The sequence below is a fragment of the Flavobacterium helocola genome, assembly GCF_038289885.1.
Taxonomy (GTDB): domain Bacteria; phylum Bacteroidota; class Bacteroidia; order Flavobacteriales; family Flavobacteriaceae; genus Flavobacterium; species Flavobacterium cheniae.
In genome coordinates, this window is sequence record NZ_JBBYHT010000006.1 from 57,212 (window position 1) to 114,882 (window position 57,671).

Sequence of the window (57,671 nt, forward strand, 5' to 3'; positions counted from 1 at the left end):
ATTACCTCCATTTCCACCAGCACCTAATGTTAAACTGGTTGCATACACTTTAATTAGCATAGTTACACTAACAAAAATCAATAAAATCCAGGATGAATCTTGGAAGCGTTCAAAAACTGTATTTTGCACTAATTTTCCAGATTGATTGTCGGCTAAAAGTTTAATGCTTTCATATCCTTCTCCAAAAAGTGATGGAAAAAAGAAAATCAAAATCCCTAAAATTCCCGCTCCAAACAATGCTTTGTTAATGTAATTGAACCTTAATCTTGCAAAAAAATGTTCGATTTTTCGAAATGTTCTGGCATAATTTATCGAGACAAATCCGCTTAAAACTCCTAGCAAAATATAATAAGGCAAATTATGAAAATCAAAAAACTGTACCTTTTTAAAGGAGAATAAAATGGTATCGTTCAAAACTATTGTAGAAATTAAAGCTCCAGTAGCAGCACTAATCATAATTGGAATAAATGCCGTAATACTAATCTCGGCTAAAACTACTTCGATAGCAAACAAAACACCTGCGATTGGCGCGTTGAAAGCAGCACCAATTCCGGCGGCAACTCCACAAGCTAATAACAGCGTTCTATCTTTATAACTCAGTCTATAATTTTGTGCATAATTACTACCAAAAGCTGCTCCAGTAATGGTAATTGGTGATTCTAAACCTGCGCTTCCGCCCATACCAACGGTAAATGAACTTGTAATTATTTGAGCAAACATTTGCTTTCTAGGCATAATACCTCGCTTTTTGGCAACGGCATACATAATTTGCGAAGTTCCTTTTTCTATAGAACCATCTAACACTTTTTTAATAATGATAACTGTGATGATAATTCCAATGATGGGTAAAGTACTATTACTAAAAGGAAGGTGAAGTATATCATCTAATTTTTGGGACGATTTAAAAACCCAATGCGCAAAAGTTTTCAGAATAATTACCGCCAAAGCAGAAGAAATCCCTACTAAAACACACGATAAATAAATAAATTGTCGTGGTGTAAGTAACGATTTCAAAAGAAAAATAAACTGTTCTAAACGTCTAAAATTCTTATGAATTAAGTTTTTAAAAGAAAACGTTTTTTTTCTTGGCATTATTTTTAAGTATTTTACGAAGGTAAATCTTTAATCTGAAAAATAAAACAAAAATTATAGTAAACGTAAGGCTTCTCTACTACTTAGAGGCTTTAAATTTGTACTGTTTACATAAGCTGTAACACCTGATGGATTAAAACGACTATAATCGCGTAAAGCCCAACCGATAGCTTTTTGAATGAAAAACTCGTTAGAATGTTTGTGTTTTTCGCATTCTGATATAAGAATTTCGAAATTTGTTTTTTCTTTATAACTCAACTGAAATAAAATCGCACTTCGGTTCAGCCACATGTTTTTTGAATTTGAAAAACGTTCGATTACTTTTAAAGTTTCCAATGGAAATTGTTGTAAATAACCGCCCAATAAATATTTTGCAATTGTATCTACCGAATCCCACCATGAGTTGGTGATAATTAATTTTTCAATGAGTTTAATATCTTCAATAACAAAGTTTTTCTTGGATTCTTTTACTAATAAATCAATTCCGGTTAGATGAAATTCTCGTTCTTTCATTTGAAATAATTCCCAAGCAATAGTTCTGAAATTGGATTTAATTTCGGCTTTATTTTGCTCATAAATTGATTTAAAAATCGCTCGTCTTTTCTCAGTTTTTATTCCTAAAAAAGAAAAATTATTTTTCATGTAATTCTCCATCGGAACTGCCAATTCTCTATTGGATTCTTTCCGAAAATGTGTTTTTAATTCGTTACAAAATTTCATTTAATTCAGCGATTTTTTGTTGGCACGAAACAGTTAATTCTTCAAAGAAGAGAAAAAATTCCGATTCAAATTCGGTATAAAAATCTTGTAATTCCACAATCGCTTCTTGCATATTGGCTCTGTGCTTAGTCTTATAATCCATCTGAAAAAGTATCATTTCTAAACCAGCGATAGTTGCATAGCTAACAAACCAATTTCTAGCAATCATATACGGCATCATTCCTTTAATTCTCTCGGTTAAAATATCGTAATTGTCTTGTAATAATTGATAGAAATCGTTGGCATAATTTTCTAATTTTTCGTCAGAAAACTTGCTCCAGTTTTTTGCTAAAAAATGATCATACAAAATATCCATAATCACACCCGAATAATGTCCGTATTTTTCGTGCAAACGATGCTTGCTTTGCCTGTAAATAGGATGCATATCGGTAAAACTATCAATGTGGCGGTGCAATAAAATCCCTTTTTTTATTTCGGAATCGAAATTTTCATAATCATGTCCTTTGATACTATCTGCCATGAAATTCCCGATTTTTAGCAAATCGTTAGTTCCTGATAAGTAAATATGTGCGAGATAGTTCATTTTTTATGTATTCTTTTTGTAAATATATAAAAAAATCTTTGCGTCTTTGCGTCTTTGCGAGCTACATCTTTTATATTTGTATTTCAAAATTAAAACTACACATGACATTAATAAAATCAATATCAGGAATTCGTGGCACAATTGGTGGTGCGGTTGGCGACAATTTAACTCCAGTTGATGCTGTAAAATTTGCATCAGCTTACGGTTCATTTTTAAAAATAAGACACGCTTCAAAAGGTAACGAAAGATTAAAAGTAGTTATTGGAAGAGATGCACGAATTTCGGGACCAATGATTCACAATTTAGTAATGAATACATTAGTTGGACTAGGAATCGATGTAATTGATTTGGGTTTATCAACCACTCCAACAGTTGAAATTGCTGTTCCGCTTGAAAAAGCTGATGGTGGAATTATTTTAACCGCTTCGCACAATCCAAAACAATGGAATGCACTAAAATTATTAAACGAAAAAGGTGAGTTTTTAAGTGGAAAAGAAGGTGAATTAATCTTAGAAATTGCTGAGAACGAAGCTTTTGATTTTTCGGATGTAGACAGTCTAGGCGAAGTTATTGAAAACAATGCTTACATGGATATTCACATAGATGAAGTGCTAGAATTACCTTTAGTAGATGCTGATTTGGTAAAAACTAAGAAATATAAAGTAGTAGTTGATGGTGTTAATTCATCTGGCGGAATTATTATCCCTAATTTATTGGAACAAATGGGTGTTGAAGTAGTAAAATTATACTGCGAGCCAAATGGGCATTTTCCACACAATCCTGAACCTTTGAAAGAACATTTGGGTGATATTTGTAAATTGGTTGTAGAAGAAAAAGCGGATTTCGGAATCGTGGTTGACCCTGATGTAGATAGATTAGCTTTTATTTCAAATGATGGTGAAATGTTTGGCGAAGAATATACTTTGGTAGCCGTTGCCGATTACGTTTTATCGAAAACTCCAGGAAATACCGTTTCTAATATGTCGTCTTCTCGTGCTTTGCGCGATATTACTGAAAAACATGGCGGAACCTACCAAGCAAGTGCTGTGGGTGAAGTAAATGTGGTGGAATTAATGAAGAAAACCAACGCAATTATTGGTGGCGAAGGAAATGGTGGTATCATTTATCCATCATCGCACTACGGAAGAGATAGTATGGTTGGTGTCGCTTTATTTTTAACGTATTTAGCGAATCAAGATAAAACCGTTGCCGAAATTAGAGCTTCGTATCCTCAATATTATATGAGTAAAAACAAAATTGAGTTAACACCTCAAATTGATGTAGACAATGTTTTAGCAACGTTAACCGAAAAATATAAATCGGAAAATATTACCACAATTGACGGAGTAAAAATTGATTTTCCTAAAGAATGGGTACATTTGAGAAAATCAAACACCGAACCAATTATTAGAATTTATACAGAAGCACCAACACAATCAGAAGCTGATGTTTTAGCAGAACGATTTGTTAAGGAATTAAAAGAAATAGCAGGAATTTAATAATAAAAAGGTCAGATTTAAATCTGACCTTTTTATTATTTAACAATTATTTTTTTTGTTGTGGATTGAGTACCATTAGTCACTTTTACCAAATACATTCCGACATGTAAATCCAAATTAATCTGTATTTCATTATTAAAATCTTGGCTTTGCACTAATTGCCCTGTAATGGTATAAATTTCTACTTTTGAACTTCCTTCTAAACCAGAAACAATCAAGTATTCAGAAGCTGGATTTGGATAAACTGCTACCCTATTTTCAATAGGATTCTGAGTTGACAAAGTTGAAAACCATTGTTGACCAAAATTAGCTCCAAAAATATAATCCGCTAAATTAGGATAATCTATAAACGGATTACGATTCATTTGCCAAGTGTAGATGTAATTATTACGATTCATTTCAAAATCGTCTCTTGGATCTGTAGTGTTCCAAGTTAATAGTGTAGCTAAATCTCCCATAATTTGATTTCCAGAAATATCCGAAGGATTACCATTAACTAAATTTAACCCATTGTATCTAACTGCCATGTAAAATAATGCTCTTGCTACATCTCCTCTCCATTTTCCTTGTGTCCCAACTGGACCATTGTAGTCTCCTAAACCAAAATCTTTATTACTTTTTACTCCATTTTCTTGTCCATCTTCTGCGTGTAAGTGGTGTGCATCTGAGTGAGCAGATAAGATGTCGTTAGCATTTGTTGGTAACCAAATACTGATTCCATCCGCTGTAGAAGATGTTCCTCCAGAAAAACCACCTCTTGCTTGCGCAAATACGTGCTCTCTTACCCATTTTCCTACTCCACTACTTCCAACTTGTTGATCTAGTTTAGCTTTTGGAGCTTCAACATAATGCATCCAAACTTGATTGCTGTTTTCAGGATTTATGTCGGCGCTTTTAAGAATTTCCCAAATATCGCCATAACTATGAGCTCTAACAACTGCTGGATTAGCAATAATATCTTGAAGCGCTTGCTTTAAAGCATTTCCAGACAAACCTTCTAATGAATCATAATATCCAGCTGGAATAGTTGGTGTTACCAATCCATAAGTTGGACTTAAAGGAGTTCCGTAAGATTGAACTATAAAATCGTTATCGTAAACTCTTACTGTAATGTTATTATTATTTAAAACATAACCTAAAGACAACGGTTGAACATTAATTAACATTTCTTCATCTCCTTCATCAACACTATCATCCGTTAAAATAACATTTGTTTGAGCTGAGCTTTGACCTACTGGAATTGTAACAAATAAATTTCCAGAATAATCGCTATTGTTAAAATTACCATTATTAAGGGTGAAATTTATACTGAGGTTTGCAGTAGTAACTGGTTGACTTGTTGTGAAAACAACATTAAAGTTGTTTCCTTCATTATAAATTGTTTGAGAAGTTGAAACAGAAACATAGTTTAAAACAATTCCAGTTCCGTCATTATTAACTCCGGGAGTTGGTGCTTTAACCTCATAAGTCCCATCATTTTTTCTTTGTATAGATTTTGAAACCGAAGTTGATGTCTCTATATTTATTGAACTAACAGTTAAATTTAAAATAGACATTAAATTGGTTGCAACTAAAGTGTTACTATTTGAATAAGCAACTGCATCTATTAAATTAGTTAAAGTTGCTAAAGTTCCTGAAGTAGATGTATAGGGAAAATCAGAACCATTTCCAAGATATAACGCTACAACATCTGGCCCATTTTGAATATTACTATTAGGAATACTTCCTGCAGGCGATGGTTCGACCATAACATTACCAAAATGAACAATTCCGTTAATATCGGTCACAAAGCCATCTAAATCATAGGTATAATAACTTGATGAGTTAGATTCATTAAAAAAAACAAGCACATAACCATCCAAAGGAAAATTTGGAGTACTCGATTTTAATTCAACAAACTCCATAACGTCGCTTCCAGGATTATCTGCATCTATCTCATTAATAACAACTTGAGAATAAGAAAACATTCCTAGAAATAGGAATAAATAGGTAAGTAATTTTTGAGGCATAAAAACTAATTTTATCAAAAATACGAATATAAATATGAAAGTAACTTTATTTTATACCAATACTTGCTAATTTTAATTCTTTTTTAAGGCTATTGTACGAGTATTTTTATATTTTGCATTTATTTAAAGCAACTTTTTACTTTATTTGTCATCTAACTGAAACCAATTCATTCAATTTGAAATTTTTAATCAAAATAGTATTTTTAATATTTCCGCTTGTTATTTTTTCTCAGCATTCTTCAAAAATGTCTGTTAGAATTAATACAGAAGAAAAAACGCTATTGATTCATCAAGTTTTGACATTTAATAATACAAGCAACGATACGCTAAAACATATTATTTTAAATGATTGGAATAATGCCTTTTCATCAAAATCGTCTGCATTAGCAAAAAAATATTCCGATGAATTTGTGAGAGCATTTCATTTGGCTAGTGAAAAAGAAAGAGGTTTCACTTCAATTAAGACAGTTGTAGATGCTAATTATCAATCTGTAAATTGGAAAAGACCAAACGAAAAAGTAGATTTGGTTAAACTAGAGCTAAACCAACCTGTTTTACCTTTTTCGAAACAAACTTTTACCTTAGTTTATGAAGTAAAAATTCCAGATGCTAAGTTTACGCGATATGGTTATGATAACAATGGTAGAATTACCTTAAAAAATTGGTATTTGAATCCTTCTCGATACGAACATAAACAATTTGTTCAACAGAGTAATGAAAATCTTGATGACATACCAAATGCTTTTTCTAATTTTGAAATTGAATTTGAACTTCCAAAAAAATTCAATATAACCAGTAATTTAGCTGAAGCCAATTCGTTTGAACTTGCAGACACTAAAAAGGTTGAACTGAATTCAAAAAATAAGAGTGAAGTAATTATTACCATTCAACCTTCAAACACGTATCAAACTTATAAAAACGAAATCATTGAAGTAAGCTGTGGAATTGAAGATAACAGAGTTAGCGATATAGATAAAGCTATTATTTTTGATAAAGTAAGTCGTTTTACAGCATCAAAATTAGGTTTACCTCTTACTTCTAAAATCTTAATCTCTCAAGAAGATTATGCACGTCAGCCGTTTTATGGATTAAATCAGTTACCTAGTTTTTTGAGCCCGTTTTCTAATGAACTAATGTTCGAATTAAAGTTTTTAAAAACCTATTTAAACAATTATCTAAAAGAAAATTTAAATCTAAATCAAAGACGCGATTATTGGATTTATGACGGAATTCAGATGTTCATCATGATGCAATATGCCGATGAATATTTTCCTGAACTGAAAATGACTGGTAATGTGGCTAATTTAAAAATATTAAAATCTTACCATTTTATCAATCTCGATTTTAACCAACAATACAACTATTTGTATATGTTAATGGCTCGTAAAAACTTAGATCAAGCTTTAAACGAACCTAAAAATCGTTTGATAAAATTCAACGAGCAAATTGCAAGTAAATATAGAGCTGGTTTGAGTTTAAAATATTTAGACAGCTATTTAGGAAACGATATTGTTCACAATACTATTAAAGAATACATTCAAGAAAATCAATTTTTAGGAACCAATTCACGTCAGTTTGAAACCATTTTAATCAAAAATAGCCCAAAAGATATCGATTGGTTTTTCAGAACCGTAATAGAAACCCGCGATTTAATTGATTATAAATTTGGAAAAGTAACCAAAACAGAAGATTCACTTTCTGTAAATATCATTAACAAAACCAATACTAATGTTCCTATTTCATTATATCAATTAAAAGATGATCAAGTAGTTAACAAAATTTGGTTGACTAATATCAAAACCGATTCTACTATAGTGATTCCAAGAATGGGTGCCGATAAATTAACACTTAATTACAATAACGAAGTTCCAGAATACAATTTGAGAAACAATTGGAAATCATTAAAAGGCTTTTTCTTCAACAATCGTCCGTTTAAATTTGTCTTTTTTAAAGATTTAGAAGAACCCTATTACAATCAAATTTTCTTTGTACCAGAAGTAGAATTTAATATTTATGATGGTATTGCCTTGGGAATGCGAATCAATAATAAATCGATTTTAAACAAACCTTTTACCTTTAGTGTTACACCAATGTATTCGAGCAATACAGAAACTCTTGTAGGTAAATTTTCTGCTTTTGTAGATGATAACATTCGCGAAAAAGGTAAATTATACAACATTCGATATTTAGTAACTGGTAGTCGCTTCCATTACACAAAAGATGCCTTCTATAGCTATTTTATACCTGTTATACAATTTAGATTTCGTGATGAAAATCTCAGAACTAACAAAAATGAATTCATCCAGTTAAGACAAGTTTATGTCAACAGAGATAAATCAGAATTCGTTACAGATTCAAATACAGAGAATTATAATATTTTTAATGCTAAATACGGTAATTATCAATCAGAAGCCACAAAACATTTCTCTCTGTTAAACGATTTACAAATTTCAAATTCATTTGGAAAAGTTTCTACAGAAATTCATTACCGAAAATTGTTTGAAAACAATCGTCAAATCAGTTTTAGATTTTTCGCTGGAGCATTCATGTACAGAAGTACAAATTCTGAATTTTTTAGTTTTGGATTAGACAGACCAAACGATTATATGTTCGATTATAATTTGTTAGGTAGAAGTGAAACTACTGGAATTTATAGTCAACAATATGTTTATGCAGAAGGCGGATTTAAATCTAAATTAGATACAAGATTTGCTAATCAATGGATGACCACTATTAATGGAACATTCAACATTTGGAATTGGATTCAAATTTATGGAGATGCCGGAATGTTTAAAAATCAATATTCAAGCGCAAAATTCGCATACGATTCAGGCTTACATTTAAATTTAGTTCCTGATTATTTTGAACTTTTCTTACCTGTTTATTCTTCAAATGGATTTGAACTAAATTCTAATAATTATGGCGAAAAAATTCGTTTTGTAGTCACTTTAAGTCCAAAAACATTAATTTCTCTATTTACCAGAAAATGGTTTTAATAGCTTTTTATCTTTTTATTTGATAATTCAATAATTAAAAAGCATTTTTAGATAAATTCATTGCGTTTTTCAAATTAAAACTATTGATAATTTAATAATAATTAAAAAAATATTATTCCCCCTATTGTTTTATTACTGGTTTTAATTAAATTTGTTGAATTATCAATTTCGTATAAACGGCTTATGAAAACAGCAACAACATCGGAAGTAGTTTCTTTTGAAGATTTCAAAAAAGAAGTCATTAACGATTATAAAATCGCCCGAATCAGTAGAGAATGTAGTCTTCTTGGAAGAAAAGAAGTACTTACAGGTAAAGCCAAATTCGGAATTTTTGGCGATGGTAAAGAAGTACCTCAATTAGCTTTAGCAAAAGCGTTTCAAAATGGAGATTTCCGCTCAGGATATTATCGTGATCAAACTTTTATGATGGCAATTGGTGCTATGAATATCGAGCAATTCTTCGCTGGATTGTATGGCCATACCGATATTAATTTTGATCCAATGAGTGCTGGTCGTCAAATGGGCGGACACTTTGCAACGCATTCATTAGACGAAAATGGAAATTGGAAAAACTTAACCCAACAAAAAAATTCGAGTTCTGACATTTCTCCTACTGCTGGGCAAATGCCTCGTTTATTAGGATTGGCTCAGGCTTCAAAAATATACAGAAATGTTTCAGGTATCAACCAAACGAACTTCTCCGAAAACGGAAACGAAGTAGCTTGGGGAACCATCGGAAATGCTTCCACTTCTGAAGGTTTATTCTTCGAAACGATTAATGCTGCTGGTGTTTTACAAGTTCCAATGGTAATGAGCGTTTGGGATGACGAATATGGAATTTCAGTTCACGCTCGTCATCAAACAACAAAAGAAAACATCTCAGAAATCTTAAAAGGTTTCCAACGTGATGAAGGAAATAACGGTTACGAAATCTTACGTGTTAAAGGTTGGGATTACCCAGCTTTAGTAGAAACATACCAAAAAGCATCAAAAATTGCTCGTGAAGAACACGTTCCTGTTTTAGTTCACGTACAAGAATTGACACAACCGCAAGGTCACTCAACTTCTGGAAGTCATGAGCGTTACAAAAATGCAGAACGTTTGGCTTGGGAAGCTGAATTTGACTGTGTAGCTAAAATGAAAACTTGGTTAATCGAAAACAATATAGCTACTTCAGAAGAATTAGATGAAATTGACAATAAAGCAAAAAAAGACGTTTTAGAAGGTAAGAAAGTAGCTTGGACTAACTTTACTGCACCAACAAAAGCGGAACAACAAGAATTAGTTGGTTTATTAAATACAATCGCTTCACAAAGTGAAAACAAAGTTTTTATCGAGAAAATCGCTAACGATGTTGCTTCGATAAAAGAACCAATTCGTAAAGATATTTTAGTAGCAGCTCGTAAAGTGTTGCGAATGATTATCAAAGAAAATACTCGTGCTACTTTAGCTACTTGGATTGAAAATTATACGGAGAAAATCCAACCAAAATTCAGTTCGCACTTATTTTCGCAATCAGATAAAACCGTTTTAAAATCAAAAGAAGTAGCTCCAACCTATGATGCAACTGCTGAAGACGTAGATGCGCGTTTGGTGTTAAGAGATAACTTTGATGCTATCTTCTCAAAATATCCAGAAACCTTGATTTTTGGTGAAGATTCAGGAAACATTGGTGACGTAAACCAAGGTTTGGAAGGCATGCAAGAAAAATACGGAGAATTACGCGTTGCCGATGTGGGAATTCGTGAAGCTACTATTTTAGGTCAAGGAATCGGTATGGCAATGAGAGGATTGCGTCCAATTGCTGAAATTCAATATTTAGATTATTTATTGTACGCTATTCAAATCATGAGTGATGATTTAGCAACGTTACAATACAGAACAGCAGGTCGTCAAAAAGCACCGTTAATTATAAGAACTCGTGGTCACCGTTTAGAAGGCGTTTGGCATTCAGGTTCTCCAATGGGAATGATTATTAATGCAATCAGAGGAATTCACGTTTTAGTTCCAAGAAACATGACTAAAGCTGCTGGTTTTTACAACACCTTATTAGAAACTGACGAACCTGCATTAGTTGTAGAATGTTTGAACGGTTACCGTTTGAAAGAAAAAATGCCAACGAATTTAGGTGAATTTAAAACACCTATTGGAGTAGTTGAAACCATCAAACAAGGAACTGATATTACGTTAGTATCTTACGGTTCAACATTACGTTTGGTAGAACAAGCAGCAAACGAATTAGAATCAGTTGGAATTAGCGCTGAAATTATTGATATTCAATCGTTATTACCTTTCGATATTAATCATGATATTGTGAAATCGGTAGCGAAAACAAATCGTTTATTAGTAATTGACGAAGACGTTCCTGGTGGAGCAAGTGCATACATTTTACAAGAAATTGTAGAAAATCAAAAAGCTTACCAACATTTAGATAGTGCACCGCAAACATTGGCTTCAAAAGCACACCGTCCTGCATATGGAACCGATGGAGATTACTTCTCAAAACCTTCAACAGAGGACATTTTTGAGAAAGTGTATGCGATTATGAATGAGGCAAATCCAACAAAATATCCAAATTTGTATTAAAAAATTTGTTTATTCGAAAATTAATTAGAAATATTTGCAACATACAATTAAGAAAATGATTTCAATTTTAAACAATACTTGGTGGTGGTCTAACTTACGTCAAACTTCGTGAGCGAAACCTGCTATAGTATAATTTAAAACCAAATACATAGAAAAGGCTTGTCAATCACGACAAGCCTTTTTTTATTGCCAAAAATTAAACAAATATGAAAAAATACAAGTTACATACTAATTATAAACAAATTCTAGCCGACACCATTACGCCAGTAAGTGTTTACTTGAAAATTCGTGATAAATTTCCTAATAGCATCTTGCTAGAAAGTTCTGATTATCATGCAAATGACAACAGTTTTTCGTACATCTGTTTCAATCCGGTTGCTTCGATTAAAGTGGAAAATCAAAAAATTGAAACGAATTTTCCTGATGGTTTTTCAGAAATTATCCCAATTGATACTGATCTAAACGTGGCTAAAGAAATCGAAAATTTCTCTAATCAATTTGAAACGGAAAAGTCGGATTTTAAATTTATTACGCAAGGATTATTTGGCTATTTAGCTTATGATGCGATTCAATATTTTGAGAAAGTTTCGATTACAAAAAAATCAATAGAAAACGAAATTCCCGAAATCTTTTACGCTGTTTATCAAAACATTATTGCTATTAATCATTTCAAAAACGAAGCGTATTTATTTTGTCATAGTTTTGATGGAAGCAACAATATCGCTGAAATCGAACAATTATTACAATCGAAAAACTTTGCTTCCTTTTCGTTTCAAAAATCTGGAAACGGAACATCTAATTTAACTGATGATGAATTCAAAAACTACGTTTCGATAGCAAAAAAACATTGCTTACGTGGTGATGTATTTCAATTGGTGTTATCTAGAAGATTTTCACAAGATTTCAAAGGCGATGAATTCAATGTTTATCGTGCTTTACGAAGTATAAATCCTTCACCCTATTTGTTCTTTTTCGATTATGGAAATTTCAAAATATTCGGTTCATCACCCGAAGCGCAATTAGTAATAAAAAATAATTTCGCCGAAATTCATCCTATCGCAGGAACATTCAAACGTACCGGAAACGACGAACAAGATGCCGAATTAGCTAAAAAATTAGGCGAAGACTCTAAAGAAAACAGCGAACATGTCATGTTGGTCGATTTAGCAAGAAACGATTTAAGCCGAAGTTGTAACGAAGTAAAAGTAGATAGATACAAGGAAGTCCAATTTTTCTCTCACGTGATTCATTTGGTGTCAAAAGTATCAGGAAAATTAAAAGAAAATCATACTTTTATGGAGTTGGTAGCCAAAACATTCCCAGCCGGAACATTAACCGGAGCACCAAAAATAAAAGCCATGCAATTAATAGAAAACATTGAGAAAACCAACAGAAGTTTCTATGGTGGTGCTATCGGAGTTTTAGATTTTGAAGGCAATTTCAATCACGCGATTATGATTCGTTCCTTTTTGAGCAAAAATCATACGTTACATTTTCAGGCTGGAGCCGGAATTGTAGAAAGTTCATCAGAAGAAAACGAAATGCAAGAAGTGTACAACAAGTTAGGCGCTTTGCAAAAAGCTTTAGATTTAGCAGAAAACATATAAAAAGGTTTCAAGTTTCAGGTTTCAGGTTAATTGGAACTTGAAACTTGAAACAAAAAAAACATGAAACAAAAAAACATGAAAATAGCAGTTATAGACAATTACGACAGTTTCACCTACAATTTAGTCCACTATTTAGAGGATTTGAATGCGAATGTAACCGTTTTTAGAAACGATGAATTCGAATTAAATGAATTAGAAAAATTCGATAAAATTCTACTTTCGCCAGGACCAGGAATTCCTGATGAAGCGGGTTTATTGAAAGATGTTATCAAAAAATATGCTACTACTAAAAGTATTTTCGGAGTTTGCTTAGGATTACAAGCTATAGGAGAAGTTTTCGGCGGTACTTTAACCAACTTAGAAAAAGTCTATCATGGTGTAGCTACAAAAGTCACAAAAATCGAAGACGACTTCATTTTCAATAATTTACCAAACGAATTTGAAGTTGGGCGCTACCATTCTTGGGTAGTTTCAAATGAAAACCTTCCGGCTGAATTAATCGTAACTTCTACTGATAAAAATGGTCAAATTATGTCGATGAAACACGCTCATTTTGATATTCGTGGTGTTCAATATCATCCTGAAAGTGTCTTAACTCCATTCGGTAAAAAAATCTTAGAAAATTGGCTTTTGAATTAGTTGTCAATATTCAGTAATAAGTGTTCAGTAAATAAAAAATCCAAATGAAAATTATATTAAACCGATTAATAAATCACGAAATATTAACGAAAGCTGAAGCTAAAGACGTTTTGGTCAATATTTCTTCTGGAAGTTATAATCCAAGTCAAATTGCAGCATTCATGACCGTTTACATGATGCGAAGTATAACCATTGAAGAATTAGCAGGTTTCCGTGAAGCTTTGCTAGAATTGTGTATACCCGTTGATTTTTCAGCATATAATACTATCGATTTGTGTGGAACTGGTGGTGATGGAAAAGACACCTTCAATATTTCCACTTTAGCATCTTTCATCGTAGCTGGTGCTGGAATTAAAGTTGCAAAACACGGTAATTATGGTGTTTCATCCATTTCGGGTTCAAGTAATGTAATGGAAAAAATGAGTGTAAAATTTACGAATGATTCCGATTTCCTAACTAAATCGATCGAAGAAACAAATATTGCTATTTTGCACGCACCACTCTTCCATCCGGCTATGAAAAATGTAGGTCCGATTCGAAAAGAATTAGGCGTAAAAACGTTTTTTAATATGTTGGGGCCTATGGTAAATCCATCGTTTCCAAAAAATCAAATGGTTGGTGTTTTTAGTTTAGAATTGGCTCGAATGTATGCGTATTTGTACCAAAATACTGAAACCAACTACTCTATTTTACATGGATTAAGCGGCTTTGACGAAGTTTCGTTGACTGATGAAGTAAAAATTATATCCAATACATCTGAACAAATTTTAAAACCATCGGATTTCAAACTACCTGAATGTCAACTAGCAACCATCAAAGGCGGAACAACCGTTGATGAATCAGCTAAAATTTTCTACGACGTCATTTCTGGAAAAGGAACAACGGCTCAAAATAATGTAGTTTGTGCTAATGCAGCCATCGCCATTCAAACTGTTGAAAAATCGAATTATGATGAAGCTTTAGTAAAAGCGCAAGAAAGTTTATCAAGCGGAAAAGCATTGGAAAAATTAAAAAAATTAATTGCAATAAGTAACTAAAATTTGTCAATTCGAGCGCAGTCGAGAACTTATGAACATCTCGACTCCGCTCGATGTGACACAAAACTCAAAACCATGAATATCTTAGATAAAATAATCATCGATAAAAAACGTGAAGTCGAACTAAAGAAAAGCATCATTCCCGTTTCGCAAATAGAAGCTTCTGTTTTATTCAATTCTCGAACCTATTCAATGAGTAAGTTATTAAAAAACAGCTTTTCAGGAATTATTGCGGAGCATAAACGTCGTTCGCCTTCAAAAGCCATTATTAATAACAATCATTCAGTAGAAGATGTAGTTTTAGGATACCAAAATGCGGGAGTTTGCGGAATTTCGGTTTTGACAGATGCTAAATATTTTGGTGGAAGTTTGGATGATTTGTTATTAGCAAAAGCTTCAGTAAATATTCCATTATTACGAAAAGAATTCATTGTAGATGAATATCAAATTTTAGAAGCCAAAGCTTACGGAGCCGATGTAATCCTATTAATTGCAGCGGTTTTAACTCGAAAAGAAATCAAACAACTTTCAGAATTTGCGCATAGTTTAGGTTTAGAAGTATTGTTAGAAGTACATAATTTAGAAGAATTAGAAACAGCCATAATGCCAAGTTTAGATATGATTGGTGTTAACAATCGTAATTTAAAATCCTTTGAAGTGAGTTTGGATTACAGCAAAGAATTAGCATCTAAAATTCCAGACGAATTTGTAAAAGTTTCAGAAAGTGGAATTAGTTCAATTGAAGCAGTCAAAGAATTACAAAAATATGGCTATCAAGGCTTTTTAATGGGCGAACATTTCATGAAAACAGAAAATCCTGGTTCGGAAGCTCAAAGATTCATTCAAAAATTAGTGATATGAAAAACGTAAAACTAAAAATTTGCGGTATGAAATATCCTGAAAACATTAAGGAGATTTCAACTCTAAATCCTGATTATTTAGGTTTTATTTTCTGGGAAAAATCAAGTCGAAATATGAATTTGGAAACAATTCCTGAAATTCCTAAATCTATTAAAAAAGTTGGGGTTTTTGTAAATGCATCCATACAAGATATTATTTCAAAAGTGAATCAATATCAATTAGAAATAGTGCAATTACATGGAAATGAATCTGTTAACTATTGTAGAAACGTCAAGAAATTGGGAGTTGAAGTAATTAAAGTGTTTTCGATTGGAGATAAATTCGACTTTACAACTATTAAAGAATATGTGCTATTTGTTGATTATTTCCTTTTTGATACCAAAGGAAAGTTACCTGGTGGAAACGGTATTACTTTCGACTGGAAAATAGTAGAAAATTATCCCTACGAAAAACCCTTTTTCTTGAGTGGTGGCATAGGAAAAACTGAAGTGGATGCTATAAAAGATTTCTTCAAAACCGATGCCGCAAAAAAATGTATTGCCATAGATGTCAATAGTCGATTTGAAACAAAACCAGCATACAAAAGTGAAATAAAACTAAGAAAATTTAAAAAATTGCTTTATGAAAACGAAATATAATGTTGATGAAAATGGATTTTATGGCCAATTTGGAGGAGCTTTCATTCCCGAAATGTTATACCCAAATGTGGAAGAATTAAAAGAAAACTACTTAAAAATAATGGCTGAACCTTCTTTTCAAGAAGAGTTTAACGACTTATTACAACAATTTGTAGGTCGTCCAACGCCACTGTATTTTGCTAAACGTTTGTCAGAAAAATATAACACTAAAATCTACTTGAAGCGAGAAGATTTGTGTCATACAGGCGCGCACAAAATCAACAACACAATCGGACAAATTTTAGTTGCCAAGCGTTTAGGGAAAAACAGAATCATTGCTGAAACTGGCGCAGGTCAACACGGTGTAGCAACAGCAACGGTTTGTGCATTAATGGGATTAGAATGTATCGTTTATATGGGTGAAGTCGATATCAAAAGACAAGCGCCAAATGTAGCCCGCATGAAAATGTTGGGAGCAGAAGTTCGTCCAGCAACTTCAGGTTCGAAAACCTTAAAAGATGCGACTAATGAAGCCATTCGTGATTGGATTAACAATCCGATTGATACGTTTTATATTATTGGTTCTGTGGTTGGACCTCATCCTTATCCCGATATGGTGGCACGTTTTCAAAGTGTGATTTCTAAAGAAATTAAATCCCAACTTTTAGCTCAAGAAGGCAAAGAAAACCCAGATTACGTAATTGCTTGTGTGGGCGGTGGAAGTAATGCTGCTGGTGCTTTTTACGAATTTTTAGATGAAGAATCAGTGAAATTAATTGCTGTGGAAGCGGCTGGACATGGCGTAGATTCTGGAGAAAGTGCTGCGACTTCGGTTTTGGGTAAAATCGGAATTATTCACGGAAGTAAAACCTTATTAATGCAAACTGAAGACGGACAAATCACAGAGCCCTACTCTATTTCAGCAGGATTGGATTACCCTGGTGTAGGGCCGCTTCATGCACATTTACACGATACCAAAAGAGCGGAATTTATCGCAGTTACCGATTCCGAAGCCATGCAATCTGGATTAGAAGTATCAAAAACGGAAGGCATTATTCCTGCAATTGAAACCGCTCATGCTTTTTCAGTTTTGGATAAAAAACAATTCCAACCTAATGATATTGTGGTTATTAACCTATCCGGAAGAGGTGATAAAGATTTGAATACTTATATTGATTATTTTAAATTTAGTGAATAATAATTAGTGAATAGTAATTAGTGAAAAGTGATTAGCTAAAAACTTACATGAACTTTTAGAAACTTTATAAAAAAGTTAGTATATCAACTTATATGACTTATATGTTTAATAAAATCATTGCGCACTTTGCGAAAAACTTTGCGTCTTTGCGTTAAAACCAAAAATCATGAACAGAATCAACCAAAAATTACAAGAAGATAAAAAACTGCTTTCCATATATTTCACTGCAGGATTTCCAAAAATAAATGACACTGTTTCCATCATTCAAGAATTGGAAAAAAATGGAGTGGATATGATTGAAATTGGTTTACCTTTTTCTGACCCATTAGCCGATGGACCTACCATTCAAGAAAGTTCTACTATTGCTATTGAAAACGGAATGACGACATCGCTCCTATTTGAACAATTGAAGGACATACGAGAATCGGTTCAAATTCCTTTAATCATAATGGGATATTTCAATCCGATGATGCAATTTGGAATGGAGAAATTTTGTCAAAAATGTGCTGAAGTTGGAATTGATGGATTAATAATACCCGATTTACCTTTATTCGTTTACGAAACCGAGTACAAAGCTATTTTCAAAAAATACAATTTAAAAAACATCTTTTTGATTTCGCCACAAACTTCGGTTGAACGTATACAACAAATTGATGCTATTTCTGATAGTTTTATTTATATGGTGAGTTCGGCTGCGGTTACGGGAAGTCAATCAGGTTTCGGTTCGGAACAAATGAATTATTTCAAGCGAATTACCGATTTAAACTTGAAAAATCCTCAAATTGTTGGTTTTGGAATAAAAGATGAAGAAACATTTCAACAAGCTACAGAATATCAAAAAGGAGCGATTATTGGAAGCGCTTTTATTAATTTTTTAAAAGAAAATCCGATTGAAAAGACATATTCTTTTACAAATTATTTAATTAAAAAATGTTAAAATATTCAATTAAACGTAATTAAAAATCAAGTTTAGCTACTAACTAATTATATTTGTTTCCAATTAACATAACAACCTTCTATTTATGAAAAAAATATTGTTTTCAGGTGCCAGTTTAGTATTGTTACTTACTAGCTGTTCATCAGCTCAAACATCACAAAAAACACCAGCTGATGCAGGCACTTATATCACCACAATTACAGCTCCTGAGCTAAGCAAACACTTATATATTGTGGCTGGTGACGAAATGCAGGGAAGAAATACAGGTGAACCTGGGCAAAAGAAAGCTGGAGAATATTTGATTAATGAATACAAAAAAATGGGAATCAGTTTTCCTCCAGGGGCAACTGATTTTTATCAAAAAGTACCTTCTGAATTCATGAAAAGAGGATTTGCTCCTAAATTGAATGACTCAGAAAACATTTGGGCTTTCATTAAAGGTTCAGAAAAACCAGATGAAATTTTAGTCATTTCCGCACATTACGACCACGTTGGAATGAAAAATGGTGAAATTTATAATGGTGCTGATGATGACGGTTCTGGAACTGTTGCTTTATTAGAAATTGCTCAAGCCTTTAAAGAAGCTCAGAAAAAAGGACACGGACCAAAACGTTCTATCTTATTTTTACACGTAACTGGTGAAGAACACGGTTTACATGGTTCAAGATATTATTCAGAAAATCCCTTATTCCCATTAGCGAATACGGTGGCTGATATCAATATTGATATGATTGGAAGACGTGATACATTGCATCCAAATACTAATAATTATATTTATGTAATTGGTTCAGATAGATTGAGTAGTGAATTACATACAATTAACGAAGAAGTAAATGCAAAATACACAAAATTAGATTTTGATTATAAATACAACGATAGAAACGATCCTGAAAGAATTTACTACCGTTCTGACCACTACAACTTTGCTAAAAAAGGAATTCCTTCAATTTTCTTCTTTAACGGAATTCATGCAGATTATCACTTGCCAAGCGATACTCCAGATAAAATTGAATACGATGCTTTAGCAAAACGCGCACAATTAGCTTTTGGTTTGGCATGGGAATTAGCCAATCGTCCTGAAAGAATAAAAGTAGATAGAGACGGGAAATAATTACGAATAAAAAATTACGAATTACCAAGTCAAAATAAAAAATCCGAGCAATGCTCGGATTTTTTATTTAATATTTAAATTATTTAATCTTTCAATTAAAAAACAAACATTGCTCTTTCGCTCATTAAATCATTTACTTCTTCCGCTACTTGCTCTAAAACAGCTTCGTCAGTATGATTCATTAATACTTTATCAATTAAAGCTACAACTGTTTCCATATCTTCTTCTACTAAACCACGAGTTGTGATGGCTGGAGTTCCCACACGAATACCAGAAGTAACAAATGGTGATTTATCATCAAATGGCACCATGTTTTTATTTACTGTAATTTCAGCTTTTACCAATGCATTTTCAGCATCTTTACCTGAAATTCCTTTGTTTCTCAAATCAATTAACATCATGTGGTTATCTGTACCACCTGAAATTAATTTGTATCCTCTTTTATTGAACGCTTCTGCCATTGCTTGTGCATTTTTCTTCACCTGCATAGCATAACGGAAAAACTCATCAGTCAAACATTCTCCAAAAGCAACCGCCTTAGCAGCAATAATATGCATCAAAGGTCCACCTTGATTACCAGGAAAAACAGACATGTCTAAAACGTGAGACATCATTCTGATATCCCCTTTTGGAGTAGTTAATCCCCAAGGATTTTCGAAATCTTTCCCCATCATTATCATTCCTCCTCTAGGACCTCTTAAAGTCTTATGAGTTGTTGTTGTTATAATATGACAATGAGGAACTGGATCATTCAGTAATCCTTTAGCAATTAATCCTGCTGGGTGTGAAATATCAGCTAATAATAAAGCGCCAACGCTATCCGCAATTTCTCTGAAACGTTTAAAATCCATATCACGAGAATAGGCCGAAGCTCCAGCAATAATCATTTTTGGTTTGTTTGCAGTTGCTATTTCTTGAATTTTATCATAATTTAATACTCCTGTCTCCTCTTCTACTCCATAAAACACTGGATTGTATAATTTTCCGGAAAAGTTAACTGGAGAACCATGCGTTAAATGACCACCATGCGATAAATCAAATCCTAAAATAGTATCACCTGGTTTCAAACAAGCAGCAAAAACAGCTGTATTCGCCTGTGAACCTGAGTGAGGTTGTACGTTTACATATTCCGCACCAAACAAAGCTTTTGCTCTGTCAATTGCAATTTGTTCTACAATATCTACTACTTCACATCCTCCGTAATATCTTTTACCAGGATATCCTTCAGCATATTTGTTAGTTAAACATGAACCTGCAGCTTCCATTACTTGGTCGCTTACAAAGTTTTCAGAAGCAATTAATTCAATTCCGTGAATTTGTCTGTCTTGTTCATCAAGAATTAGGTCAAAAATTTGTTCGTCGCGTTGCATTGCAATAAATATTCGTTAAAATTAGGTCAAAATTACAAAAAAGGTTTGTTACATTGCTAGATAATTTTATATTTGATTCATAATTTTTCAACAACAAACTAACAATACAAATATGCCAAATATAGCAAACGACCCAACTAGAAAATCTTGGATTAATGTGCCCGAAAATTGTGATTTTCCTATTCAAAATATTCCATTTGGAGTTTTTATTACAAAAGAGGATGTAATTACCATTGGAACAAGGATTGGAAATTGCGCTATCGATATGGGTGCTTTACAACAATTAGGCTATTTTGAAGGGATTGAACTTACAGATGATATGTTCATGCAAGACACGCTTAATGACTTTATTTCTGACGGAAAAAAAACATGGCGCTTGGTAAGAAATCGCTTAGCAGAACTTTTCGATGAAAATAACCCAAAATTAAGAGACAACAAAGAGCATAGAGAAGTTGTTATCTTTAAAGTAGAAGATATCGAAATGCTTTTACCTGTCCAAATTGGTGATTATACTGATTTTTACAGTTCAAAAGAACACGCTACCAACGTAGGAAAAATGTTTCGTGATCCAGAAAATGCTTTGTTACCAAACTGGTTACACATTCCTGTAGGCTATCATGGAAGAAGCTCAACGATTGTTCCTTCAGGTATTCCTGTTCACAGACCTTACGGACAAACGTTACCAAACGGAGAGACTACTCCTGTTTTTGGACCTTCGAGATTAGTGGATTTTGAATTAGAAACTGCTTTTATTACTACTGATGCCAATTTAATGGGAGAACCAATTCCTGTTGAAGAAGCAGAAGAACACATCTTCGGAATGGTTTTATTTAACGATTGGAGTGCGCGCGATATTCAAAAATGGGAATATGTGCCACTTGGACCATTCTTAGCAAAAAACTTTGCTTCATCAATTTCGCCTTGGATTGTAACAATGGATGCTTTAGAACCATTTAGAGTAAAAGGTCCTGAGCAATCACCAGAACCATTACCATACTTACAACAAAAAGGCGCAAAAGCATTTGATATTAATTTAGAAGTTGCGATTCAGCCCGAAAATGAAGTAGAAACTGTAGTTTCACGTTCCAACTTCAAATACATGTATTGGTCAATGGCGCAACAATTAGCGCACCATACCATTAATGGTTGTAGAGTAAACTCTGGCGATATGATGGGAAGTGGAACTATTTCTGGACCAACAGAAGATTCTTTCGGTTCGATGTTAGAATTGAGTTGGGGCGGACAAAAACCATTAAAAATGAACGATGGTTCCGAGCGTAAATTCATCAACGACAACGATACTGTAATTATCAGAGGATATTGTCAAAAAGACAATCTTAGAATTGGTTTTGGAGAAGTTTCAAGTAAATTGTTACCCGCAGTGGAATTGAAATTCTAAAAACACAACCTTTCAATACTAAAACTCCGAAATCACCTTTCGGAGTTTTATTTTTTAGCCCTGATGGAAGTGGCATCCTTTTTGTTTTTTCTTTAAAAACAAAAAGATAGAACGGACAGCAGGACACGAGCTACAAAAAAGCGAACTGACGAAGTAATTAGCTCCAAAAAAATTTTATCTTTGACAAAATATTTAATTTTATGAAAAAAATTACCTTATTATTTTTATCGTTATTAATTGTTTCATGTGGTGTGAAGCAAACTCAATCTATGCTAAGTAATGGCGATTATGACGGCGCTATAAATAGAGCTTTAGAAGGTTTAAGAACTAATAAAAACTCTAAAGGAAACCAAGATTACGTTTACTTACTAGAAGAAGCTTTTGCTAAGGCAAAGCAACGCGATTTAGAATCTTTAAACTTATTAATAAAAGAAAATAATCCTTCGAACTACGAAAGAATTTTTAATCTTTACACACAATTACACAATCGTCAAGAACGTATAAAACCACTTTTACCACTTCAATTGTTGAAAGAAGGTAGAAATGCTATCTTTCCAATGGATGATTATTCTGATGAACTGATTAGTAGTAAAAATAATCTTTCGGGATTTTTATATGCTAATGCTAAAAAACTATTAGCTTCTAAAAACAAAATAGATTTTAGACAAGCTTTTGATGATTTAGCGTATTTGGATAAATTAAATCCGGGTTATAAAGATGTTCGTGCTTTAATGGACGAAGCTCAATTTAAAGGAACTGATTTCGTTCATGTTTACACAAAAAACGAAACCAATATGGTTATTCCAAAACGTTTACAAGACGATTTATTGGATTTTAGCACCTATGGAATTAATGATAAATGGACTGTTTATCACAACAATAAACAAAAAAACATTACTTATGATTTTGGTATGATTGTTAATTTTAGACAAATCAACATTTCACCAGAACAGGTAAAAGAAAAACAATTCATCAAAGAAAAGCAAATTAAAGATGGTTTTAAAACACTCTTGGACAACAACGGAAATGTAGTAAAAGATAGTTTAGGCAATCCTATTAAAGTGGATAACATGAAAACTATTACAGTTAGCATTTACGAATTTACCCAATTCAAATCATGTCAAGTAACCGCAAAAGTAGATTATATTGATTTTAGAACCAATCAATTAATAGATGCTTTCCCAGTAACTAGCGAATTTATTTTTGATTACATCTACGCTAACTATAATGGTGACAAACGCGCTTGTGAAGAGAATTATTATCAATATTTTGACAGAAGAGCCGTTCCGTTTCCAAGTAATGAACAAATGGTTTATGATACAGGCGAAGATTTAAAAGCCAAGCTAAAAGGCATTATTACCAATAATAAGTTTAGAAGGTAAATATTATAACTTAATTAACAGAAGACAGTATTTAATGATACTGTCTTTTTTTGTACCTTTATATGTGTTTTTTAGTCTACAAAATGTCATTTTGTCATTAAAGCAAAAGAAAAACACTTAAAAAAAGACATTTTGACATCTTTAAAAGATTGGAACATATATTGAATAATCCCTATGAAACAACTCACTAAAAAGGATTAATTAAGAATATGAACATCAACAAATTTACAATCAAATCGCAAGAAGCTTTGCAACAAGCACAGCAAATTGCACAAAGTTTTGGGCAACAACAGCTTGAAAACGAACATATATTCAAAGGAATTTTGGAAGTGGACGAAAACGTAACTCCGTTCATTTTGAAAAAACTCAACGTTAATGTGGAGCTTTTCAAAAAAGTATTGGATAGTACGATTCAAAGTTTTCCAAAAGTTTCTGGTGGCGAAATTATGTTTTCTCGTGAGGCAGGAACTACAGTAAACGAGGCTGAAATCATTGCAAAAAAAATGAACGATGAATTCGTTTCTATCGAACATTTAATCTTGGCTATTTTCAAATCGAAAAGTAAGGTCGCTCAGATTTTAAAAGATCAAGGCGTTACTGAAAAAGGTTTACAAGCCGCTATCGACGAAATGCGCAAAGGAGAACGCGTAACTTCGGCATCGGCGGAAGAAACTTATAACTCTTTGAACAAATACGCCAAAAACTTAAACGAATTAGCTAAAAACGGTAAACTCGATCCAGTAATTGGTCGTGATGAAGAAATTCGTAGAGTTTTACAAATTTTAACACGCCGAACCAAAAACAATCCGATGTTAGTTGGTGAACCTGGTGTTGGTAAAACAGCCATTGCCGAAGGTTTAGCACACCGAATTGTAGATGGCGATGTTCCTGAAAATCTAAAAGATAAAATCGTTTATTCATTAGATATGGGTGCATTGATTGCTGGTGCCAAGTACAAAGGAGAGTTTGAAGAAAGACTAAAAGCGGTGGTAAAAGAAGTTACTTCTGCCGAAGGTGATATTGTACTTTTTATTGACGAAATACATACTTTAGTTGGTGCTGGTGGTGGCGAAGGTGCTATGGATGCAGCAAACATTTTAAAACCAGCTTTAGCTCGTGGCGAATTACGTGCTATTGGGGCAACAACTTTGGACGAATACCAAAAATATTTCGAAAAAGACAAAGCGCTTGAAAGACGTTTCCAAAAAGTAATGGTCGATGAACCCGATACTGAAAGCGCTATTTCGATTTTGCGTGGTATCAAAGAGAAATATGAAACACACCACAAAGTGCGTATCAAAGACGATGCTATTATTGCGGCTGTCGAATTATCACAACGTTATATAACCAATCGTTTTCTTCCAGATAAAGCAATTGATTTAATGGACGAAGCGGCTTCTAAATTGCGAATGGAAATTAATTCAAAACCTGAAGAATTAGACGTTTTGGATAGAAAAATCATGCAATTGGAAATCGAAATGGAAGCCATTAAACGTGAAAATGACGAAACCAAATTGAAAGGTTTAGGTTTGGATTTAGCTAATCTAAAAGAAGAACGCAACGAAATCTTTACCAAATGGAAATCAGAGAAAGATGTTGTAGACAATATTCAAAACGTAAAACAAGAAATTGAAGATTTCAAAATTGAAGCGGAACAAGCGGAACGCAATGGAGATTACGGAAAAGTAGCTGAAATTCGTTACGGAAAAATCAAAGAAGCGCAAGAACGTTTGGATGCTTTGCAAATTCAATTAGCCGAAAACCAAGCCGGAACTTCCTTAATTAAAGAAGAAGTTACTCGCGAAGATATTGCCGAAGTAGTTGCTAAATGGACTGGAATTCCCGTAATGAAAATGTTGCAAGGCGAAAGAGAAAAACTACTTCGTTTAGAAGAAGAATTACACAGAAGAGTTGTTGGTCAGGAAGAAGCTATTGAAGCGGTGAGCGATGCTGTTCGTAGAAGTCGCGCAGGATTACAAGACATGAAAAAACCAATTGGTTCTTTCTTATTCTTAGGAACAACAGGTGTTGGTAAAACCGAATTAGCCAAAGCGTTAGCCGAATATCTTTTCGACGATGAAAATGCCATGACTCGAATTGACATGAGTGAATACCAAGAACGTCATTCTGTAAGTAGATTAGTAGGTGCTCCTCCAGGATATGTAGGTTATGATGAAGGTGGACAATTGACTGAAGCGGTAAGAAGAAAGCCATATTCAGTAGTATTGTTAGATGAGATTGAAAAAGCGCATCCAGATACATTCAACATCTTATTACAAGTGTTAGATGAAGGACGATTGACCGATAACAAAGGTCGTGTGGCTGATTTCAAAAACACGATTATCATCATGACTTCAAATATGGGAAGTGCCATTATACAAGAGAAATTCGAAAATCTTAAAGGTGGAATTGATGCTGCAACCGAAGCAGCCAAAGTAGAAGTTTTAGGTTTATTGAAACAAATTGTTCGACCAGAATTTATAAACAGAATTGACGAAATTGTAATGTTTACACCATTAACCAATGCGAATATCAAAGAAATTGTTGGTTTGCAGTTGAAAAGTGTTATTAAAATGTTGGCACACCAACAAATTACAATGGATGCAACACCTGAAGCAATTGAATACTTAGCGCAAAAAGGTTTTGACCCACAATATGGTGCACGACCAGTAAAACGAGTAATTCAACGTGAAGTTTTAAACCAACTTTCAAAAGAAATATTGGCTGGTAAAGTTACCGTTGACAGCATTATTTTGCTAGACAGTTTTGATGGTCAGTTAGTTTTTAGAAACGAAAGTGAATTGGTAAAATAAATTCCAATACTTTCAAAAATATCCCCTTAATTCATGGGTTCATAATGGGTTAGTTTGTTTTAGTTTGGGAAACACCGATTCAGAATTGATTCGGTGTTTCTTATTTTAAACTAGTTTCTTTTGAATGTTGTTCTAATGATATCATTTGGAAAAACCACCACACTTTCATGCCCTGTTTTAGAAACAGAAGAAACTCCAAAATAATAATTATCAATTACAATTCCTTGCAACTCAAAATTATCAACATCACCAACAAATCGGCTAAATTCCCATTGTGGAGAAGTTGTTAATCGCCAATAAATTTTGTATCCAATTATATTCTCATCAGAAACCTTATCCCATTTTAATTTGGTATTAGGTTGTACAATGCCTCCAATCTTAACATTTTTAGGTTCAGGAGTTGCCCAAGCCAAACTGGCTAAAGTGATTGCATTTACAGCAGTTAACTTATTCGCATACTCAAAATTTACACCTTCGATTACATCGCCATATTTGATGCCATTTTCTACTCTTAAATCCTGATGTTGACGGTTGTAATTTTCATGTGCTTCCATAATTCTAACTCCAGAAAAACCTAAATCATTAAAAGGTCTGTGATGTCCACCTCTGCCAAATCTATCTAATCGATATACCATCATCGGATTCATTTCTGGCATATAAGTCGTTGTTAATTTGTGAATATATCTTGCTAATTGTCTAGAAATACCATCTACTTCACCTCCATAAAAACGTCTATTGCTTTTCTCTTTTTCTGTTTCAGTAATAGGTGTTGGTTCAGAAAAAATTCTAAATGTTCGATTATCGATTACGCCATCAACACCTTCTATATTCCCAATCATATCATTGTTTAAAACTCCAATAATATCCCAATTATTCTTTTTTGCGAACTCAGCGAAACCTTTTCCCCCAAACAAACCTTGCTCCTCGCCTGACAAACCTAAATACACAATATTATAATCAAATTTAAATTTGGATAGAACTCTTGCTGCTTCAATCGTTCCTGCCATTCCAGATGCATTATCATTAGCACCAGGAGCATCTTTTGTAAAATCGATTGGATCTGAATTTCTACTATCAATATCACCCGTCATAATCACATATCGATTGCTGTTTTTTGTTCCTTTTTGAACCGCCACTACATTCACAATCCAAGTGTCTTTTGGAACACGCTCACCATCGTTTGTTGTTACATAATCTTTCTGATAAAAAACTTCCAAACAATTAGAACAATCTTTAGAAACTTTTTCAAATTCTGATTTAATCCATCTTCTTGCTGCTCCAATACCTCTTTTGTTTGAGATAGTATCACTAAATGTGTTTCTAGTACCAAAATTAGCTAACGTTCGAATATCGTTTTCAATTCGTTTTGTTGAAATGGATTTAATAATATCATAAACTCTGGTATCGGTTTGCGAAAAGAGAAACTGACTAAAAATTACTAGCACAACTATATAACATTTTCTCATAACTTTTTTATTTCAAATTTAATGATTTGGTATGGATTAGATTACAGAAAACTAACACAAAACCACTGAATTTTGTTAAAGATTATTGTTCAAAAATATTTTCAAACCAAAACCATTTTAGTTCTATTATCTCTATTTTTACAAAATTAACTAACCAATTACACTAACAATGTCAAACTTTACTCTGAAAGAAAAACTAAAACATTTATTATCATTTCCAGTGATTGTAGCTGCATTAGGCTATTTTGTTGATATTTATGACTTACTTCTTTTCGGGATTGTTCGTGTCCCTAGCTTAAAAGACATGAACTTAGATATTGATACTGCTGGAACCCTGATTCTTAATTACCAAATGGTAGGATTACTTTTAGGAGGAATTCTTTGGGGAGTTTTAGGCGATAAAAAAGGAAGACTTTCGGTTTTGTTTGGCTCCATTTTAGTGTATTCTTTGGCTAATATTGCTTGTGGTTATTTACCTCACTTTCCTGTTGAAGATAAAACCATGTTATATGCTTGGTTACGATTCATTGCCGGAATTGGTTTAGCCGGTGAACTTGGTGCCGGAATTACTTTAGTTTCGGAATCGTTACCCAAACAATTACGAGCAATTGGAACTTCCATCGTAGCTGGATTTGGTTTACTTGGAGCTGTTGTAGCACAATTAACTGTAGAATTAGCAGGCGATTGGACTATTGCTTATTACATTGGTGGTGCTTTAGGATTAATGCTTTTAGTATTACGAATTAGCGTAGCAGAATCTGGAATTTACAACGATATCAAACACGATAATAACATCAAAAAAGGGAATTTCTTTTCGTTTTTTACCAATTGGAATCGTTTCGTAAAATACATGAAATGTATTGCTATTGGATTACCTACTTGGTTTTGTATCGGAATTTTAGCGGTTATGGCCAATCAATTTGCGCCTGTAATGGGAATTGATAATATTCAGCCGGGAAAAGCTATTATGTGGGCTTATGTTGGGATTTCGGTTGGCGATTTTGCAAGTGGTTTTATTTCGCATTGGTTACATTCTCGTAAAAAAGCCATTTTCTATATGATGTTGTTTACCATCATTGGAGTTTGTTTGATGCTTTTTGGTGGAACCAAATCGGAAAATATGTACTACTTTTATTGTGCTTGGTTAGGTTTAGGAACGGGTTATTGGGCCATGTTTGTAACTGTTGGAGCCGAACAATTCGGAACCAATATTAGAAGTACAGCTACTACCACTATTCCCAATATGGTTCGTGGATTAGTTCCCGTTATGTTACTGGCTTTTGACGGTTTAAAAGTAAATAATGGCGTGATTGTTGCAGCTGCAATTGTAGGTTTCTTTGCTTTTGCACTAGGCATCTACTCTACTCTAACTATTGCTGAAACACATAATAAAGATCTAGATTTCAACGAATAAACCAAAATAAATGAAAAAATTACAACTTTACTCTCTACTATTCTTTATTGGATTACTCGTTTCTGGAATTCAGCCAAAAGAATATTTTACTTGGTTTTTAGAAGTTTTACCAGCAATCATCGGTTTCCTGATTTTGGCTTTTACCTATAAAAATTTTCAATTTACGAATTTTACATATTTCTTTATTTTAATTCATTGCTACATCTTATTCCTTGGTGGACATTACACCTATGCCGAAGTACCTCCATTTGAATGGATAAAAGAAACGTTTCATCAAACTCGAAACAACTACGATAAAGTCGGACATTTTGCACAAGGTTTTGTTCCGGCAATGATTGTAAGAGAGTTATTTATTCGAAAAAATGTTGTTTCAAATAAGAGTTTCTTTAACTTCATTATAGTAGCGGTTTGTTTAGCGATTAGCGCGGCTTACGAATGGTTAGAATGGGCTGTTTCATTATGTACTGGTGAAGGAGGCGATGCTTTTTTAGGTACGCAAGGCTATGTTTGGGATACGCAATCTGATATGTTATATGCAACCATTGGTGCTATTTGCATGTTGATTTTCTTCAGTAAAAAACACGATAAAGCAATTCAAGAGCAATTTCAAACTCAATAACAAGATTCAAATTAGAATAATGCTACAACTTAACTTCTCTCCTTTTCCTATACTAGAATCAGAACGTTTACGTTTTAGAAGACTAACGAATGAAGATGCTCCTGAAATTATAGCGCTTCGAGGGAATCCTGAAACTATGAAATTTATTCCGAGACCTTTGGTTGTAGATACTGAAGGCGCTTTGGCACACATAAAAATGATTAACGACAAAATAGATGAAAATATTGATATAAACTGGGCAGTAACCGAAAAAGGAAGTGATAAGTGTATCGGAATTATGGGATTTTACAGAACACAACCTGAACATTTTAGAACTGAGTTAGGCTACATGATTACTCCCGAACACAATGGAAAAGGTTATGTTACCGAAGCCGTGAAAACACTATTAGATTTTGCTTTCAATACATTAAATTTTCATTCTATCGTTGCAGTCATCGATTCACGTCATGTTGCCTCGGAACGTGTTTTACAAAAAGTTGGCTTTGTAAAAGAAGCTCATTTTAAAGAAGATTTTTACTATAATAACGAATTTACCGATACCGTAATGTATGGTTTACTAAAACGAAATTTTATAAAATAAAATATATGACCGAATTTGAAAAACAATTCCGCGAGGTGCAAGAACTTCTCGAATTCAACGACTTCAATCAAACCATAAAACGAGTAATCGATTTTACTTTAGATACCGAAAACATTGATTTTTATACCAAAACCAATGAGTTTTTAAATTGGTTAGACCATAATGAAAAAGAAGACGAAGATAAAAAAACACGCTTAAAAACCTTGTTAGATGAACTTTATACCTTCTTGAGTAAAAAAGAATGTCATAATCATCAAACGATTATCTCGGTTAAAAATCTACAAAAAGTATACAATGTTTCTTTTGGATTGGGTCCTATAAATTTAGACATCAAAACAGGTGAAATCATTGGTTTAGTTGGCGAAAACGGAAACGGAAAAACAACTTTACTACGAAGTTTATGTGGTGAATTACATCCAACATCTGGAACCATAAATTACCAATTTCAATACGATGATTTATATGATTTACGAACAAAATTAGTCTACATTCCACAACGAACTGATACTTGGCGCGGTTCTATGTATGAAAACTTAGAGTTCACAGCAAGTTGCTATGGCTATTCACCAGAAGAAAATAATTTAGTCGTCGATTTAGTTATCACACGTTTAGGATTGCGAAAATTTAGAAAACATTACTGGAATAATTTGTCTTCTGGTTATAAAATGCGTTTCGAATTGGCTAGAATGTTACTCCGTAAACCCAAAATTTTATTGATTGATGAACCTTTGGCTAACTTAGATATTTTGGCACAACAAACCATTTTAGACGATTTTAGAAACATCGCAAATTCGGCTTTTAGACCAATAGCTATTGTGTTGAGTTCGCAACAATTGTATGAAGTGGAAAAAACATCAAATCAGGTGGTTTTCTTAAAACGTGGTTCGCAAAAGAATTTGAATACCGAAAATGATGTAGCAAAAAATTGTATTATCGAATTTGAAAGTTCGTTGAATTTAAGCGATTTAAAACAAGCTTTCACCACTTTAGAAGTAATTTCTTTGGAACAAAATGGCGGAACTTTTATTGCTACTTTTCCGGAAAAAATTGAAATGAACGATTTCTTAAAAGTGGTTATAAACCAATCGATTCCTATGACTTACATGCGAAACATTTCAAATTCAACACGTCGCTTTTTTGTGAACTAAAAAAATAAAATCATGTTTAAAGATATACAGAAAAAATTATTATTAAAATATCCATTGCTTTGGAACACCAAATTTGTTCCTATGGTTGCTATTGGATTACTACTTCACCTCATCTTTTTTGGCTTAGGTTATTTGGATGGAACCATCGATTTTTCAAACAGAAACAACTTAGATATTGAAGTAACTTGCATCTTATTTGGTGTTTTACTTGTTATAATTATCATTATTTTATGGTTAGTTAATTACTTTAAAAACAATTCGTTAAAATCATTTTATAGTAAATCAAAATACAGTTTATTTTACGAATGGTTGCAAATATTTGTTGTTAGTACATTATTGATTACGTTTTATTTACCTTTTTCAGTTGGAAAGCAATTACATCAAAGAAGTTATTATTCACTTGAAGAAACAACCAATCGCTGCAAAACTATTGCTACTGCTGATATGTTTATTGATGGAAGTTTTGGAGAAACAGAAATAGATTCATTAGCCTCTAGATTAATTGATAGTTTAGGGAATAAATTAGTAAAGAATGAAATTTCTGAAAACTATGAAACCCAAGAACGAGCTTATGAAACACAAGCTACTATGGCTTATGCTTATAAAAATCATATCATCTTTAACGGAAAAAAATACGATCAATTTTCATTAGTAAATAGAAATACGTTTGAATTCACTGTGATTTCAAGAGAACTAGATTCGTTAAATAAAATTCAAGTTCAAAATTGGTTACATCAGGACAATCAAGCTGAAGTTAAAAAATTAATGGACAATTACTTAAGCTTGATTAGAGAACATGATTTAGCCACTAATTTAAATATGGATAAATGGTTTGAAATTGTTTACAAAGCTCCAGAATTTGATAAATTTTTATACATTCAACCATATTTGAAACAATATGAAACTGATGAATCTTATAATAACTATGAGATGGCATCAAAAATTGGTTATGATGACCGAAAATACTCTAAATATTTTGTGCAGCAAGATGTATTAAAAGATAAATATGATACCGTTTCAGAAGCACATACAGATCCATTTTTCAATATTGAAATGATTTTAGGGTTTTTATATGGTGCTTTTGGATTGTCTATATTGATTTTTTCTTTCCGAGTTACTTCTGGAAAAAGTTGGTTAATTGCGGTTGTTACAACTGGGGTTATTAATATAGTTTACGGTATTTTTACAGCAATTACAGGCTTAGGAGATATATATGCTTATTTGATTCTATTTACTATTTTAGGGATTATATTTTATTTCTTCTTAATATATTTCAACAAAAAGAATTTACAACTCAGTAGAATTGCTTTGAATCTGTTTTTATGGTCGTTCATAGGAATTATTCCTTTGATTTATTTCATAATTCAAGAACATTATTTAAGAGGTGAAAATAGATACGATTATAACTATACATCTCCCGAATATGAATGGATGAGAGAGCATATAATTCATATGTTTTCATTAAATTTTATTTTTGCCATTCTAACACTTTTCTTTTTATCAAAAATTATTAGAAACTGGAAAGGAATTTCAGAAGATTAATATGATAATTACACTTTCAAATAACAAAATTTCGGCATCGATTAATACAATTGGTGCCGAATTAATTCGATTAGAAAAAGACAACCAAAATTATATTTGGACAGTTGATGAAACTTATTGGAACAAAACATCTCCCATTTTATTTCCAATTGTTGGAAGATTAAAAAATGATGCTTACACCATTGCTGATAAAAAATATGAATTGCCAAGACATGGTTTTGCCAGAAATTTCGAATTTCAAATTCTAAATCAAACCGAAAATTCTGTTGTTTTTGTATTGGAAAGTAATTCTGAAACGTTGAAAAATTATCCGTTTGAATTTAAATTACAATTGGAATATGAATTAGACGGAAATGAATTAAAAATGAAGTATTCTGTTGAAAACAGATCGGAAGTAACTATGCCTTTTTCCATAGGAGCACATCCGGCATTTGCCATTGAAGATTCTTTTTCAAACTACTCCTTACAATTTAATGAAGCAGAGGAATTTGTATCCTATGAATTAGAAAACGAACAGTTTAGCAATTCATTCCGGAAAATAAATTCCGAAAACGGACAGATTAATTTAAACTATTCGCTTTTTGAAAAAGATGCTTTGGTTTTCAAACATTTAAAATCAAACGAACTTATACTTTTAAACAAGAATAAACCCGTTCTTTCAGTTCAGTTTGAAGGATTTCCTTATTTAGGGATTTGGACCAAACCAAACGCTCCATTTTTGTGTATTGAGCCTTGGTGTGGTTTAGCAGACAACGTAAATCATAATGGAAATATTTTTGAAAAAGAAGGAATTCAACTATTAGGGAATGAATTTAACTTTCAAAGAAAAATAGTAATCAACCTTTTATAACAATCCGTTATATTTTCGAACAAACCATTCGGTAGCTAAAGCAAAAATTGCTAAAATTAATAACCAAATCCAATCGATAAGTGGTGATTTTTTTATAGTTTCTTTTTGTGTAGGAATATAATTTTCGTTTTCAAGTAACGATTTGATTAGATTTTCTATTTGATTTGGATAATACACTTTTCCATTGGTATTGGTTGCCAATTGCTCTAATCTAGATTTATCAGGATTTACGAATTGTTTTTCAATTTCAAAATCCAACACTTCAAAACTACCAGAAAAACTAGAATTTGATTGCTTTTCAGTTACTTTAAACGAATAATTTCCTGCCTCTAATCCATCTAAATTTACTTTATAAGAATTGGTAGCTTTAAGTAAATCGTACTTTTTAGACGCTTTTGTCTTAGAATTTATAACTTGAATTGTTAGTTGCGCTTTGTCGTCAAATTCATAGTTTTTGTTGAAATATTCAGCTGTAATTTCAATGCTTTCGCCCGAATTATAAAAACTTTCATAAGTAACATTCAAATTCTTTTTTGATGCATTTGTTACTAAAAACTGAATGATTTTATCAGTAAACAAATCAAAATCTTCAAAAGATTTTTTGTTTAAATTATTTTCTAATCGCCATTTCCAGATGTTTTCACCTAATAAATAAGCGTTTCTTTTGCTTCCATTTTCAGTAAAAGTCAATAACGGATTTTGCAATTGCACATTTCTAATTCTTGCAGAAAGTAGTGTGCTTACATTGCTTTTTGCTGCAATAGTTCCAAATTTATGTTCCAAAGGTGGAAAATTTTCAAAACCAATATTAGCTTGCGAAAACAAATTAAAGTTCGAATCAAAAGTTGCCAAATAATCTTCTTTTTGTGCCGACATTTTAAACAACAAATCGTTTTGAACCTGATTTAAAAAATTAAAATCGGTTGCAGTTCCAGTGATAATAAATGTATTGATTTGGGCAACTTTATTTTGCTCAAAAATAGCTTTAAAAGAAGTGGTTGGTTGATATAAAATCAGAATATTGTAATTCTGTAATGACTTTACTTCCTCTGGTTTTAGGATTGAAACTTTACGTTGCTGATTGGTTTCAATACTTCGTTTTAAAGCACCTAAATCAGGATGATTAATCGCCGAAACTAAAGCAATTTCACTACGTTGGTCAATTATTTCTACTGCAAAATTCTTAGTATTATTAACCGTATTTTTCTCTTTTATGTTAGAAGAAATCACAGCTTTATATTTGGCAATTCCAACCTTGTCTGCATTTAATAAAACAGAAATAGATTGTGCTCTTTTATCTTTTGAAAAAGTAACTATTTGTTTATGTATGGTTTGATTACCGTTCTGAATCGAAAAAGTAGTTGAAATAGACTGATTTCCATTGTATTGTAAGAATACTTCAACTGGAAATTTATTCTTTAAAAAAGCGTATTTGTTTACATTGATTTGATTGATTTTCAAATCGAAAACAGTTGTCGTATCGCCTAAAACAACTGGTAAAACACTTGTGTTTTCTTGAAAACTAAACACATAATCATTTCCCATAGTTTGGTTTCCATCTGTAAATAAAACTACTGGATAATTGGTGTTTCGGTATAACTGTTTTAAATTTTTAGCTACACCATCAATATGAGATTGATTACCTTTAAAATCTAATTGTTCCAATGATTGAAATTCATCATCAAACGAAAACAATTGTACGTCATATTTTTCTGCAATAGCTTTATTATCCGCTATTTTCTGATATAATTCAGAAGCTTCTTTCGTTGCTTTTAATTCGGAAATTGACTTAGAATTGTCAACAACAATTGGCAAAGGCGTTTTCTTAATTTCAGTGATTTTTCGACTGATAATTGGATTAATCAGCAATAAAAAGATAGAAAATAGACTAATAAAACGTAAAAAAGCCAAAAACCAGTACAATTTTGACTGATTTTTGACTTTATATAAATATTGATAAAACGACAATGCAGCAGCAATAATTACTGACAATAATAGAAGTAAAATTGTACTTGTTGTCATTTTTTCTTTAACTGATTAGTGAATAGTAATTAGTGAATAGCCATCTAATTTACTATTCACTAAATACTAGTTACTTTTTTATGTCAGCATTCCTCCGTCAACATTAATAACTTGTCCCGTTACATAAGCACTCATATCAGAAGCTAAGAAAACACAAACGTTTGCTACATCTTCTGGTGTTCCTCCTCTTTTTAAAGGAATAGCTTCTCTCCAACCTTTTACAACATCTTCGTTTAATTTTGCAGTCATTTCAGTTTCAATAAAACCTGGAGCGATCGCGTTGCAACGAATATTTCTTGAACCTAATTCTAATGCGATTGATTTTGTAAATCCATTCATACCAGCTTTAGATGCAGCGTAGTTAGCTTGTCCAGCATTTCCTTTTACTCCTACTACACTACTCATGTTAACGATAGAACCTTTGCGGTTTTTCAACATAATTTTTTGAACTGCTTTTGTCATATTAAATACAGACTTCAAGTTGATTTCGATTACTTTATCAAAATCTTCTTCCGACATACGCATTAATAAGTTATCTTTTGTAATTCCTGCATTATTGATTAATACGTCGATGTTACCAAACTCAGCAATAACGTCATCCACTAATTTTTGTGCTTCATTGAAATCAGCTGCATTTGATTTGTATCCTTTTGCTTTAATTCCTAAAGCGTTTAATTCACTTTCTAAAGCCATTGCCGATTCTACAGACGAACTATAAGTAAAAGCAACATTTGCTCCTTGTTCTGCAAAAACTTTTGCTATACCGCTACCAATTCCACGGCTTGCACCAGTAATGATGGCAACTTTTCCTTCTAATAATTTCATGGTAAATATTCGTGTTAGTTTGTTTATTAATTCAAATATAAAATAAAATATTAATTTTAATCTTCTGTAAACGTTTGTGCTTTTGAATACACACGCCATTTTTCAATACATTCCTGTAAATCTTGTGGAATTGGTGTATCAAAACGTAAAAATTCTTTTGTGATAGGATGTTCAAATCCTAATGTTTTTGCATGAAGTGCTTGTCTTGGTAATACTTTAAAACAATTGTCTACAAACTGTTTGTATTTTGTAAATGTGGTTCCTTTTAAGATGGAATCACCGCCATAACGCTCGTCATTAAAAAGTGTGTGACCAATATGTTTCATATGCACACGTATTTGGTGTGTTCTACCTGTTTCTAATTGACACGAAACCAAGGTTACATAACCAAATCGCTCTAAAACCTTATAATGCGTTACTGCATGTTTTCCTTTTTCGTCACTTTCATGAACCGCCATTCGCATTCTATTCGTATCATGACGACCAATGTTACCTTCTACAGTTCCTTCATCTTCTTCAATATTTCCCCAAACTAAAGCAACATATTCTCTTTCCGAAGTTTTTTCTGCAAACTGCTTTGTCAAATAAGCCATTGCATGCTCGGTTTTAGCCACGACTAATAAACCTGTTGTATCTTTATCTATACGATGCACCAAACCTGGTCTTTCGGAACTATTCATTGGTAAATTCTCAAAATGATAAGCTAATGCATTTACTAAAGTACCAGAATAATTTCCATGACCTGGATGCACAACCATTCCTGCTGGTTTATTAATCACCAACAATTGATCGTCTTCATAAACAATGTCTAACGGAATATTTTCAGGTGTTAGCAATTGCTCATAAGTGGGATGTGCCAATACTAAACGTACGACATCTCCAGCTTTCACTTTATAATTGGATTTTACCGCAACATCGTTCACTAAAATAGAACCATTTTCTGCTGCTTGTTGAATTTTATTTCGGGTTGTATTTTCAATCATGTTCATCAAAAATTTATCTACACGCAAGGCCGATTGACCTTTACTTGCTTCAAAACGATGATGTTCGTATAACTCGTCTTCGAGTTCGTTTCCTACATTATAATCCGCCATTTTCTTCTTTAAATTCTACTGGTTCTGTTACGCCTTCTTCTGCTGGTGGTAATGTATCTGCTGGTTCTTCAGAACTAAAAGTTTCTTCATTAAACACCTCTTTTCCATCTCCTAAAACAAAATCTAAAACAGAGTTTTTCTTCACCTTATCTCCTGCTCTTAAACGTCTTCCATTTTGATAAATTTGCAATACCACATCTTTAGCAATATGCGGTTTATAAGTAACTTTACCTTCTTTCAACGTTAATGATTTTATGGTAGCCGAAATTTGTCGGAACGTTTTGTCTTTGAATTCTGGAATGGTAATATCTGTAAATTCACCAGCGTTTAATTTTACATAGACTTTTCGTCCGTCTTTTACTAAACTTCCTGCTTTAGGATCTTGTTCTAAAATAGTAAAAGGCGGAAAATCAGCATTGAATTCTACTGTATCTAGTAGAAAAACTTCTAAATCCAGTTCGTTCAGTTTTTCTTCAGCGACTTCCAACTTCATTTTTGATAAATCGGGCACTTTGATTTCCTGACCATGATTGGTTCTAAAATCTAAAAATTGAATTACTAAAAAAGTAAAACCCACTACTATTGCAGCAGCTAAAAAAGCTTGAGTAAAAAATGTCCTACTTGTTAAATATTTAAATAAACTCATACAAAATGATATTTTGACAAAGATATAAAATTCAAAAAGAAATTACGATGCAATTCATTTTGATTTCTTCACAGATTTAAAACGAATGAATTGCAAAAATATTTCTTTGGTAAACGAATAAAAGAACGTAAAATCTCAATAAATAATGTAATTTTGTGTATATCAATTTGAAATTTACAATGAAAAACGTAGCCATTATCATGGGGGGTTACTCTAGCGAGTACAAAATTTCGTTAACCAGCGGAAATGTAGTGTTTAACAACATTAATCGTGCAAAATTTAATCCATATCGTATTCATATTTTCAAGGAAAAATGGGTGTATGTGGACGAAAATGATGCCGAATTTCCTATTGATAAAAACGATTTTTCTGTAACTGTAAATGGTTCAAAAATCAATTTTGATGTCGTTTTTAATGCCATTCATGGAACACCTGGCGAAGATGGTTTGATGCAAGCCTATTTCGAATTATTAAATATTCCTCAAACTTCGTGCGATTATTACCAAGCAGCGCTAACGTTCAATAAACGCGATATGTTATCCGTTTTAAAACCTTACGGAATAAAAACAGCAGAATCGTATTATTTGAATTTGGGCGATGAAATTAACGTAGAAAACATTTTAGCGAAAGTGGGTTTACCTTGCTTCGTAAAACCAAATAAATCAGGCTCGAGCTTCGGAATTTCGAAAGTAAAAACTAGAGAAGAATTTCTTCCAGCTATTGAAAACGCTTATAAAGAAGACGACGAAATCATTATTGAAAGCTTCCTTGACGGAACAGAAGTTTCTGTTGGAGTTATAAATTATAAAGGAACAGTTACCGTTTTACCAATTACCGAAATTGTATCCGAAAACGACTTTTTTGATTACGAAGCGAAATATTTAGGTAAATCTAAAGAAATTACGCCAGCAAGGATTTCGGATGAATTGAAAATAAAAATCGAAACGGTTGCCAAAAGAGCTTACGAAGTATTGAAAATGAAAGGTTTTTCGAGAAGTGAATTCATTATCGTAAACAATGAACCTCATATGTTAGAAATGAATACGATTCCAGGCTTAACTACCGAAAGTATTTTACCACAACAAGCAAGAGAAGCAGGAATTTCATTACCTGAATTGTTTGAAAACGCTATTGAATTGGCTTTAAAGAAATAAACTATGAAAAAAGCAATATTTCCAGGTTCATTTGATCCAATTACCAACGGTCATTACGATATTATCAAAAGAGGCGTTTCTTTATTTGATGAAGTAATTGTAGCGATTGGCGTTAATGCTGAAAAAAAATACATGTTTTCATTAGAAGACAGAAAACGTTTTATTGAAGAAGCTTTCAAAGACGAGCCAAAAGTGAAAGTCATCACCTACTCTGGTTTGACAATCGATTTATGTAAAAAAGAAAACGCAGAATTCATCTTACGTGGATTACGAAACCCCGCCGACTTTGAATTCGAAAAAGCCATCGCACACACCAACCGTGTCATGTCTAAAATAGAAACTGTTTTCTTGTTAACCGCTGCTAGAACTTCATTTATTTCTTCGAGTATTGTACGTGATGTATTGAGAAATGGAGGTGATATTTCTAAATTGGTTCCTGAATCGGTAATAAAAAAATAAAGATGAAAATTAAATCATTAATTTGCATTATCCTTTTTCTCAACATAAGCTGTTCAGTTGATGATACAAATACAAATTATAAAAATAGAATTATTGGAAAGTGGGTATTAGTTGATGATGGCTCTGGAACTACTATATCTAATGTTAATAATTGCAGTGATAGTGAATCTATTGAATTTTTAAACAATAATACTTCTGTAAGCCATTATTATTCTGGGGACCCATGTAATTTTAATAATACTACATAATTATGAAATAAATAGTAATATTATAACACAAAATGTTTACGTTGGAGATGAACCTTATGGATATACATATACCAATAAAGCTACAATTGAGGTTTTAGACGAAACAAATTTAGTTTTACATTACTTTTATACTAGTACTGAAGGTGATTTTCCAAAATGGGCAATAATAAAAAACACATATATTAGAATAGATTAATTCAAATCTATTTTAATGGTACTTTGCTTTAAATTTGAAAACCTTACTTTTGCATTTTAAATTACCAAAGCAAAAATTTACATGCAGAAAGTATTCAATCTATTCGATTTTAAACAAAAAGTAGACTACAAAATTGAAATTTTAGCAGGCTTAACGGTTGCTATGACCATGATTCCTGAATCCTTATCCTTTGCAATTTTAGCTGGCTTTCCTCCTCTTGTTGGATTATATGGAGCATTTATCATGGGATTAATTACGGCTATTTTTGGCGGTCGTCCTGGTTTAATTTCTGGAGGGGCTGGTGCAACGGTAATTGTTTTAATCGCCTTGATGCAATCGCACGGATTAGAATATGTGTTTGGTGCTGTGGCTTTGGCAGGGGTTATTCAAATTATTGTAGGATTATTCAAATTAGGCAAATTCATCCGATTGGTACCACATCCTGTAATGTTTGGTTTCGTAAATGGATTAGCGGTTATTATTTTCATGTCGCAATTTGAACAATTCAAACAAGTTAACGATGGAACTTCAGAATGGCTTTCGGGTTCGCCATTGCTAACGATGAGTGCTTTAGTAGCATTAACCATTGCTATTATTCTTATTTTTCCAAAAATCACTAAAGCTGTTCCAGCTTCATTAGTTGCTATTATAGTTGTATTTGCAGTTGTGATAGGTTTCAATATCGATACTAAACAAGTAGTTGATATTGCTTCTGTTAGCGGTTCCTTACCTCCTTTTCATATTCCAGAAATTCCATTTACTTGGGAAACTTTCATGATTATTTTGCCTTATGGAGCCATTATGGCAGCTGTTGGTTTAACCGAAGGCTTGTTAACGCTAAATTTAGTAGATGAAATTACAGCTACCAAAGGAAACAGTAACCGTGAATGTTTAGCACAAGGTGGCGCCAATATTGCCAATGGTTTTTTCTACGGAATGGGTGGTTGTCCAATGATTGCGCAAACGTTAGTGAATTTATCCGCAGGTTCGCGAGCTCGTTTATCTGGAATTGTTGCGGCTTTAACTATTTTAATTATTATTTTAGTCGGAGCGCCAATTATCGAGTTGGTTCCAATGGCGGCATTGACTGGCGTGATGATTATGGTTGCGATAGGAACTTTTGAATGGGCAAGTTTTAAAGCGTTTACCAAAATGCCAAAAGCGGATATTTTAGTAATGGTAATTGTTACTTTGATTACAATTTTCTTGCATAATTTGGCCTTAGCGGTTTTGGTTGGAGTAATTATTTCGGCTTTAATTTTTGCTTGGGAAAGTGCAAAACGCATTCGTGCCAGAAAATATGTTGATGAAAACGGTGTAAAACATTATGAATTATTTGGACCACTTTTCTTTGGTTCAACCACTGCATTTGCTGAAAAATTTGATGTAAATAACGACCCAAATGAAATCATAATCGATTTTGCCGAAAGTAGAATTTCCGATATGAGCGCGATTGATGCAGTTAACAAAATAACAGAACGCTATGCAAAATTGGGTAAAACCGTACATCTAAAACACTTAAGTTCTGATTGTATCGATTTACTAAAAAATGCAGAAGCAATAATTGATGTTAATATTCTTGAAGACCCAACGTATAAAGTTGCGGTTGAGAAAGTGTAAGTTATACTGAACTCGTTTAACTTGACGAAAACTACTAATTCTCAAACACAATCAATTTCTCTTTGATAATTAAATTCGAAAAGTGAAATTCGGTTTTTATCCATTCCAAAGTTTTGAGTTGGTAAATGAAAACATGGGTGAAATCATCTTTATAATACCAATTTTCAAAAGGCGTTTGATGGTTATAAACTGCTGTTTTGCAATATAATTTTCCTTTCGGAAGTAATAAGCTTTTCAATAATTCAAATTCTTGATACGGATGATGAAAATGCTCCATTACTTCGCAACACGAAACGTAATCGTATTTTTCTTTTAAAAGTGATGGTTCTTTTGCAAAAAACAAATCGTAATTCTGTACTTGATAGCCTTTATCCGTCAACATTTTAGCAATCACTGGACCCGTTCCTGAACCAAAATCCAGACCTTTAGCTTCTGGAGAAAAATCGTTCAATATAGCGTTGACTATTGGTGAAACAAACGCTTGGTAGCGCTCGTCAAAAACATCATTGTTATGTTTTTCGTAATGCGATTTTTCTTCTTCAGCGGTTAAAAAAGTGTATTTAGGTCTGAAAATGCCATCGCAAGTATTACATTTATAAAACAAATGTTTAGGCTTTTCGCAAAAAAGCGTTGCTATGGAATTACATAATGGACAAGTTGGAGAAGTCATAAATCAAAATTATTGATTAAGTTGAATAATCTTCTGTTTTAACCAAAAACCAGTCATTATTAACTCTTTTGAAAGTGAACTTTATTAAAATTCCATTCCCGATTCCTCTGTAATAAATATTTCTAAAAACATTATTTGAATCAATATTTGCAAAAAAAAGTAAACTTTCTATTTCTTCAACAAGATTAAAATGATTCCATTTTTCTTTTTCTATTTTCTGTGAAATGGTCTGATAATCATCATCAAGAGAATAATCTTCTAAGGGAAATAAAATGTGTGATTTTTGATAAATACTATCTTTTGAGAATTTCATTAAAAAATCAACAAACTTTTTTTCGGGCAAACTATTAATGGAAATAGTATTAGAACCAGAAAAAGTCCATTTATTATCTATCTTTTCAAACTTATACTTTAAATTTTTAACTTTTTTAAAATCAAGGATTATCAAATCTTGTTTGTCTGAAAGGTTTTTTTCTTCAAAAACAGATAATGTGTCCGAGTTCAAGTAAGCGACAAAATCTTTCGATGAGAAAAAATTATAATCAATAGAATTGTCTTTATTGCTATTTTGAAGTCTTTTATCAAAAATAAAACTTTCAAAAAATTCCATAAAAGAAGTTGTATCTATAGAAACAGTAGAATTTTCCTGATTCATTTCTTCTGCTTTTTCCTGAAAACCTTCTAACTTTTTGTCATCAGATTTACATGAAAACAAACTAAATATTAGAATTAAAATCAAATATTTCATAGACCAACCAATTTACTCCTCCTCTTTCTTAATCACCTTTCTCGCTACTTCAATTTTATACTTTTTCCCTTTCATTTTCTCTTCTTTGATGTTTTGCAATAACGATTTTACTTTTGGATATTTTACCGCTACAAAAGAAATAAAATCTTTTACTTCAATTAATCCAATATCGTCTTTTTCTAATTTTCCTTTTTGCGAAAAGAAACCTACAATGTCAATTTTATTCAACTTATTTTTCTTTCCTCCGCTGATGTAAAGCGTTTGAAACAAAGGCGCTTTTGGCAATGATTTCGCATTAGAAACATCTAATCTACGTTTGCCGTAATCAAAATAATCGGATTTCTTTTCGGTTTCGTGAATTAGCACATAAGCGGTTCCTGTTGCTAACATACGAGCAGTTCTTCCGTTTCTGTGGGTGAATTCGTCTTCTTTTGCGGGTAAATGGTAATGAATAACGTGTTTCATTTCTGGAATATCCAAACCACGCGCACCCAAATCGGTTGTAATTAAATACGAAACACTTCCATTTCTGAACTGAATCAACGCTCGTTCGCGTTCGTCCTGATCCAATCCACCGTGATAAAACGTAGAAATAATCCCTTTTGCTGTTAGCATTTCATGAATACGCTCAACCGCTTCTCTGTGATTACAAAATATAATAGCAGCTTCAGAATTTAACGAACAAATCAATTGAAACAACGATTCGATTTTGTCTTTCGATTTCGAAAAAACAATACGAACATCTAAATTATCGTTCTGTTTTTGGTTCGGAATAAAATCGATTACTTTCGGATCAATTACTTTGGTATATTTCGGAATTTCCACGCCAGAAGTCGCAGAAACTAAAATTCGTTTATTGGCTTTAGTGATTTTTCCAATGATATATGACATTTCCTCGTGAAACCCCAATTGCAACGATTTGTCAAACTCGTCTAAAACATAGGTTTTAACGTTTTCAGTAGCAAAACTATTGCGTTCTATATGATCGGCAATTCTACCCGGAGTTCCAATTAACAAAGCTGGTGGATTGCTTAAATTTTTGAATTCAGTTTCTATCGAGTGACCTCCATAACACGTATTGACTTTGTAATGTGTACCCATTTTTTTCCAAACTTGTTCAATTTGCAAACCTAACTCGCGAGAAGGTACTAAAATTAAGCATTGCACGCCTTTTACGTCTTCTTCTAATAATTGAAAAATAGGCAACAAAAACGCTAATGTTTTCCCCGAACCTGTAGGAGAAAGCAATAAAATATTATCTTCATTCAAAATAGCATGTTGCGCTACTTCTTGCATTTTGTTTAAACTTTGAATACCAAGATTCAATAGTACATTGTTGGAATATGGATTTTGACTCATGCGGCAAAGATAAAGCCAATTATTTAAAAAAGTATTTAATTGCCACGGATTACTCAGATTTACACGGATTATTTCTATAAAACAACCTCAAATCCTCTCAACCCTTTAATCTGTGGCTAAAATTTCTCAATATAATCGCCAAGAAATAAAAAGATTAACACAGATAATTTATACAAAACAATATTAAATCCTTTCAATCCTTTAATCTGTGGCTAAAAAACCAAATTATTAATTCTACCTCAAAAAGATTCTTTATTTTTGAAAATCAAATCAAATTCAACTATGCGTTTTTTAAAAATAAGTTTGCTTTTCTTTTCGATTTCCGTGTTTTCACAAAACGATTTATCTACGCCTTTTGAACGTGGTAATGGCAACCAATCTACTACTTATGAAGAATGTATTGCGTTTTATGAAAAATTAGACGAAAGTTTTGCCAACATCCAAATAATTCACAAAGGAACTACCGATAGCGGAAAACCTTTGCATGTAGTGCTGTTTTCAAGCGAAGGTAAATTTGATTTTGACGAATATTTTACTAAAAATAAAGCGGTAATTTTAATCAACAACGGAATTCACGCTGGTGAACCTGACGGAATTGACGCTACCATGATGTTGATGCGCGATTTGGCCACAGGAAAAATAAAAACGGCTAAAAACACTTTAATTGCTGCTATTCCGGTGTATAGTGTGGGTGGAATGTTGAACCGAAATTCACATTCCAGAGCCAATCAAAACGGACCAGAAGAATATGGTTTTAGAGGAAATGCTCGAAATTATGATTTGAATCGCGATTTCATTAAATCGGACACTAAAAATTCGAGAAGTTTTCAAAAGTTGTTTACCGAGTTAAATCCCGATATTTTCTTAGATAATCACGTTTCCAATGGTGCTGATTATCAATATACGTTTACTTGTATTGCGACCCAACACGAACGTTTGGGAAACAAATTAGGCAATTATTTTATCAACGAATTGTATCCTTCGGTGGTGAAAGACATGGACAAAAAGAAAATCGATGTGGTTCCGTATGTAAATGTGCACAGCACCACGCCTGATAAAGGTTTTGAGCAATTTACTGATACCCCAAGATATGCCACAGGTTATTCAACTTTATTCCACACGTTAGGGTTTGTTCCAGAAACACACATGTTGAAAGTATATAAAGAACGTGTGAAAGTGACTTACGAATTTATGGTAAGCACGATTAATTTCGCAGACTCAAATTGGCAAAAAATCAAGCAAATACGAAAAGACGCATTGAACGAATATCAAGCAGGAATGCAATATCCATTAGATTGGGCAATTGATTCAACGAAAGTGTCTTATATAGATTTTAAAGGCTATCAAGGTGGTTACAAACCAAGTGATGTTTCAGGAAAAGACCGTTTGTTTTATGACAAAAGCAAACCGTTTACCAAGAAAATTCCGTTTTATGGGAATTATAAACCTACGAAATTTGTAAATATTCCAAAAGCGTATATTATTCCGCAATCGCAATGGCAAGTTTTGGATATTTTGAAATTGAATAATATCAATGCCGAACGTATTCAAAAAGATACGATAATTGAAGTAGAATCGTATAAAATTGAAAGTTATCAAACCTCAAAATCGCCTTACGAAGGACATTACGGACATTACAATACGAAAGTGTCTAAATCGACTCAAAAAGTGAAGTTTTTCATGGGCGACTATGTATTTTACACGAATCAACCAGGTGTGAAATATTTAGTAGAAACCTTAGAACCAGAAGCGGTGGACAGTTATTTCAATTGGAACTTCTTCGACCCTATTTTACAACAAAAAGAATATTTTTCGAGTTATGTTTTTGAAGATTTAGCCAAAGAATTCTTGGATAAAAATCCAAAAATCAAAGCCGAATTAGAACAAAAGAAACAAAACAACAAAACTTTCGCGGAAAACGGCGCAGCGCAATTGGATTGGTTGTACAGACAATCGCCTTATTATGAAAAAGCGCATTTGCAGTATCCGGTATATAGAATTAACTAAAATAGTATATGTTAGAAAAATTAGATTTCAGAAAAGAGGAAGTGACTTTCTCAAATGTAGAAAACAAATTGATAATTAAAAAAGCTTCCAATACAAACCTAACATCAGTTGTGTTATTTGGACTTTTTAGTCTATTGATTATAAACTCAGTTTTCTCATATTTAGATGAAGGAAATGGAATTGCTAACTTTATAATGTTAATTATCGGAATTTGGTGTTTTAGAAAATTCTTGTGGGAATTAAGAGGTTACGATATTATTGAAATTGGGAATAATTACTTAAATATCAAAAAGAAAGGTAGTTTTTTGATGTTTAATAATAAATACGAAATATCAAAGATTAAAAATGTAAAATACAAAATTGAATCTTATAAAGATTTTTCAACTATTGGTTTTAATATTGGAGAAATGTTTTCACTTTATCTGAATATGATTGGAATGGAAAGCGGTGATATTCTATTTAAATATGATTATCAAACTATAAGCGTTTTTCATGGACTTAGTATAGTAGAAAAAATAAAAATTGTAGACGAAATTAATGCTAAAACCTCTTTAACAAATATCGAAAAATAAATTTTATTTAAAATCTAAACCACTTTCTCCGCCTCAAACAACAGCTTAATATTCTCGTACGAGTTTTCTAAAAGAAACTTAATATCCTTTGGATTCACCCATTCTACACGTTCTATGCCTTCATCGGCTTGACCTTGCGGTATGCCTTCGTATTTGGTGCGCATTTCAAACCATTGCGTAATTTTTAATTTGTAGCGACCGTTTCTTTTGAAAATATGATATGTCTTTTGGAGTTTATCTGTAATTACTAATCCGTTTACACCGGTTTCTTCCTCTACTTCGCGCATAGCGGTTTCTTCAATGGTTTCGTTTTTTTCAGTGCCGCCTTTTGGTAAATCCCATTTGCCGTTTCTGAAAATAAAAAGCACATCGCCGTCTTTGTTGTAAACCAAGCCACCACCCGCTTTTTCAACAGGTAATTTGGCACGAAGCGTTTTCATGATTAACTTTTCATCGGGATGATACAGAAACGCTTTCTGAATTTTATGCTGAAAAATTTTAACAATCAACTTCTTGATATCAACACTTTCTAATAAAAAAAGTTTGAAATCAGTCTCCTTTTGAACTTGATTTGTCAAAAAAAGTGGCTTATCGTTCACAAAAACTTTATACATTTGCAATATGATTTTTAACAACAACACAGCACAACAAACAGCCGAATTGCTTTTACAAATAAACGCAATTAAATTAAATTCTAAAAATCCTTTTACATGGGCTTCAGGCTGGAAGTCTCCGATTTATTGTGATAACCGCATAATCCTTTCATTTCCAGCGGTTAGAAATTATATTCGCGATGAATTTGCCAAACATATTGAAGAAAAATTTGGCAAACCCGATGTAATTGCAGGCGTTGCAACTGGTGCAATTGGAATTGGTATACTTGTTGCAGAAGCAATGGGACTGCCTTTTGTATACGTTAGACCTGAACCAAAAAAACACGGAAGACAAAACCAAGTAGAAGGTTTCTTGCAAAAAGGACAAAATGTAGTTGTCGTAGAAGATTTAATTTCAACAGGCGGAAGTAGTTTGTTAGCCGTAGAAGCTTTACGTAACGAAGGTGCTAATATCAAAGGAATGGCAGCGATTTTTACGTATGGTTTTCCAGTTTCAAAAGAACGTTTTGAAGCAGCCAATTTGGATGTTTTCACGTTAAGTAATTACGAAAACTTATTACAAAAAGCAGTTGACAAACAATATGTTTCGGAAAACGAACTGGAAACATTGAGTGCTTGGAACGCCAATCCTGCAGAGTGGAACGTAGAAGTTTAAACAAAAAAAGATCAACAATAAATAAAAAAACATATGAACTTAGAAAGTCCAAAAGTAAACGTAGCAAAATCGGCTGAATATTTATTCAACGCTTTGAACGACGTAAAGAATTTTGAAAAATTAATGCCTGAAAATATCGCAAAATTTGAAGTAATCGACGAGAATTGCTTTGAATTCGGATTAAAAGGTATGCCAGAAATTAAATTAGTTAAAAAAGGTGGAACTCCAAACTCACAAATCGTTTTAGGAGCGGCTTCAAGCAAATTACCTTTTACCTTAACTGGAAACTTAAACGCAATTGACGCTGACAATACAGAAGTACAATTAGCTTTTGAAGGTGATTTCAACCCAATGATGGCAATGATGATCAAAGGACCAATCACAAAATTTATTGAGACATTGGCTCAGAATATGGGGAAATTGTAGTTTCCTGAATAACTTATTGAACACGAATTGCATGATTTAATTGATGTAATTCGTGTTTTTTTTATTGCTTTTTGTCATCCTGAACTTGTTTCAGGATCTTTTCTTATATTTTTGAGATGCTGAAACGAGTTCAGCATGACAGAAGTTTTATTTAAGCAGTTTTCAAAGCCTCAACTAGCAAATCAATATCTTCTTTAGTATTAAAATGACTGAAAGAAATACGTAAACTTGGTTTTTTAGCTTCTTCTGGTGGTAAAAATTCGGCTAAAACGTGCGATGGTTTGATACTTCCACTTTGACAAGCGCTTCCGCGTGAAACAGCAATTCCTTTCATATCTAAAGTAAATAACAACATTGATGTCTTTTCTTCTGATAATGGTAATTGCACATTCAAAAGGTTATAAAACGTGTTTTCTCCGTTGATTTTAACTTCTGGAAATATATTTTTCAATTCTGAAAAGCAGTAGTTTTTTAAATCGGAAATGTAATTGGTATCGTTTTCTAAATTCTCGCAAGCCAATTCTAACGCTTTTGCCATTCCTACGACTTGATGTACAGCTTCAGTTCCAGCACGCATGCCTTTTTCTTGTTCGCCGCCAAAAATCATCGGTTGTAGCATTGAATTCTTTTTCAAATACGCAAACCCAATTCCTTTTGGACCATGAAATTTATGTGCACTTGCTACTAAAAAATCGATTCCTAACTCTTGTACATCTAAATTTGCTTTTCCAACAGATTGCACCGTATCGCAATGGAAAAGCGCTTTTGCATACTTGCATAGGTCTGAAACACGTTTAATGTCTAAGATCGTTCCTATTTCGTTATTAACGTGGATTAATGATACTAATGTTGGAACATCTGAATGTAATTTAGCCGCTAAATCTTGGTAATCGATGTTTCCGTTTGGTAAAATGGTAATGTATTCAACTTGAATTCCGAATTCCTTTGCTAAATGTTCGGCCGTATGTAACGTAGCGTGGTGCTCGATTTTAGTCGTAATAATGCGTTTAATTCCCAAATCTTTAACAGCACTAGTTAGAATCCAATTTGTGGCTTCTGTAGCGCTTGATGTAAAAATAATTTCTGAAGCTTGTGCATTTAGTAGTTTAGCAATGGATTTTCGGGATGATTCTAACAAAGTCTTGGCACTTCTCCCAAAACTATGCGTTGAAGATGGATTCCCGAAATCATTTTGAAGCACGTTCATCATTGCAGTAATAACTTCTGGATGAATAGGCGTGGTTGCGGCGTTATCTAAATACACTTTTTTCATGTCGCAAAGATACAAATCATTTTATTTTGGAAGTCTTAAATTCAATTCGTGTTGAAATTAACAAACTTTAGCAAATTAATAAATTAAAACCTTTATTTTTGTTGCATAAATTCGATGAATAAATGAAAAAACTTATAGTTTTAGTAGCCTCAGTTTTTATGCTACATGCCTGCGATGACGGCGATATTACGTTAGAATCTTTTAATTTTGATACGGTTAACATTCAAGAATGCACAGATAATAATTTGATTTTCAAAATCAATGGGAATGAAATGTTGTTACTCAATATTCCAGAATCGAGTTTTCCAACTGATGAAACTCCCGATGGTAGTCCAGAAATAATTGATGTAATTTCAACCAACCAAATTATATACAGAATTTATTCTGGAAATGTAACAGATGATAGTATTTGCGATTTAATTCCACCGGCAAGTCCAACTGTTCAAGACGAATGGAATGCTACTGGCGGAACAATCGAAATTATTACTGATGCGCTTTATGCTATAGATGGAGTTACAATAACTGGATATACTCACAATATTAAATTCGTAAATGTGAACTTTTCTGGAAGTTCAAATTCGTTTAGTTTTACGGAATATAATTTTGGTAATTACGAAACCGATTTATAAAATTTTCAACTAAAAAAGTAAAGGACTATTCAATTTTGAGTAGTCCTTTTTTTATTTCTAGAAGTGAAATTTTAGTCCAAAATCTTACTTTACATTTTGCTTAATATAAACTTCAGTAGCTCCCAAACCATATTTTTGATAGTTCGCATCTTGGAATGAAATGGTGTCATAGCGACCCAACATAAAATCCAATTCGGCCTTCAAAACACCTTCACCAACACCATGAATAAAGACCACTTTTGGCATTCGATTTTTGATAGCAAAATCGAGTTGTCTTTTTGCGGTTTCCATTTGCAAAGTTAGGATATCATAGTTGCTCATTCCACGTTTTGAAGGCACTAATTTTTCGATGTGCAAATCAACTTCTAAGACAAATTCATCCTTACGAGAACGCTTTTCTTTGACAAAACTGCGCTTTTTTGGCTCTTCTTTATCCCTTAAAACAGAACCTAAACTTTGAATTGAGAAAAAACCACTTAAATCATTGGAATTGTTTATTTTAACCAACTCGTTGACAAAAAATGTCATCACAAATTTATCAGTTGTTTCCACTGAAATTTCATTGTTTTGAACCTTAATTACTACTCCAGAGATGTCGTCGTCTAAAACCGCAACCTTATCTCCTATTTCAAATTTCTTTGTCATTTTCTTCTTCGTTTTCTCCATCATTTTTTGATGGAATTTTCTTCATCAATCTAAATAATCCAAACATAAAAACAGCCATTGCTCCTATCATAATAAATCGATTTGGAGCTGGTTTTGATTGTTCAATCATAGCAAAAATTCCGACTGCTGCGAACATCAAAATGTACAAAAATTGCTTCATATTTCTTTCTCTTAAAAAATACTTTTTTCTGGTTTCAAAAATAGTCTTTTTAAATTTAGTATTTGATTGTGAACTTTTTTTTGTAAACTTGTAAAACAAATCTGATTGTAAAAAGCGGTATGGAAGAACATATGTTGCCTTGTATGAACAAACAACTTTTTGGAGTTGAATGTCCGGGTTGTGGCACACAAAGAGCCATTGCTTTTTTATTAGAAGGAGAATTTTATGAAGCCTTTAAAATCTTTCCTGCTATCTATACTTTAGGTTTATTTTTTATTCTTTTAGGTCTACACCTATTAGACAAGAAAAGAAATTATGCTAAATTAGTTATCGCTAGCGCTATTTTAAATGGTGCTGTAATTCTAATAGCTTATTTTATCAAAATTTATTTCAATACCGTAACCAATTAAACTTTATCAATATGGAAAATCAAAAATTACCTAATGCCACCGCAGTACTTATTCTGGGGATATTTTCAATCTTAACTTGTTGTTGTTATGGAATTATTAGTATTATCCTTGGAGCTATTGGATTAGTTTTAGCAAATAAAGATGCTAAACTATATGCCGAAAACCCGAGTGCATACACTAACTATAACAATTTGAAAATAGGTAAAATTCTAAGTATCATTGGAATTGCATTAGGAGTTATTTACTTAATTTATGTAATATTTTTATTCTCTACATTAGGAATGGAAGGTATTGAACAAATGCAACAAGAAATGATGAGAAGATACGGATCACAATAAACATAAGAATTTTTATATCACTAAAAAGAACGCTATCAACAAGTTAGCGTTCTTTTTTTTATTTAATAACAACTCATTAACAAATTGTTTACAACACTTTTTTTGAGTTTGGCACAGCAATTGGAAATACCTAATCAAGCAACAAGTTTTAGAAACGAGTTTTAAAATAAAATTGCCCAACTTTTAAATTGTTGTATCATGAAAAAAATTACACTTTTAGTAGTAGCCAGTATCCTTCTGGTAGGGAACTTGGCTTTAGCGTCAGAAAACCCTGTTTTTTCTGACAACACAAACAGAAGAGGTTATTACATCGATTATAGAGATGCAGAACCAATTATCTTCAGAGAACGTGGTATTGAGTTTATGTTGTTTCCAAATGGAGAATTTGATTTCAACACAAGACCTTCAGGACCAAGACATCATGTAAACGGAACAAATGGTGCTCCCGGAACTAGAGGTTATTACGGCCCTTCTGAAAGAGGAATCCGTGTAGAACACGATAACTTTGGTAGAGTAAGACGCGTAGGAAATGTTTACATCAACTACGACGCTTTTGGAAGAGTAAAACGTATTGGAACTATTTATATGAGCTATAACAGTTTTGCTGTAACTAAAGTAGGTAACATGCGAATTGTTTACGACAGAAGAGGACGAATTGTAGATGTATATGGTTTTATCAACCACGCTAACGGCGGATACAACTACAACCCTGGAACTCATTACTCAAGTGGAAATGGCGGTTATGGTTACGGAGATGATAATGGAGACGACTATAATGACGATGACTATTACTACTACAGAAAAGACGGTTCTAAAGCAAAAATGTCTGATGATGACGTAAAAGAAATCAAAAGAGAAACTTTAGAAGTTAAAAGAAAATAAAAATTGGTTGGTTAAGTTTGTTTTTAAATCCTGCGGATTCTGGGAAGATGAAGCAGGATTTTTTATTTCAAAAATTTCTTGAAAACTGAATTAATTACAAAATTAATATCCGATGAAATTTTTAAATAATAACTCAGCCCTACATAAAACAAGGTTACTAAAATAGATTTCAGGATAATATTTACAAATGGGTGAAAACTAAAATCCCAATAATAAAACACCCCAAAACTTACTATTGTTAAAGCCAAAGCCACAATAGTTTTTTTAGTAAACGGAAATAACTTCATTTTAAGCACTACAAAAAGTAATTTGGCCAAACTATATAGTGTAATTGAAATTAACGTTGCTATTGCCGCTCCATTTAATCCATAACGCGGAATGAATATCATATTTAAAGAAATCGTTAGAAAAACCAAAAACAATCCTAAAAACAAGACCGCTTGATAATATTTTGAATTAAAAATAATAGCATTATTGTTTCCTAAAACCAAATCGAAATACTTCGAAATCCCAATAAAGAAAACCACAGCAATCCCTTCGCTATAACCTGCTGGTAAAACACTGTATAATTCATTGATGTTGACCAAAATACCTACTAAAATTAAACCACCAATAACTTGTAGCGTAATCGAAGACTTTTTGTACAATTCATTTAATTCCTCGTGCTTGTTTTCACTCATTAATTTAGCCGTGATAGGATACGTAATTTGATGCATCGCACGACTTGGCACCGCAATTACTGTAGCAATAAATATAGCAACCGAATAAAACGCAATATTATCGATGTTAATGTAAAAATTTAGCATGAATTTATCGACATCTAATAGCATATTTGCCACACTTCCTGATAAAATAATGAAGAAACAATAGGTTAAAACAGCTTTCGCATTATCAGGAAAAACTAAATTAAATCGTGGTGTTTTGACTTTCATCGCATATAAAAACATAGCTAAAAGCGATAAAAAGTAAATTCCCATTAACGCAAAAATGAACTGTTTTGGAGAGATAAAATCAAAATAAACTGCAAATAAGAAGATTGAAATTAAAACACGAAGCAAAACTTCTTTCACAAAACTGCCGTAAACCGATTGCAAATGCACTTTTACCCAAGCATAAAAAATCTCAAAATAGCCCATACAAAGCCCGATTACTGGAATTTGCCAAACATAATCGTAAACAATTGGGTTTTTCTGCGATAATAATTCCGCTATTTGATGATAACCAAAATAACCGATCAAACTTATCGGAAGAATTATTAGCAATGGTAAAACCAAAACAAACGTAAGAAATTGCGATTTTTTCTCTTCGGTTTCGTATTCGTTGTAGAACTTTACCAATGTATTGTGCACACCAAACGCCATTAAAGGCATCATAATATTAGCCGCCGACAGAATAAATCCGACCAAACCGTAAAAAGTATCGCCTAGAAATTGTCCGTACATAAACAACGTGTTAATCGCACCAATTCCAAAACCGATATAGGTAATGATGGTGTTTTTAATCGATTGTTTGATGACAATTCCCATTTTTTAAGTAATTAGTGATTAGTGATTAGCAATTTGGCTAATTTCTCTGTCAATGATTTTCTGCTGTATCGTTGCAAACCAACAGGATATACTTTTAAATTATTTTGCTGAAATTGTTCGAAACAAGTCAGAATTTGTGCTTTCAAAGCTTCTAATTCGTCATATTTGAAAAAAGTTCCCGTATTAGTTTCTTTAATGATTTGAGCAAAATCAGCATGTTCTGGTCCGATGGCAATAATTGGTCGCTCTGAAACCATATATTCAAATAATTTCCCAGGAATAATACATTTAGTTTCTTCAGAATCGATTTCGATAAGCAACAACACTTGTGAACTTCGTTGTTCAATTATGGCTTCATCATGTGGCAAATAGCCTAAATGATTTACATATTTCTCCAACTTAAACTCTTTTAACGCTTGAAGCACCTCAGCACTCACCGCTCCTATTAACTTTAATTGAAATTGTTTTTTGAATTCTAGATTTTCTTTGGTTAATTCTTTCAGTGCTTTCCACAAAATCCTTGGATTTCTTGCCGATAAAAACGAACCTATGTGTGCTAAAGTAAATTTTTCATCCAAAGGTTTTTTAATCACTTTTTCTACATCGTAGCCATTTGTAATGACTTCAATTGGTTTTGAAGTAATGGCTTGAAATTCGGTTTTTGTAGTTGGAGACGTTACTAAAAGTTGGTCACAAGTCATCATAACCTCTTTTTCCAACGCTTTGTGTTTTTTAGCCGCCCACGAACTCAATTTTAGTTGTTTGTGATAACCAATCGTAGTCCAAGGATCACGAAAATCGGCCAACCAAGTAATGTCTAGTTCTTTTTTTAATTGTAAACCAATCAAATGCAAACTATGTGGTGGACCAGTTGTAATTATAGTATCAATTTGATTTTCTTGAAGATATTTTTTCAGAAACTTAACCGAAGGTTTCACCCAAAACACTCTCGCATCTGGAATAAAAACATTACCACGAATCCAAAGCATTGCTTTTTCTACAAAAGATTGCTTTTTTTGATTAGGAATAATGCCAGAACTGATTTTTTTAGTCTTATTTTTCGAAAAAACCGAAGCCAATCCGTATGGTTCAAAAATGGGTTGTTTAATGATAATTGCTTTATCTGAAACTTCACCCAATAATTTCTCATCCAGCAACGGATAAGTTGGGTTTTCAGGAATATAAACATGAGGTTCGATATTAAAATCGGGTAAATATTTGACAAACTTTAACCAACGCTGAACGCCTGGACCTCCTGCTGGTGGCCAGTAATACGATATGATGAGTATTTTTTTGGTTGGTTTCAATGTCAAGTTCAAAAATGATATTCTGTCAAGCTGAACTCGTTTCAGCTTCTAAATTATTTGTGAGATGCTGAAATAAATTCAGCATGACAAGATTCTATGCTTTTTTCTTATTCTCAAAATAAACTCCTGCACCAATTAATAAAAGCATTGCTATTGAACTTATTAAAGCGATAGTGCTTCCTGTTTTTACTACTTCTGGTTCAAATTTGAATTCGATAGTGTGTTTTCCTGCTGGAATTTTTAAGCCTCTTAAGACGTAATTTACTCTATAAATTGGAGCTTCTTTGCCATCAATCATTGCTTTCCAACCATTTTGATAATACATTTCAGAGAAAACAGCAAAACCTTCATTACTATTATTTGAAACGTATTTTAATTGATTTGGTTTATATGTCGATAATTGAATTGTCGCAGTAGAATCCTTTTGAAAACTCATTTTTTTAATTGGTAACATTTTCAAACCTATCGATAATTTAAAATTTTCATCAATTACAGCTTCTTTTTTTGAATCTAAGTTATCCAACGCTTTCATTTCATCGTTTGCAGATTTTACCAACTTAATTTCTTCTACAAACCAAGCATTTCCATTCGCTGCTGGATTGGCTAAAGCTAATTTTTGTCCGTTTTCGTCTGATTGGATAACGTATTTTACGTTTAACATGTTTAACACACGAACGTTATTTTTAGCGATTTGATAATCGAATAATTGCTGCATTCTTCTTGGTTTCGCGGCATGATAACCACCAATTGATTTGTGGAAATACGATGTTCTAGCATTACTCATTCCTCCTTCTACTTCAAAAACTCTGAAATGCGTGGTATCGGCTAAAATTCTTTGATCGGCTTCAGTTGGTTCAAATGGCATATCAACTTCTCTTGCACTTCTGAATTGATCAGGATTATTGTTTACGTAACGTTTGTCTACCATAAACAAGTCGAAAACCATTAAAACTCCAACTATAATAATTGCTGTAGTTTCTTTCATCAGGTTTTTTACGAAAAGAAATAAAACAGCAAAAGTAAGTCCTACAAACAACATCGAACGCAAAACATCAGAAGTATACAAAGCAGCTCTATCTATTTTTAACGT

52 protein-coding genes (2 of these 52 running past the window's edge) are annotated in these 57,671 nt (G+C 32.6%); 32 read left to right on the forward strand and 20 right to left on the reverse strand.

Translation table 11 applies throughout. From position 1 onward, the window contains the following. The 3 genes in view from AAEO58_RS11995 to AAEO58_RS12005 are tightly spaced (at most 54 nt apart) and all read right to left on the reverse strand, a layout consistent with a single transcriptional unit that may run on beyond the window. Positions 1–1,092, reverse strand: the 5' portion of a protein-coding gene (locus tag AAEO58_RS11995) for a chloride channel protein (RefSeq protein ID WP_341683622.1). 726 nt of this gene lie to the left of the window's left edge; only the first 1,092 of its 1,818 coding nucleotides appear in the window; the start codon lies at positions 1,090–1,092; its stop codon lies off the left edge, out of view. A 54-nt stretch (positions 1,093–1,146) separates the two neighbouring features. Further along, positions 1,147–1,812 carry a DNA alkylation repair protein gene (locus AAEO58_RS12000; protein WP_341683624.1) on the reverse strand — a complete coding sequence of 222 codons (666 nt, stop codon included), beginning with the start codon at positions 1,810–1,812 and terminating at the stop codon, positions 1,147–1,149. Then, positions 1,799–2,395 (reverse strand): acyl carrier protein phosphodiesterase, encoded by a 597-nt coding sequence (locus AAEO58_RS12005; RefSeq protein ID WP_341683625.1) that lies wholly within the window; start codon positions 2,393–2,395, stop codon positions 1,799–1,801. The genes AAEO58_RS12000 and AAEO58_RS12005 overlap by 14 nt, the downstream gene beginning before the upstream one ends. 101 nt (positions 2,396–2,496) lie before the next feature. Here AAEO58_RS12005 and glmM point away from each other — a divergent pair, with 101 nt between their 5' ends. Continuing rightward, the gene (gene glmM, locus AAEO58_RS12010; RefSeq protein ID WP_341683627.1) at positions 2,497–3,894 is read left to right on the forward strand and encodes a phosphoglucosamine mutase; all 1,398 of its coding nucleotides are present in this window, start codon (positions 2,497–2,499) and stop codon (positions 3,892–3,894) included. A gap of 35 nt (positions 3,895–3,929) precedes the next feature. Here the strand turns inward: glmM and AAEO58_RS12015 are convergent, their stop codons facing one another. After that, positions 3,930–5,903 carry an endonuclease gene (locus tag AAEO58_RS12015; protein ID WP_341683628.1) on the reverse strand — a complete coding sequence of 658 codons (1,974 nt, stop codon included), beginning with the start codon at positions 5,901–5,903 and terminating at the stop codon, positions 3,930–3,932. A 245-nt stretch (positions 5,904–6,148) separates the two neighbouring features. Between AAEO58_RS12015 and AAEO58_RS12020 the strand changes: the two genes are divergently transcribed. The 10 genes from AAEO58_RS12020 to AAEO58_RS12065 all read left to right on the forward strand — a co-directional run bounded on the left by AAEO58_RS12020 (position 6,149) and on the right by AAEO58_RS12065 (position 19,492). Continuing rightward, the gene (locus AAEO58_RS12020) at positions 6,149–8,899 is read left to right on the forward strand and encodes a gluzincin family metallopeptidase (RefSeq protein ID WP_341683629.1); all 2,751 of its coding nucleotides are present in this window, start codon (positions 6,149–6,151) and stop codon (positions 8,897–8,899) included. A 183-nt stretch (positions 8,900–9,082) separates the two neighbouring features. Further along, complete coding sequence (locus AAEO58_RS12025) at positions 9,083–11,485, forward strand: alpha-ketoacid dehydrogenase subunit alpha/beta (protein ID WP_341683630.1); 2,403 nt, start codon at positions 9,083–9,085, stop codon at positions 11,483–11,485. Positions 11,486–11,691: 206 nt separating this feature from the next. Next, on the forward strand, positions 11,692–13,092 hold the full coding sequence (locus AAEO58_RS12030) for an anthranilate synthase component I family protein (RefSeq protein ID WP_341683631.1): 1,401 nt from the start codon (positions 11,692–11,694) through the stop codon (positions 13,090–13,092). Between the two features lie 75 nt (positions 13,093–13,167). Next, positions 13,168–13,731 (forward strand): anthranilate synthase component II, encoded by a 564-nt coding sequence (locus tag AAEO58_RS12035; protein WP_341683632.1) that lies wholly within the window; start codon positions 13,168–13,170, stop codon positions 13,729–13,731. Between the two features lie 44 nt (positions 13,732–13,775). After that, a complete protein-coding gene (gene trpD / locus AAEO58_RS12040) occupies positions 13,776–14,768 on the forward strand; it encodes an anthranilate phosphoribosyltransferase (protein WP_341683633.1) in 993 nt (330 codons plus the stop codon). Between the two features lie 75 nt (positions 14,769–14,843). Next, complete coding sequence (trpC, locus tag AAEO58_RS12045; protein ID WP_341683634.1) at positions 14,844–15,629, forward strand: indole-3-glycerol phosphate synthase TrpC; 786 nt, start codon at positions 14,844–14,846, stop codon at positions 15,627–15,629. Next, positions 15,626–16,267, forward strand: coding sequence for a phosphoribosylanthranilate isomerase (locus AAEO58_RS12050; RefSeq protein WP_341683635.1), 642 nt, complete (start codon positions 15,626–15,628; stop codon positions 16,265–16,267). Before trpC ends, AAEO58_RS12050 begins: the two co-directional genes overlap by 4 nt. Then, entirely contained in the window at positions 16,251–17,444 is a 1,194-nt protein-coding gene (trpB, locus tag AAEO58_RS12055) for a tryptophan synthase subunit beta (RefSeq protein ID WP_341683636.1), read from the forward strand. The genes AAEO58_RS12050 and trpB overlap by 17 nt, the downstream gene beginning before the upstream one ends. A 166-nt stretch (positions 17,445–17,610) precedes the next feature. After that, entirely contained in the window at positions 17,611–18,381 is a 771-nt protein-coding gene (trpA, locus tag AAEO58_RS12060) for a tryptophan synthase subunit alpha (protein WP_341683637.1), read from the forward strand. Between the two features lie 85 nt (positions 18,382–18,466). Next, complete coding sequence (locus AAEO58_RS12065) at positions 18,467–19,492, forward strand: M28 family peptidase (protein WP_341683638.1); 1,026 nt, start codon at positions 18,467–18,469, stop codon at positions 19,490–19,492. A 95-nt stretch (positions 19,493–19,587) separates the two neighbouring features. Here the strand turns inward: AAEO58_RS12065 and glyA are convergent, their stop codons facing one another. Next, on the reverse strand, positions 19,588–20,862 hold the full coding sequence (glyA, locus tag AAEO58_RS12070) for a serine hydroxymethyltransferase (protein ID WP_133606285.1): 1,275 nt from the start codon (positions 20,860–20,862) through the stop codon (positions 19,588–19,590). 112 nt (positions 20,863–20,974) lie between these two features. Here glyA and fahA point away from each other — a divergent pair, with 112 nt between their 5' ends. From fahA to clpB, 3 genes are all read left to right on the forward strand, one after another. Then, entirely contained in the window at positions 20,975–22,261 is a 1,287-nt protein-coding gene (gene fahA / locus AAEO58_RS12075) for a fumarylacetoacetase (RefSeq protein ID WP_341683640.1), read from the forward strand. Between the two features lie 200 nt (positions 22,262–22,461). Next, entirely contained in the window at positions 22,462–23,643 is a 1,182-nt protein-coding gene (locus AAEO58_RS12080) for a hypothetical protein (protein ID WP_341683641.1), read from the forward strand. A gap of 209 nt (positions 23,644–23,852) precedes the next feature. Continuing rightward, the gene (gene clpB, locus AAEO58_RS12085; protein WP_341683643.1) at positions 23,853–26,456 is read left to right on the forward strand and encodes an ATP-dependent chaperone ClpB; all 2,604 of its coding nucleotides are present in this window, start codon (positions 23,853–23,855) and stop codon (positions 26,454–26,456) included. A gap of 110 nt (positions 26,457–26,566) precedes the next feature. Here clpB and AAEO58_RS12090 read toward each other — a convergent pair whose 3' ends face one another. Continuing rightward, positions 26,567–27,922 carry a M28 family peptidase gene (locus tag AAEO58_RS12090; protein ID WP_341683644.1) on the reverse strand — a complete coding sequence of 452 codons (1,356 nt, stop codon included), beginning with the start codon at positions 27,920–27,922 and terminating at the stop codon, positions 26,567–26,569. A gap of 169 nt (positions 27,923–28,091) precedes the next feature. On the opposite strand from AAEO58_RS12090, the gene AAEO58_RS12095 reads away from it, so the two are divergent. Genes AAEO58_RS12095 through AAEO58_RS12120 form a run of 6 tightly spaced genes read left to right on the forward strand, consistent with a single transcriptional unit; the run spans position 28,092 to position 34,075 of the window. Next, a complete protein-coding gene (locus AAEO58_RS12095) occupies positions 28,092–29,336 on the forward strand; it encodes an MFS transporter (protein WP_341683645.1) in 1,245 nt (414 codons plus the stop codon). Between the two features lie 10 nt (positions 29,337–29,346). Next, entirely contained in the window at positions 29,347–29,955 is a 609-nt protein-coding gene (locus AAEO58_RS12100) for a DUF2238 domain-containing protein (protein ID WP_341683646.1), read from the forward strand. 19 nt (positions 29,956–29,974) lie between these two features. Beyond that, positions 29,975–30,535: a GNAT family N-acetyltransferase gene (locus AAEO58_RS12105; protein WP_341683647.1), complete on the forward strand. Its 561-nt coding sequence runs from the start codon at positions 29,975–29,977 to the stop codon at positions 30,533–30,535. A gap of 5 nt (positions 30,536–30,540) precedes the next feature. Beyond that, positions 30,541–31,683 (forward strand): ABC transporter ATP-binding protein, encoded by a 1,143-nt coding sequence (locus tag AAEO58_RS12110; RefSeq protein ID WP_341683648.1) that lies wholly within the window; start codon positions 30,541–30,543, stop codon positions 31,681–31,683. Positions 31,684–31,695: 12 nt separating this feature from the next. Further along, positions 31,696–33,225: a hypothetical protein gene (locus AAEO58_RS12115; RefSeq protein ID WP_341683649.1), complete on the forward strand. Its 1,530-nt coding sequence runs from the start codon at positions 31,696–31,698 to the stop codon at positions 33,223–33,225. A gap of 1 nt (position 33,226) precedes the next feature. Further along, positions 33,227–34,075: an aldose 1-epimerase family protein gene (locus AAEO58_RS12120; protein ID WP_341683650.1), complete on the forward strand. Its 849-nt coding sequence runs from the start codon at positions 33,227–33,229 to the stop codon at positions 34,073–34,075. Here the strand turns inward: AAEO58_RS12120 and AAEO58_RS12125 are convergent. The 4 genes from AAEO58_RS12125 to AAEO58_RS12140 form a co-directional block, all read right to left on the reverse strand. Further along, positions 34,070–36,097: a hypothetical protein gene (locus AAEO58_RS12125; protein WP_341683651.1), complete on the reverse strand. Its 2,028-nt coding sequence runs from the start codon at positions 36,095–36,097 to the stop codon at positions 34,070–34,072. The two genes, AAEO58_RS12120 and AAEO58_RS12125, sit on opposite strands and share 6 nt — an antisense overlap. A 78-nt stretch (positions 36,098–36,175) precedes the next feature. Next, on the reverse strand, positions 36,176–36,922 hold the full coding sequence (fabG, locus tag AAEO58_RS12130) for a 3-oxoacyl-[acyl-carrier-protein] reductase (RefSeq protein ID WP_341683652.1): 747 nt from the start codon (positions 36,920–36,922) through the stop codon (positions 36,176–36,178). Between the two features lie 56 nt (positions 36,923–36,978). Further along, complete coding sequence (locus AAEO58_RS12135) at positions 36,979–38,016, reverse strand: RluA family pseudouridine synthase (protein ID WP_341683653.1); 1,038 nt, start codon at positions 38,014–38,016, stop codon at positions 36,979–36,981. Further along, complete coding sequence (locus AAEO58_RS12140) at positions 38,003–38,662, reverse strand: PASTA domain-containing protein (protein ID WP_133606251.1); 660 nt, start codon at positions 38,660–38,662, stop codon at positions 38,003–38,005. The genes AAEO58_RS12135 and AAEO58_RS12140 overlap by 14 nt, the downstream gene beginning before the upstream one ends. A 179-nt stretch (positions 38,663–38,841) precedes the next feature. On the opposite strand from AAEO58_RS12140, the gene AAEO58_RS12145 reads away from it, so the two are divergent. The 4 genes from AAEO58_RS12145 (at position 38,842) to AAEO58_RS12160 (ending at position 42,339) form a co-directional block, all read left to right on the forward strand. Beyond that, entirely contained in the window at positions 38,842–39,816 is a 975-nt protein-coding gene (locus tag AAEO58_RS12145; RefSeq protein WP_341683654.1) for a D-alanine--D-alanine ligase, read from the forward strand. Between the two features lie 3 nt (positions 39,817–39,819). After that, the gene (gene coaD / locus AAEO58_RS12150) at positions 39,820–40,275 is read left to right on the forward strand and encodes a pantetheine-phosphate adenylyltransferase (protein WP_341683655.1); all 456 of its coding nucleotides are present in this window, start codon (positions 39,820–39,822) and stop codon (positions 40,273–40,275) included. 2 nt (positions 40,276–40,277) lie between these two features. Beyond that, entirely contained in the window at positions 40,278–40,523 is a 246-nt protein-coding gene (locus tag AAEO58_RS12155) for a hypothetical protein (protein ID WP_341683656.1), read from the forward strand. Positions 40,524–40,800: 277 nt separating this feature from the next. Beyond that, positions 40,801–42,339 (forward strand): SulP family inorganic anion transporter, encoded by a 1,539-nt coding sequence (locus AAEO58_RS12160; protein WP_341683657.1) that lies wholly within the window; start codon positions 40,801–40,803, stop codon positions 42,337–42,339. Positions 42,340–42,373: 34 nt separating this feature from the next. On the opposite strand, the gene AAEO58_RS12165 is transcribed toward AAEO58_RS12160, so the two are convergent. From AAEO58_RS12165 to AAEO58_RS12175, 3 genes are read right to left on the reverse strand one after another with little or no spacing between them, the layout of a single operon-like run. Continuing rightward, positions 42,374–43,009 (reverse strand): class I SAM-dependent methyltransferase, encoded by a 636-nt coding sequence (locus AAEO58_RS12165; protein ID WP_341683659.1) that lies wholly within the window; start codon positions 43,007–43,009, stop codon positions 42,374–42,376. A gap of 16 nt (positions 43,010–43,025) precedes the next feature. Then, positions 43,026–43,757, reverse strand: a complete 732-nt coding sequence (locus AAEO58_RS12170; protein ID WP_341683660.1) for a DUF4348 domain-containing protein — start codon at positions 43,755–43,757, stop codon at positions 43,026–43,028. Positions 43,758–43,769: 12 nt separating this feature from the next. Further along, a complete protein-coding gene (locus AAEO58_RS12175; protein WP_341683661.1) occupies positions 43,770–45,116 on the reverse strand; it encodes a DEAD/DEAH box helicase in 1,347 nt (448 codons plus the stop codon). A gap of 282 nt (positions 45,117–45,398) precedes the next feature. On the opposite strand from AAEO58_RS12175, the gene AAEO58_RS12180 reads away from it, so the two are divergent. Both AAEO58_RS12180 and AAEO58_RS12185 read left to right on the forward strand, forming a co-directional pair. Then, complete coding sequence (locus tag AAEO58_RS12180) at positions 45,399–47,123, forward strand: M14 family zinc carboxypeptidase (protein ID WP_341683662.1); 1,725 nt, start codon at positions 45,399–45,401, stop codon at positions 47,121–47,123. Between the two features lie 8 nt (positions 47,124–47,131). Beyond that, positions 47,132–47,695 carry a hypothetical protein gene (locus AAEO58_RS12185; protein WP_341683663.1) on the forward strand — a complete coding sequence of 188 codons (564 nt, stop codon included), beginning with the start codon at positions 47,132–47,134 and terminating at the stop codon, positions 47,693–47,695. A gap of 14 nt (positions 47,696–47,709) precedes the next feature. Here the strand turns inward: AAEO58_RS12185 and AAEO58_RS12190 are convergent, their stop codons facing one another. Further along, positions 47,710–48,309, reverse strand: a complete 600-nt coding sequence (locus AAEO58_RS12190) for an NUDIX hydrolase (protein ID WP_341683664.1) — start codon at positions 48,307–48,309, stop codon at positions 47,710–47,712. Between the two features lie 7 nt (positions 48,310–48,316). Here AAEO58_RS12190 and pyrE point away from each other — a divergent pair, with 7 nt between their 5' ends. Continuing rightward, complete coding sequence (gene pyrE, locus AAEO58_RS12195) at positions 48,317–48,964, forward strand: orotate phosphoribosyltransferase (RefSeq protein ID WP_133606230.1); 648 nt, start codon at positions 48,317–48,319, stop codon at positions 48,962–48,964. A gap of 33 nt (positions 48,965–48,997) precedes the next feature. Then, positions 48,998–49,390 (forward strand): hypothetical protein, encoded by a 393-nt coding sequence (locus AAEO58_RS12200; protein ID WP_026725027.1) that lies wholly within the window; start codon positions 48,998–49,000, stop codon positions 49,388–49,390. A 151-nt stretch (positions 49,391–49,541) separates the two neighbouring features. Here the strand turns inward: AAEO58_RS12200 and AAEO58_RS12205 are convergent, their stop codons facing one another. Then, positions 49,542–50,663, reverse strand: coding sequence for a cysteine desulfurase family protein (locus AAEO58_RS12205; RefSeq protein WP_341683665.1), 1,122 nt, complete (start codon positions 50,661–50,663; stop codon positions 49,542–49,544). A 122-nt stretch (positions 50,664–50,785) separates the two neighbouring features. Between AAEO58_RS12205 and AAEO58_RS12210 the strand changes: the two genes are divergently transcribed. Beyond that, positions 50,786–51,292: a hypothetical protein gene (locus tag AAEO58_RS12210; RefSeq protein WP_341683666.1), complete on the forward strand. Its 507-nt coding sequence runs from the start codon at positions 50,786–50,788 to the stop codon at positions 51,290–51,292. Between the two features lie 84 nt (positions 51,293–51,376). On the opposite strand, the gene AAEO58_RS12215 is transcribed toward AAEO58_RS12210, so the two are convergent. Together AAEO58_RS12215 and AAEO58_RS12220 are read right to left on the reverse strand one after the other, a co-directional pair. Then, positions 51,377–51,937 carry a Smr/MutS family protein gene (locus AAEO58_RS12215; protein ID WP_341683667.1) on the reverse strand — a complete coding sequence of 187 codons (561 nt, stop codon included), beginning with the start codon at positions 51,935–51,937 and terminating at the stop codon, positions 51,377–51,379. Then, positions 51,921–52,118 (reverse strand): hypothetical protein, encoded by a 198-nt coding sequence (locus AAEO58_RS12220; RefSeq protein WP_341683668.1) that lies wholly within the window; start codon positions 52,116–52,118, stop codon positions 51,921–51,923. Before AAEO58_RS12220 ends, AAEO58_RS12215 begins: the two co-directional genes overlap by 17 nt. A gap of 119 nt (positions 52,119–52,237) precedes the next feature. On the opposite strand from AAEO58_RS12220, the gene AAEO58_RS12225 reads away from it, so the two are divergent. The 3 genes from AAEO58_RS12225 (at position 52,238) to AAEO58_RS12235 (ending at position 53,748) form a co-directional block, all read left to right on the forward strand. Beyond that, entirely contained in the window at positions 52,238–52,528 is a 291-nt protein-coding gene (locus AAEO58_RS12225; protein ID WP_291136740.1) for a DUF2752 domain-containing protein, read from the forward strand. Between the two features lie 11 nt (positions 52,529–52,539). Then, on the forward strand, positions 52,540–52,866 hold the full coding sequence (locus AAEO58_RS12230) for a CCC motif membrane protein (RefSeq protein WP_133606215.1): 327 nt from the start codon (positions 52,540–52,542) through the stop codon (positions 52,864–52,866). Between the two features lie 198 nt (positions 52,867–53,064). Then, positions 53,065–53,748 (forward strand): hypothetical protein, encoded by a 684-nt coding sequence (locus AAEO58_RS12235; protein ID WP_341683671.1) that lies wholly within the window; start codon positions 53,065–53,067, stop codon positions 53,746–53,748. 62 nt (positions 53,749–53,810) lie between these two features. On the opposite strand, the gene AAEO58_RS12240 is transcribed toward AAEO58_RS12235, so the two are convergent. The 3 genes from AAEO58_RS12240 to AAEO58_RS12250 all read right to left on the reverse strand — a co-directional run. Then, positions 53,811–55,274 (reverse strand): oligosaccharide flippase family protein, encoded by a 1,464-nt coding sequence (locus AAEO58_RS12240; RefSeq protein ID WP_341683672.1) that lies wholly within the window; start codon positions 55,272–55,274, stop codon positions 53,811–53,813. 11 nt (positions 55,275–55,285) lie between these two features. Then, entirely contained in the window at positions 55,286–56,581 is a 1,296-nt protein-coding gene (locus AAEO58_RS12245) for a glycosyltransferase family 4 protein (protein ID WP_341683674.1), read from the reverse strand. A gap of 94 nt (positions 56,582–56,675) precedes the next feature. Continuing rightward, positions 56,676–57,671 carry the final stretch of a YfhO family protein gene (locus tag AAEO58_RS12250; RefSeq protein ID WP_341683675.1) on the reverse strand. 1,443 nt of this gene lie beyond the right edge of the window, so the window shows 996 of its 2,439 coding nt (coding positions 1,444–2,439); its start codon lies off the right edge, out of view — the gene reads right to left on this strand; it ends in the stop codon at positions 56,676–56,678.

Bases quoted from the DNA above. Each gene is read 5' to 3' on its own strand.
- coaD (WP_341683655.1), top strand. From the start codon at position 39,820: ATGAAAAAAGCAATATTTCCAGGTTCATTTGATCCAATTACCAACGGT.
- AAEO58_RS12190 (WP_341683664.1), bottom strand. From the start codon at position 48,309: ATGTATAAAGTTTTTGTGAACGATAAGCCACTTTTTTTGACAAATCAA.
- trpD (WP_341683633.1), top strand. From the start codon at position 13,776: ATGAAAATTATATTAAACCGATTAATAAATCACGAAATATTAACGAAA.
- AAEO58_RS12000 (WP_341683624.1), bottom strand. From the start codon at position 1,812: ATGAAATTTTGTAACGAATTAAAAACACATTTTCGGAAAGAATCCAAT.
- AAEO58_RS12020 (WP_341683629.1), top strand. From the start codon at position 6,149: ATGTCTGTTAGAATTAATACAGAAGAAAAAACGCTATTGATTCATCAA.
- AAEO58_RS12090 (WP_341683644.1), bottom strand. From the start codon at position 27,922: ATGAGAAAATGTTATATAGTTGTGCTAGTAATTTTTAGTCAGTTTCTC.
- AAEO58_RS12215 (WP_341683667.1), bottom strand. From the start codon at position 51,937: ATGACAAAGAAATTTGAAATAGGAGATAAGGTTGCGGTTTTAGACGAC.
- glmM (WP_341683627.1), top strand. From the start codon at position 2,497: ATGACATTAATAAAATCAATATCAGGAATTCGTGGCACAATTGGTGGT.
- AAEO58_RS12140 (WP_133606251.1), bottom strand. From the start codon at position 38,662: ATGAGTTTATTTAAATATTTAACAAGTAGGACATTTTTTACTCAAGCT.
- AAEO58_RS12015 (WP_341683628.1), bottom strand. From the start codon at position 5,903: ATGCCTCAAAAATTACTTACCTATTTATTCCTATTTCTAGGAATGTTT.
- AAEO58_RS12100 (WP_341683646.1), top strand. From the start codon at position 29,347: ATGAAAAAATTACAACTTTACTCTCTACTATTCTTTATTGGATTACTC.
- AAEO58_RS12125 (WP_341683651.1), bottom strand. From the start codon at position 36,097: ATGACAACAAGTACAATTTTACTTCTATTATTGTCAGTAATTATTGCT.
- AAEO58_RS12165 (WP_341683659.1), bottom strand. From the start codon at position 43,009: ATGACTTCTCCAACTTGTCCATTATGTAATTCCATAGCAACGCTTTTT.
- AAEO58_RS12170 (WP_341683660.1), bottom strand. From the start codon at position 43,757: ATGAAATATTTGATTTTAATTCTAATATTTAGTTTGTTTTCATGTAAA.
- AAEO58_RS12240 (WP_341683672.1), bottom strand. From the start codon at position 55,274: ATGGGAATTGTCATCAAACAATCGATTAAAAACACCATCATTACCTAT.
- trpA (WP_341683637.1), top strand. From the start codon at position 17,611: ATGAACAGAATCAACCAAAAATTACAAGAAGATAAAAAACTGCTTTCC.
- AAEO58_RS12225 (WP_291136740.1), top strand. From the start codon at position 52,238: ATGGAAGAACATATGTTGCCTTGTATGAACAAACAACTTTTTGGAGTT.
- AAEO58_RS12110 (WP_341683648.1), top strand. From the start codon at position 30,541: ATGACCGAATTTGAAAAACAATTCCGCGAGGTGCAAGAACTTCTCGAA.
- AAEO58_RS12200 (WP_026725027.1), top strand. From the start codon at position 48,998: ATGAACTTAGAAAGTCCAAAAGTAAACGTAGCAAAATCGGCTGAATAT.
- AAEO58_RS12080 (WP_341683641.1), top strand. From the start codon at position 22,462: ATGAAAAAAATTACCTTATTATTTTTATCGTTATTAATTGTTTCATGT.
- AAEO58_RS12155 (WP_341683656.1), top strand. From the start codon at position 40,278: ATGAAAATTAAATCATTAATTTGCATTATCCTTTTTCTCAACATAAGC.
- AAEO58_RS12175 (WP_341683661.1), bottom strand. From the start codon at position 45,116: ATGAGTCAAAATCCATATTCCAACAATGTACTATTGAATCTTGGTATT.
- AAEO58_RS12180 (WP_341683662.1), top strand. From the start codon at position 45,399: ATGCGTTTTTTAAAAATAAGTTTGCTTTTCTTTTCGATTTCCGTGTTT.
- fabG (WP_341683652.1), bottom strand. From the start codon at position 36,922: ATGAAATTATTAGAAGGAAAAGTTGCCATCATTACTGGTGCAAGCCGT.
- AAEO58_RS12235 (WP_341683671.1), top strand. From the start codon at position 53,065: ATGAAAAAAATTACACTTTTAGTAGTAGCCAGTATCCTTCTGGTAGGG.
- AAEO58_RS12030 (WP_341683631.1), top strand. From the start codon at position 11,692: ATGAAAAAATACAAGTTACATACTAATTATAAACAAATTCTAGCCGAC.
- AAEO58_RS12160 (WP_341683657.1), top strand. From the start codon at position 40,801: ATGCAGAAAGTATTCAATCTATTCGATTTTAAACAAAAAGTAGACTAC.
- AAEO58_RS12220 (WP_341683668.1), bottom strand. From the start codon at position 52,118: ATGAAGCAATTTTTGTACATTTTGATGTTCGCAGCAGTCGGAATTTTT.
- AAEO58_RS12205 (WP_341683665.1), bottom strand. From the start codon at position 50,663: ATGAAAAAAGTGTATTTAGATAACGCCGCAACCACGCCTATTCATCCA.
- AAEO58_RS12230 (WP_133606215.1), top strand. From the start codon at position 52,540: ATGGAAAATCAAAAATTACCTAATGCCACCGCAGTACTTATTCTGGGG.
- AAEO58_RS12120 (WP_341683650.1), top strand. From the start codon at position 33,227: ATGATAATTACACTTTCAAATAACAAAATTTCGGCATCGATTAATACA.
- AAEO58_RS12095 (WP_341683645.1), top strand. From the start codon at position 28,092: ATGTCAAACTTTACTCTGAAAGAAAAACTAAAACATTTATTATCATTT.
- AAEO58_RS12025 (WP_341683630.1), top strand. From the start codon at position 9,083: ATGAAAACAGCAACAACATCGGAAGTAGTTTCTTTTGAAGATTTCAAA.
- AAEO58_RS12035 (WP_341683632.1), top strand. From the start codon at position 13,168: ATGAAAATAGCAGTTATAGACAATTACGACAGTTTCACCTACAATTTA.
- trpC (WP_341683634.1), top strand. From the start codon at position 14,844: ATGAATATCTTAGATAAAATAATCATCGATAAAAAACGTGAAGTCGAA.
- AAEO58_RS12210 (WP_341683666.1), top strand. From the start codon at position 50,786: ATGAAAAAACTTATAGTTTTAGTAGCCTCAGTTTTTATGCTACATGCC.
- AAEO58_RS12115 (WP_341683649.1), top strand. From the start codon at position 31,696: ATGTTTAAAGATATACAGAAAAAATTATTATTAAAATATCCATTGCTT.
- AAEO58_RS12145 (WP_341683654.1), top strand. From the start codon at position 38,842: ATGAAAAACGTAGCCATTATCATGGGGGGTTACTCTAGCGAGTACAAA.
- clpB (WP_341683643.1), top strand. From the start codon at position 23,853: ATGAACATCAACAAATTTACAATCAAATCGCAAGAAGCTTTGCAACAA.
- pyrE (WP_133606230.1), top strand. From the start codon at position 48,317: ATGATTTTTAACAACAACACAGCACAACAAACAGCCGAATTGCTTTTA.
- trpB (WP_341683636.1), top strand. From the start codon at position 16,251: ATGAAAACGAAATATAATGTTGATGAAAATGGATTTTATGGCCAATTT.
- AAEO58_RS12050 (WP_341683635.1), top strand. From the start codon at position 15,626: ATGAAAAACGTAAAACTAAAAATTTGCGGTATGAAATATCCTGAAAAC.
- AAEO58_RS12185 (WP_341683663.1), top strand. From the start codon at position 47,132: ATGTTAGAAAAATTAGATTTCAGAAAAGAGGAAGTGACTTTCTCAAAT.
- AAEO58_RS12065 (WP_341683638.1), top strand. From the start codon at position 18,467: ATGAAAAAAATATTGTTTTCAGGTGCCAGTTTAGTATTGTTACTTACT.
- AAEO58_RS12105 (WP_341683647.1), top strand. From the start codon at position 29,975: ATGCTACAACTTAACTTCTCTCCTTTTCCTATACTAGAATCAGAACGT.
- glyA (WP_133606285.1), bottom strand. From the start codon at position 20,862: ATGCAACGCGACGAACAAATTTTTGACCTAATTCTTGATGAACAAGAC.
- AAEO58_RS12005 (WP_341683625.1), bottom strand. From the start codon at position 2,395: ATGAACTATCTCGCACATATTTACTTATCAGGAACTAACGATTTGCTA.
- AAEO58_RS12135 (WP_341683653.1), bottom strand. From the start codon at position 38,016: ATGGCGGATTATAATGTAGGAAACGAACTCGAAGACGAGTTATACGAA.
- fahA (WP_341683640.1), top strand. From the start codon at position 20,975: ATGCCAAATATAGCAAACGACCCAACTAGAAAATCTTGGATTAATGTG.